Below are 43,303 nucleotides of genomic sequence, written 5' to 3'. Positions count from 1 at the left end.
ACCGCAACTTCTGTCCCCTCCCCCCTCCCCCCTTTTCTTCCCCCCCCCCCCCCCCCCCCCCCCGCCCCGACGCCGGCACCGGCCGCCAGCTGCTCCAGCGGGCGTTCCGTTCCGCCGCCCCCGAGCCAGCAGCCACGCTGGAACGCCTCGGCCATGGCGGCGAGGTTCAGCTCGCCCAGCGGCGTGGTTCTGCTGCCCCGGCGTAGGCCGGCCTCGGTCAACTCGACGGTGCGCGCCAGCGGATTCCACGACCGCTCGCCATAGAGCATCTGGCTCACAACAGCCCCCCGTATGTATGCGGTTCAGCGGAGCTCACCGAACTCCAGGCGTGCCGGGGGTGCGAGCGGACGGCACGCTCCCCAAATCTGAACCTACTCCCTGAGGGCAGTGGCGGGCGCTGTCACGTTGGCTGAGCGGGTGGGATGATCTCCGGGTTGATCATGGTGGAGGGGGATCGTCCGTGGGGAGCGCGTCGCCGCAGTACATAGGGCACCGGTACCCGGTCGAGGTGATCTCCCACTGCGTGTGGCTGTACTTCCGGTTCCCCCTCAGCTTCCGTGAGGTCGAGGAGTTGATGCTCCAGCGCGGCGTGATCGTCTCCTACGAGACCATCCGCCGCTGGTGCATGAAGTTCGGGCAGCAGTACGCCAATTCGCTGTGCCGCCGCCAGCCCCGGCCTGGTGACAAGTGGCACCTGGACGAGGTCTTCATCAAGACCAACGGCGAGCAGAAGTACCTCTGGCGGGCTGTCGACCAGGACGGCATGGTGCTGGACATCCTGGTGCAGAACCAGCGGGACAAGACCGCGGCCAGACGCTTCTTCCGCAGGCTCCTGAAGAAGACCCGCACGGTGCCCAGGGTGATCATCACCGACAAGCTCCGCTCCTACAGGGCGGCCCACCGCGAAGTCATGCCCTCCGTCGAGCGCCGTTCCCACAAGGGCCTGAACAACCGGGCGGAGAACAGCCACCAGCCAACCAGGCAACGCGAACGGGCAATGAAAGGCTTCCGCGGCACCGGCGCAGCCCAGCGGTTCCTCTCCGCGTTCAGCGGCATCTCACCCCACTTCCGACCCCGACGGCACCTGATGAACGCCACCGAACACCGCACCGAGATGATCAACCGCTTCGCGATCTGGGATCAGATCACAGGCCGCCGCCGGCCAGCCCACCACAGCTTGAGCCAAGGCTGACGCCTGGGCCAGCCACACCCTGGCACCCCATCAGACACCCACGTCCCCAACAACGTGACAGCGCCCTCCAACATCCTGCTGCTGGAAAGCCGATGGACCCTCGCGGACTGGGGGTATTGTCCGGCGGCCGAGAGGTCAGACCACGAAGGCCGGGCGTACCCGCTTCGAGATCGGCACGGAGGGCTTCGCGGCGCCTGAACTCTTCGTTGCGGCGCACGAAGCCACGCCAGCCGCCGACATCTACGGCATCGGGCGCGTCATCGCGTGGGCGCTGACAGGCAAGTATCCGCAGATGAACGTCCAGCTCCTGCCTGATCCAGGCCCTTGGAGGAACGTCACCCGGATTGCCACACACCCCGACCCCGAGCAGAGGTCACAGAGCATCCAAGACCTCCGCGACCTGATCAACCGCGAGCTCACTGAACCAGCGGAACCTCCGGCCGAACAAGCGAAGCGGCTGTGGGAACGGACATGTACCGGTGATCCGGCAGCGGTGACTTCCCTGCTCGAACTGATCGCGGACCATCCTGAAGACTATGAGCTGTACGTCCGGACACTGACCGGGCTCCCGGCCGAACAGGCAGGCCCTGGCTGTCCCGCAACCGCCAAGGGAGCGACCGCCTCTTCAAGGCAATGGCCAACCATGCTGATGGCCGAGGAACACGGCGTGTCCAGTTCGCTGAAGCTGCCCGAGCCGCTGTCTGGCTACACACCATCGCGAATTTCGCTGAGGCCAAGGACGACTGGGACCTTCTCGACGAATCGGCCCGCACGATGTGCACCTGGGACGCTGCGTGGGACCAATGGAGGGCCCAAGACCGAATCGCACCCTGGCTGCGCTCTCTGTCGGGCCAGGCAGCGCAGCTCGTAGCAGCAGTTCTGCGTGATTGCCCGCGCTCTGCGCGGCACTTCTCCGGCTTGGCACAAGACGGAACCGTGGACCTTCGGATCCGCGAGGCGATTCGTATGGCTGTGGAGACGCTCCGCGATCAGCTCCGCCTCGGCTTGGCCGGCGGGCGGATCGGCCACGGTGCGCCAGGCGACCAGGAGCGTGTCGGAGTCGGCGAGCTGCCAGATGTACTCCCCGCCACTGTGCCCGGCATTGCGCCCCTGGCCCTGGCGGCGGTAGGCGTTGAGCCGTTTGCTCAGTCCTTGGCGGCCAGCGGCCTTGCCGACGTACACCACTGTGGCGCCGGGCACCCAGGCGCTGTTGAGGGTGGCGGTCGTCGTGGTGGGGTCGTGGCCCTTGCGGTGGCCGGCGGGGCTGCGTGTGAGGAAGACCGGGGGTGAGGCGGAGGGACGCAGCACGACGTAGATGCCCTTCCCGGCGGGGACGGTGCTGTGGGGGAGGTCGGCGAACGGTATGAAGCCGTCGAAGCCTCGCTCGGCCAGCGTCGCGCTCTTCAAGGGGCGGGCGGGTCGGCCCGCTGAGGCTGGGGCGGTGCCGTTCTCGGCAGGTTCGGGCTCGGGCGTCATCGTGCGTCTACCTCCGGGGTGGAGCGGCAGGCCCGCGGGTCGCGGAGGTCGGGGATGTGGTTGTAGAGCGTGCCAGGGCTGACCCGAGGAGTGACCGCGAACCCAACGTCACCGTCGCACCCGGCCAGCGCTGAACGCCAGCCTGTCTGTGCATGGCGCGCCGCCCTGCGGCTCGCAGGTCGGCGAGCGCACCGTCTACCGCCGTAAGGGCCATGGTGCGGCTGATGAGAAAGCGGCCCATCAGTGTCCTACCCGCCGAACCGCAGCGCCCGGGCGAGGCCGGGAGCCGGCGAGCGCTCCGACGAGTGCCTCGAATCTTCACGCGGACCTGTGATACCTGCCAGCCCCTCACCAGGGGCTCGCCGGGGCGGTGACGCCCCGTCATGGAACCGCGGGGCACGCCTGCCCTGCGGCCGCGAAAGGCAGTTGAACAAACCCAAGGTGTGGCTCCCCTGGTCAAGTTCCGGGGGCAAGAGCAGGAGGGCAAGAACATGACGGTTCCTTCGACGCCGGGTATGTCCTGGGACTCGGTAGCAAATCGCGCAGAACATCGGCGGCGAGCCCGTCGTCGAGGCCGACGGCCACGGACGCCTGAACGTGTTCTTCCACGGCACGGACCACGCCGTTTGGCACACCGCCCAGACCTTCTTCCGACCAGGAGCGGGCTACGCGACGTCACCCTGACACCCGCTGAGTCGCCGCGCCAGGGCGCACGCCGCCCGCACTGGCACTGCACCAGTGCGGGGGGGGCGTCGCGCTCGGTCTCAGCGGGCGAGGGTGATGGGCTTGTCGGGGCATTCGGCGAGGCGTTCTGCGAGGGCAGTGTGTTCGGCCTCTGGACCGCGTCCGTCCGAGGTAACCGGCCTCGAACAGGGCACGCCGTGCTGATCGCAGGCCCGTCGCCGGGCCATCGTGGTGCAGCAAGCTGGAGCTATGGATGGGATACGCGGATGCCGGAATCAACCGAGGCCATGAGTCGGCGCAGTCTGCTGATCACCGGTGGTGCGGTGGCGACCGCCGTCGCCGCGACGGGCGGGGCCAGTGCTCTGGCCAGGGAGGAAGCGGTGTCGCAGGGCTCGCAGAGCGGTGACAACGCCGGCCGGGCAAGGATTGACGTCCACCACCATTTCACCGCTCCGGCATGGGTCGATTGGGCCGAGCGTGAGGGCCTGGTGCGGCGGCAGGAACTGCCGTGGTGGGCGCGCTGGGATCTGGACTCCACTCTGGCGCTGATGGACCGGGTGGGCATCGCAACGGCGGTCCTCAACCCGACCATGCAGGACCGGTACCGCTCCACCGCGCAGGCCAGGGAAGGCCTCACTGTCGTCTTCGAGGCACTGGCCGAGCTGGTGGCCGCACACCCGGGCCGTTTCGCGATCCTCGGCCCTGCTGTCCTGGACCATCCCGACGTGACCACGTGGGCTCTCCAACACGCTTTCGACAAGCTCGGTGCCGTTGGAGTCAGCGTGAAAGCCAACTACAACGGTATCTACCTCGGTGATCCCTCCTACGACCGCTTCCTCGCGGAACTCGACGAACGCGCCACGGTCCTTTTCACCCACCCCCTCGACCTCCCGGGCGGACCACCCGGCGTGCCCACCGTCCCCGGAATCCCGAACTTCATGTGCGATTTCCTGCTGGATTCCACGCGTGCCGCCGTGAACCTGATCCGTACCAGGACACTCGACCGCTACCCGCACCTGTCAGTCGTCCTGCCACACGCTGGCGGGTTCCTCCCTCAGATCGCCACCCGCATGAAGGCCTTCGGAAGCTTCTGCACCCCACCCCTCGATGCTGCCCGTGTACAGGACTATCTCCACCGCTTCTACTACGACACAGCGGGCCCGCTGGCCCCCTCGGCCACGCTGGTGGCCACCGCCGGTGCCGACCGGATCCTCTTCGGCACCGACTGGCCGGCGGCCTCCGCCGACATCATCACCAGCTTCACGGTGCCAGCCGTCGAGACCGACCCCGTCCTCACCAACCGTCAACGCCGCGGCATCAACCGTGACAACGCCCTCCGCCTCATGCCCACGCTCAAGCGCACCTAGGTCGTGTCTCTTAACTCCGTCGTAGCCAGGTCACGATCGCGGCCAGGACCGCTGCCCCTCGGTAGACGACGGCGAGCTTGTCGTAACGGGTCGCCAGCCCTCGCCACTGCTTGAGGAGGTTGAAGGAGCGTTCGACCACGTTGCGTCGTTTGTACGTCTCGGTGTCCAGGTGCCGGGGACGCCCACCCTTGCTGCCCTTACGGGTCCGGTTGGCCTGCTGGTCAGCGCGCTCCGGGATCACGGCCCGGATGCCCCGGGCTGCGAGGTCCGCACGGATCTGGTGGGAGGAGTAGGCCTTGTCCGCCAGGACCGCATCTGGCGTGGTCCTAGGCCTGCCTGCGGCAGACCGGGGGACCCGGATGTCTGCGAGCACGACGGGCAGGGTGCTGCCGTCGTGGGCTTGTCCGGCGGTGACGACCACGGCCAGCGGGCGCCCGGCCCCGTCGACTGCGTGATGGATCTTGGTGGTCAGTCCGCCGCGGCTCCTGCCTACGCCGTGCCCGGCGGGTTCCTGGTCCTGCTTTGCGCTGGTCGCGGTGGTGTCCTTTTCGGGTCTGGTGGTGTTCGTGGCGTGCTGGTGGGCACGGTTAATCGTGGAGTCGACCGAGACGGTCCAGTCGATGCGCCCGGCCTGGTCCGCTTCGGCCAGCAGCAGGGCGAGCACCCTGTCCCAGGTGCCGTCTGCCGCCCAGCGGCGGTGGCGCGCCCAGGCTGTCTGCCAGGGCCCGAAGGCCTCTCGGGGCAGGTCTCTCCAGGGGGTGCCGGTGCGGTAGCGGAAGATGATCGCCTCCAGCACGCGCCGGTGGTCTGCGAATGGGCGGCCGGGCCGACCGGCCGTTGTTGGAAGGTGCTGGCGGATCTGCTCCCACTGCTGGTCGGTCAGGTACTGGTGGCGCGAGGACAAGGTGTGAAGGGCACGACCGTGTCCTCACCCCGCGCGGCGGGGTGAGGACAGCACACCGGGACCGGCGTGACGCCGCAGGTGTTCGCCCGACTCGGTGGTGCGGGCCGGGTCAGAAGGAGACCGTCAGGTCCCGGGTGACGGTGGGCACCGAGACCACCGCGTCGAACGCAGCCGTCAGGTCCGTGAGCATCGCCGATGACTGAGTACGGATGCTGCCCAGCAGGCTCCCACCCTGAGCATCGCGCGGGGTTTGACGCAAATCGGTAAGCGTGGCCTGGTCGGCGAGTTCGGCCTGTTCCAGGGCGTGCTCGATGCTGCCCGGCACAGGCTCTGCCGCAGGGGTGTCCTGCAGTCGGAAGCCCACCGGGGCCGAGGGGTCGGGGACCATCTCGGGCACGGACTGGTCGGTGTGGGTGACGGCCACCGAGACGTAGTCGGTCCCGAGCATGCCCGCCAGGTGCTGGCCCATCGGCAGCGCGGTGACCTGTCCGTCGAAGACGTTGGCAGTCTTCTGGATGTGGTTGTTGTGCGCCGCGATCACGGCCTTCGCCTCGGGACCGGCCTCGCGCAGATGCCAGGCCAGAGTCTCGGCCATGTAGCGGTCGCGCACCGACAAGTCCGCGGTCTTGCCCTTGCCCGCGTACAGGTCGTTCATCGCGCCGAACATGTGGTCCGTGGCTCGCGCTCCTGCCAGCAGCCGCTCGGCGCGGCGGACCAGACCGGCCTGGGCACGACCGGTCATCAGCGGGCCCACCGCGCCCAGACGCAGCTCCAGGCGTGCCAGGAGTGCGGTCAGCTCGTTCTGGGACGCGGTCGGCAGCTCCGCCCAGGCCGGGGCCGCCGCGGCTCCCGAGCCGAGTCCGGCCAGGAACTCGTCGCTGATCGCAAGGGCTCGGAGAGCCAGTACCTCGGACTCCGGGTCGGTCGCGGCCAAGATGTCTGCAAGCGGCTCCAGAACCGGCCGCAGCGCGCCGCCGGCCTCGGGCACGTCCACGCCCACGAACCGCAACGGAGCGAGGCTGGTGGTGTTGTGCTCGCGCAACCCGGCCATCAGGTCGGCCGCTCCCCACTCGGCTGCGGCCGGGGCCACCTGCTCCAGCGGGCGGTTGTCGTGGCCGCGGAGCCAGGCGTCAAGATCGGCGGCGGCGGCGAAGGAGTACTCGAAAGCGAAGATGGTGAAGCCGCACCGCTCCGCCAGGAAGCGCAACACCCGCTGGCGTACCTGGGAGAACTCCTGCACGAAGTGCGCGCCCTCGCCGATCGCCACAACGCGGGCATTGCCCACGATCTGGCGCAGAGGTTCGAGTTCATCCAGGACGGCGTAGGCGTCCAGGCTGGTCAGGGCATGGGTGTGCCGACGGGTCCAGATAGTCGGCACGGTGGTAGGGGTGGTGCTCATGGCAGTTCTCTTCTCTGCAGGCTGGTATCAGATGCCGCTGCCCGTGGGCAGCACAAACAACAGGCCGGACTTCCAGCAACCTCAAAGGGCGCCGGGTGGCCTGTTCGAACCAGCCAGGTTCAGAGCGAGAGGAACGCGGTGTACATATCTCGAAGTTACCGCACCGGAGCCAGGGCAGCCGCAGAACGGCACGTGAACGTGCGAGTCAGCGAGTTACGAGACACGGCCTAGGGCCAATGCCGTTGCGTTAGCTCGCGGGCGTACGCTGCTGTGCAGTGCTCCCGGGGGCGGTTCGGGTGTCTGCAGATGGCGGTGAGTTATCGGGGTTAGGGCTGCTCACCTGGGTGTATCCGCCGAGCCTTCGGCCGCCCCGGCAACAGCCGCGGCCGCGACAAGTCCTCCTTTCCCCAGGTGCGGATGGTCTGCCTGATCGAGGTGGGTACGCACCTTGTGCTGGACGCTGAGCGGGCCAGCAGCAGGGCACGGACGGCGGACGCCGAAGCGCGGGATCGGTCCCCGACAGCGACGTAGTCAGTCACATCAGCGCCCGTTTTTCTGTCCTACGCTGGCGTGGTGGGTGTGGGGATAGAGGTGTTGATCGTGGACTGGCCGCGGGTGGAGGCTGCAGCGCCCGGCGATCGGGAAGAGTTGCTGATCAATGCCGCCTTCGGAGAGGCGCACAGCGACGACCTCTTCGAGCATGGCTGGTCGTGGTCCGCTCAGCCGGGTGAGGGCTGGTACGGCAGATACGCCTTTCGGAACACGCTCGGTTCGTACAAGCCGCACTTCTGGGCCGGTCACCGCTGGGACCACATGCGCGACTTCGTCGAGCCCAAGGTCCGCGTTAATTTGGACCGGTTCAACGACGCTCTGTTCTGGCACCGTCTGGAGGACACCACGGGGGTCGGTTCGGAGCTTTTGGAGCAGCCGTGCACCTGGGAGGCGGACCTGCTTCTGTGGTGTCCTCCCGATCACGTGCCGTTGATCGCCGGATGGTGGCAGCAGGTGGCTCCCCACCTGGAGGTTCTGCGCGGGCCGTTCTCCCAGCATGCTGCGGAGCCCGGCGGATGGATCACGACGTTTGAATCGTTTGCCGACTTTCTCACTGACTGGGGAAAGGTGGTCACGGAGGCGGAGCGCCGCAGTTGGGGCATCGTCGGCCTGCGCTGCTGATGGCGGCGCGCTACGGGCGCCAGTCGACTGGAGCACTCGGGCACGCGATCGACCGAGACGTGGCGGCGGTCTCGAAGCGAGTCGATGGGCGGCACTTCGCAGAATGCGGTGTTGCGTGATCCGGTGCGCTTTACAGTGCTGACCACGGCATCGGGGCGGGCACTGTCAACTTTGACCGGACGTCAGATGATCAAGAAGGAAAAACTCCAATCGGATCCTCCCTCCGGCAGGTCGATTCGGCGCCTCATTCGCGGAATCAGAGCGGAGCGGCCCCCCCTCGTGCAGGGGCGGGGCCAGGGGCGTGGGGGCGGGCCGTCGGCTGCACGGGGCGCGGCGGGTGTCAGCGCGGGCGGGGTTCGGCAGGCATCCGGCGTCGGTGCAGCGGCCGTTGACCTCGTTCTCGGCTGCAGCCAGGCTGTCGGCGCGGCCGGCGGCCCTGGGTGCGAGGACAAGAGCGTGGGACGTAGCAGCTTTTCAAGCTGAGGGAAGTGCTACGCGGCCTGCAGGGTTGCGGCGGTGGTGTCGATGCGGGGCGCGCCATCGGCGAGTTGGCCGCGGGCGGCGAGGGCCGCCTCGCGGCTTCGCCGTCCCCAGAAAAGCCAGGCCGCGTCATCGCCGGACAGACCAAGCTCGGCCTGGGCGACCTCGGAGACCAGCCGGGGCGCCTCGCCCTCCCGGTAGGCGATGACGGGCTCGTTCACGACCTCGTCGAGGACCTCGATCGTATGGCCGGTCAGGTGGGCGGCGTATCCGGCGACGCACAGCCTCGCCGCCCTGCACACCCTCCTGCCCGCCGACGACCGCTGGCAGCACCGCCACGGCAGCCCCGGCCACGGCCGCGACCACGTCCTCCCGGCCCTCGTCCCACCCCAACGCGACCCTGCCGGTCATCGACGGACGCCTGGAGTTGGGCACGTGGCAGTCGGTGTGCCTGGTGGACACGAACCGGGACAATCCCAACCGTCAGGTCCGGTTGCGCTTCCTCGCGTAGCGAGCCGCCCCAGTGGGACCGCAGGGGCGAAGCCCGGCCGCGCCAACTGGCTCTGGGCCTGCCACACCCGGCACCGACATGGAGACGCGGTTCGACCGTGGACGTGGCCTTCGGCGCTGAGACAGGCGTTCGCGTCGAACCGGTTGACTCCCTTGTCGGGGACCTTCGAGGTTCGGGTCACGTCGGCGTCGGCACCGGCCTCACATCACGATCACGTAGATCTTGCGCACGGTCTCGATGGTCTTCCAGACACCGACAAAACCCGGCTTCATGACGAAGCTGTCGCCCGCCCTGTAGACCACCGGCTCGCCACGTTCGGGCGTGAGTTCGACGATGCCGGAGAGGATGTGGCAGAACTCGAAGGTTTCGCCCTTGACCGAGCGCGTTTCACCGGGTGTTGCCTCCCATACTCCCGTACGGATCGTCTCCCCGCGGGCGACGTCCTGGGCCCAGGTCTTGAAAACGGGGTTTCCGGAGATCAGGCGTTCCGGGAGCGGGCCGGTCTCCCGCGGCGCGGAGGAGGGATCGGTGTCGATGGTCTTGAGGAGCGACATGTCTTTCTTTCCTGGGCTTGAGAAGTCAGTGGACCGCGGCCCCGGTCTGGCGGGACCCTGATGCCACCGTGCCGAAAGGTTCCTGTCGCTTCCGCAGGAGCAAGATCTCTACCCACGCGAGCTGTTGGGCAGCTCGTCGGCCGTGGAGTACACGGCCTAGAGGCGCTCTTCGAGGCGGAGGCAGCACGTCTCGACCTCCGTGAGGTGGCGTACGGGGCGGCCGGTCTGGGACGCACTCACCCTCTCGATTGCCGAGTCCGTCGTCAACACGCGCAGTGTCCAATCTGACGTGCAGCAATGGACGAACCGCCAACCCACAGCGCTGGTACCGCGACAGCTTTCCTGTGGCCTGTGGCCTGTGGCCGAAGCTCTGCCGACCAGGCCCTGTCGTGGATCAGGCTGGCTGTGAGGTGCGGCCCTTCAGCGGCCCTGTGAGGCCGGGATGATCCAAACGACAGGGTCTGGAGGTGGAGGCCGGATCCTGCCGTGGCAATGGCCGCCGTTCCTCCTCTCAGCCCATTGACCGGTCGCAGGTGACGTCCGTGACGGGCAGGCGGCCGGTGGCGAGGTAGGTGTTGACCGTCGAGTCGACACAGGAGTTACCGAACACGCCGTACACGGCGTGCTGGTCCGCGCCGCGGAGGGTGACCAGGCGGGAGGAGGGCCACATGCGGCGCACCGTCTGCGCGTTCCGGTAGAGGGTGCGCGGGTCACCGGTCGCGTTGACGAGCAGGGCCGGCAGGTCGCCGCGGATCGTGGTCGGGTGCTCGCGCGGCGGGTCCCAGAACGCGCACGGCCCGATGTTGTTGGTGACGGGACCGAACAACGGGTCCTGCTTGCGGGCGTGTTGGATGTCGCGCCAGTACGCCTCGGGGGAACGTGGCGCGGACGCGTCCCCGCACAGGATCGCTGTCTGGGCACTGCCGTATGCGGAGTCGGATCCGGTCAGCAGGAAGTCGAGCGTTTCGGCCAGCCACGGCGAGGGCGTGACCGTGCGGCCGCCGACGGCGCGTCGCATGTCCCGTACGGCCTGCGCGAGATCGGCGTAGGCGGCGTCGTTGTCCTGCGAGAGGCCGTTGAGGACGACGACGGGCACCAGATGCTCGTCCACCCGGTGGTCGCCGATCACCAGGGGCGTGCGTCCGGCCGCGGTCTGGACGCTGTCCACGGCCGCCAGCACATCGCTCCCGGTGCGGCCCAGACCGTAGGCGGTGTCGCGGGCGGCCGCCCAGGTGGCCCAGCCTTCGAGGGCATGCCTGTTGGCCGATTCCGTGCCGCGCAACAGCCGTGGGTTGTAGCGGTCGGGGGCGACCAGGCCGTCCAGTACGACGCGGTCGGTGCGGCCGGGGAACATCGTGGCGTACACCTGGCCGAGATACGTGCCGTACGAGTAGCCGAGGTAGGAGACACTGCGCTCGCCGAGCGCGGCGCGAATGACGTCCATGTCGCGCGCGGTGTTCCGGGTGGTGGCGTACGGCAGGACGTCGCCCTGGGACGTCCGGCAACGATCGGCGAGTTCCCTCCCCAACGCCACCGCGCGGTCGAACCCCGAACGGTCCGTCCCCGCACCGCGTATGAAGGAGCCAGTGGGCCAATGGCAGTCCAGCGGCGTGCTGCGGCCGACGAAACGGGGGTCGACGCCCACCACGTCGTAGCGCTCACCGACCTGTTTCATCGCCGCGCGCACCCACGGCGGGTCGCCGATGGTCCGCCCGCCGGGGCCGCCGCCGTTGAGCAGCAGCGCGCCCGCGCGATGGGCCGTGTCGGTGGCCCGGATCCGCGAGATCGCGACGGTGATCGTACGGCCGTCCGGATCCTCGTAGTTCAACGGGACGGTGACCTCGGCGCACCGGGCGCCCGCCTGCTGGAGTTCCTTGCCGGTCTCGCCGTCGGGTTCGAGCAGGCAGCTCTTCCAATCGAGGTGCTGTCGGTAGTAGCGGGCGAGCGGGTCAGCGGTCGCACGGGCGGGTTCTGCCGCGGCGGACGCGGGGACAGCGAGCGCCCAGACCAGGCACAGGGCGGCCCCTGCCGCGGTGCGCGACACGAGCCGGCGTAGGCCGCCGGTCGCGGAACCGCGCGGACCGGCCGTGCTCGCCGTCGCGGGGCAGGTGAGGGCAGAGGGCGGGGCAGCGGGGGAAGGAGTCGCGCGGGCCGAGGAGGTGGGGGACGAAGCCGCACGGGACGGTGTGCCGGGGAAGGGGGAGCCAGTCATGCGGGAGTCCTCTCGGAAGGCCTGCCCTCGCAGAGCAACGTGTCGACGAGGTCCAGGAAGGCGGACTCGGCCTGGAGCGAGGCGGGCACCTCGTTCAGGGCGACGGCGGCGCTCCGGCCGCCAGGACCGACGGCGACCAGCGCCCGGTGACCGCCGGGCACCGTCCCCGCGTGTCCCCACCACGTCCCGCCGCAGGACAGTGGTGTCGAGATCAGGCCCAGCCCGTAGCGGGCGCCTGGCCAGAGCCGGTCGACGTCGACCTCCACCGTCCGTCGCATCTCCGCGAGCTGGGCCGCGGGCAGCAGGCTGCCGTCGAACAGGGCGGCGGCGAACCGCGTCAGGTCGGCCGGTGATGAGACGAGGGCGCCGCCGACCCCGCCGAAGGTCATGTTCCAGGGGGTGCCGTCGACGCGCCGGCCGTCGCCGTCGGTGAAGTAGCTGCGGGAGTGCGCTCCTCGAACGCGGGTGTCGTCGCCGGGCCAGTAGGTGTCGCGCAGCCCGAGGGGCTTGATGATGCGGCGGGTGATCTCCGCCTCGGGGGTACGGCCGGTGACCTCGCGGACGATCATGCCGAGGACGAGGTAGTTGGTGGTGGCGTAGTGCCAGGTGCCCTGCGGGCGCGGCAGTTCGAGAGCACGCGTGACGAGGTCGCGCGGCTCGAAGTGGCGGTACCGCAGCCGGTCGGGACGCTCCCATTCGGGAGCATCGAGATAGTCGGGCAATCCGCTGGTGTGCTGCAGGAGTTGTCGTACGGTGATCAGACGGCCGTCGTGGCGGTCCCCTTGGAGCAGGCCGGGCAGATAGCGTTCGACGGGGGCTTCCAGCGAGAGGCGGTGCTCGGCGACGAGCTGCAGGACGAGTGCCGCGGTGAACGTCTTGGTCACGCTGCCGACGCGGAGCCGGTCGGTGGTGTTCGTCGGGCGTCCGGTGCGCAGATCCGCCGTTCCGGCGGTCTCGGTCCAACGCCCGCAGGGCTCGTCCGCGGTGGGATCGGTCACCAGGACCGCGGCGCCGGTGATGCCGTGGTGGTCGGTGAGGCTGCGCAGCACCTGGCGGGTCCGGTCGTGAGTGCCGCAGTCCACAGCAGAGTGCGAGTCCGGCGCCTGCGCGGTCGCCGTCGGGCCGGTGGCCAGCACGATGGCCGCCACCAGTGCCGCGAGACCGACACGCTTGCCGGTCTCCGAAGTCGGTAAGAAGGTTGGCATGCCACATCACGGTAGGCACGGGCCGACCCATGATCACTCCGGCAGGCATGTGCTTCCGCGTTGACGCCAGCCCGAGCAGGGAGCCGGGAGCAGACCCCCTGGACGGGTTGGGCCTACTGCTGGTATCGGCGAGCCCTGTTTCGGCAGGCTCGGCCGGCCCGCGAAGCCGGCCTTTACACGCGACCGGACGCTGGTCAATGAGGGACACAACCCGATCTAACGAAGGGCTCAACCAGATCTACGGCACACAGATCGCTGGTATGAAAAAGGGGCACCCGTTCCGTGGCCCTGCGAAGAGCCCGAGGGCATGGACGAGCTCGGCAGTCGGCATCGAGCGGTTCGACGGCGGCGGGCGGCGAAGGGTGGGAACATGAGGCGGCCCCGGGCCGGGACGGGTGTCCGGGCACGGGACCGGTCGGCGCGGCGGGCTGGCAGGTGCGGTGGGGTGGGCTACGGAGTGGTCGTGACGTGGATGTTGTAGCCGGTGTTGTTGGAGGGGCGGACGGTCTCGGCGGTGAACTGTGCTTCCTGCGGGGTCATGCAGGTCACCGTCCGGCGGCCGGGCCCGGAGCCGTTGTAGAGGGTGACGCTGTAGCGGGCGCCTGCGAGGACGCCGCCGGGGACGGCCTGGAGGATGGGGGCGGCCCCGCGTGCGGCGCGTTCGGCGTTCGCGGCGGGGATGCAGTTGAGGCAGAGGAAGGGACCCTGGCCGGTGCCGTCGTGGGTCCATACGGCGCCGTAGGCCAGACAGGTGGTGCGGGTGCAGCGGATGCCTGCGGTGCAGCGGGCCCGTATCTCGGTACGGCGGGTGACTTCCTGGACGATGCACGAAGAAGATTGACAAATCGTCACATGGCGCCCTCCGGCGCGCGACCGGTGACCACCCGAGGACCGGCGGCCGACTGCTCCTACGCCCCCAACCACCAGCCCGAACAGGCCCGCGCCATGCTCGCGGCCACGACACCCTCATGAACCGGCTCCCCGAGGGCCAGCGGTCGGACATCTGGCTAACGTACAGCGAGCAGAAACACCACGTACACCTCAGCCACGCCTTCACCACCCTCGGAGACACCCGCCTCGCCCACGTCAGCCAAGAGCACGCCCTGGAGCTGTCCGCGCCCACCAGCACCATGACGCGCGCCCTGCTGCACATCGACGCCGCCACCTGCTCCCACCACAACGGCGACATCGAGCAGGCGTGCCGCCGTACCGTCGACGACCTGACAGCACTGCCCGCGGACTACCGCACCGGCCCGGTCCGCCGCCGCGCCCTGGACCTGTACGAGGCGATCCCCGCCCAGCACCACCGCGAGCGCGCTGTACGGGAACTACGCGACGTCGTGGCCAGCTGACAACGCCTGCTCCCACAGCGGGCGGGCACGCCCGGTCCCCTCGCAGTGGAAGCACCGGCCGCCGCCTGGTGTGCTGCGGGCGCCGATGGTGCCAGCGGCATTCTGGACGCGAGCCCGTCACGCCGTCGCCGACCACCGCTCCTTCGCGGAGACCCTTGTCCGCATCAGTGGCGAGCCTCCCCGGCGGTACGGTGACGTCGATCATTCGAGCGTCGGAACTCGTGAACAGAACCAGCCGGGTGACGGGCAGGGCGGTCATCCAGGCGGCAGCAGCCCGCCAGGCGGGCTGACGGCCGGTGGGAAAGCGGCCCGGGAGCAGGGGCGGCTTGCCCAGAGCGGCGAGAAGGTCGTGGGCGAAGCCGGTCTCGCTGGGGTGCCCGGGCCAGGGTGCAGGGTGATCCGGCCGGACGGCGGATGGTGGGCGGCCAGGGCGGTGTGCGTGTGCAGCGCGTCGTCGTGGCGGTCGAGAACCACGGTGACGGGCGGCGGTGGCGCGGCGAGGAACATGGCGGTGTGGTGGTCAGGCGACGCGGCTGAAGGCCCAGCGCAGCAGCTCCTGGTCGACGCGGGCGCGGCCGGTGCGGGCCTGGAAGGTACGGGGGCGTTCGGCCAGGGCCGTCTTCAGCAGGCGGTCGAACTCGCTGGGATGGCGCGGTGGCTCGCCGGCCAAGTCGAGCGCCGTGAACAGTTCGTAGCGCACCGGGCGGGCCGTGGGACGGGCACGGAAGGTGATCTTGCGGACGTCCTCGCCAGGTTCGAGTTCGCGCAGGCAGGTGTTGACGGCGAGGGTCTTACCGAAGCCGGCACCGCCGTGGATGCACATCATGGCCTGGCCTCCCATACGTAATTGCGCCAGGAGGCCGCCCGTTTGACGAAGACGTCGTGCGCGCGTGCCGCGTCCGGTCCGCTGACCCAGATCCACCCCTCGAACGGACGGCGCTGGCCCGGGCGGCTTCGATCGGGCTGGGCTGGTCGGCGGGCTCCGGGTCGGGGAACGCGCGGCGGTCGGCTGAGCTCTCGCCGTTCGCGAGTCTGCGACTCGATCGCCTGCGCGATGGCCGGGTCGACGTGCCGGACGGGCCGGGACGTCTGGTGGGCGGCGAGCGTCTGGTGGTAGCCGTCGGAGGCCTCATCACGGGTCTTCACCAGCGTCTTTGCGGCCGGTGTGTCCTCATGGTCCGCTCTGGTGTCGGCCGGGGCAGCCGCGCCGCGGCCGGGTGGCCAGGCCCAGCAGACCGCAGCCGATGCGGCCTTTTGCGTCCGTGCTGACGGACCGCTTCTCCCCTGCCCGGGGACCAGCCACGGGCGCCTCGGGCTCCGCTAACTTGACGCGCGTCTTGACCATGAGGGTCTTGCCGTTTGCGTCCTTGACGACCTTGCCGTCCGCCCCGATCAGCGGCAGCTCTTCGGGCATCTTGGACTCGTCCACCGTGCCGTCAGGTTTGACCCACTCCGGGGTGGGCGGAGCCGGCGGCGGGAAGGCGTCCACTGCGGGCAACAGACCCTTCGCCGGCTTCAGGCCCGCTGTGACCGGTGCGCCGGGCAGGCCCAGCAGCGCGTCCGCCGCAGACCGCACACACGCCGCGGCCACCTCCGTCGGCCGTACGAACCCCGCCCCGGTGAGCACTCGGTGCGCATCGGCGCAGCAGCCCCAACGCCCGTGCGCCCGCCTCACCCTGAGCGGTCAGGGCATCGGCCAGGACCTCGTCGACCACGGGCAGTCCGGCCGGCGGCATCTCGTTGCTCACCGGTGCACCGTAGAGCCCGGCGCGCGGTGCCCCGGAACCTGGCCCCGGGCGCTCCCGAGTTGTCGCCCGACGGCGGAGCCGCGGAGCAACGGGAATGAAAGCCTCCGACGCTCGACCGTCAGAGTCGACCTGTTGCAGTGAAGGGCCCTGGCTGGCACCCGCTCATGAGATACCTAAATGCGCAGCCGAGCGGGGCTGGCGACCGCCGCAGCCGGCAAACCCACCGCTCTCCTCCACGTCGGCCGCGCCTGCCACCTCGCCCACACCCGCAAGAACCCCGTTCCGCCCGGGACGGCCCACGCCGCGGTGCCCGTCGCGTACGTCCTCGTCCCGCCCGGCGCCACCGCGAAAACCCTCATCACCGAATCCCCCGCTGCCTCGGCATCCCCACAAGACCCAGATCAGCAATCCGGAATTGCGTTGCCGTTGCCGGTCAGGGAGCCCAGCTGAGCACCGGGGCGAGCGACCGCGTGAACGAAGAGCGCGGCAAGCGCCTCAGCGCTGCGTCGCGCAGGGCCACGGCGATCGGCGAGGCCCATTGGGCGGCCATGCCGATGCGCCGTGCCCGCGCGGCGACCATCTGGGTGCGCGGTCGGCGCCGCCGGTCGTACGCCGGCAGTCCGCCTCCCCCGTTCACGGCCTGGGCGAGGACCACCGCGTCCTCCAACGCCTGGCAAGCCCCCTGACCGAGGTTGGGGGTCATCGCGTGTGCCGCATCCCCGACGAGTGCGACCTTCTCCGCCACGTAGGTGTGCAGCGGCGGCAGTTCGTAGAGGTCGTGGTGGAGCACTGAGTCGTCGGACGCCGCGTGCAGCAGTGCCGGAATCGGGTCATGCCACCCGGCGAAGGTACGCCGCAGCGCAGCCAGCCCTCCGTCGGCCTCACCCTCCGGGGCGTTGGCCACGGCAAAGCAGTAGACCCTGCCGTCGCGCAGTCCCGCATACCCGAATCGCACGCCACGCCCCCACGACTCGCAGCTTTCCTCGATCGGCACGCGCGGGGTGACCATCCGCCAGGAGGTGTAGCCGGCGTAGCGTGGCTGGACGCCCTCACCCCACATCGATCGTCGTACGGTGCTGTGGATGCCGTCCGCCCCCACGATCAGATCACCGCGGGACTCGCCGGCGGAGTGGATCACGGTGCCGTCGGAGCGTACGTGGTCCACGGTGATCCCGCCGCGCAGGGTTGGCTCCGGGAGGACGGAGCGCAGCACGTCGACGAGGTCGGCGCGGTGGATCACGGCCGTCTGCCCGTAGCGGCGCTCCATCCCGGTGGTGTCCGTGCGGGTCAGCCAGCGGCCGGTGGTGTCCCGAATACCGGCCCCGCTCCCCAGCAGCGCTCGCTCCCGTACGGCGTCGGCCAGCCCGAGAAACTCCAGGGCGCGCATGGCGTTGGGCCACACCGACAGGGCGGCGCCGACCTCGCCGAAGTGCGCCGCGCGCTCCAGGACCTCGACATCCCATCCGCGCCGGATGAGCGCAACCGCGGTGGTCAGACCGCCGATTCCGCCTCCGACGACGATCGCCTTCTGCATGGGCTTCCTCTCCGAGAGCCATGGGACAGCCGGTCGTCCAGGCCTTCTGCCCCACTCACATCGCAGGTATCATCGACATTCGTTATCTAGCAATATAAGCAGGTGCGGAAACATGAAACTTTCGCAGGGTGTGGAGTGGGCGCTGCACTGCGCGCTGACGCTGGTGCAGTCGGAAGCCGAGACGCCTGTGTCCCGGCGGACACTGGCCGGATACTTCGACCTGCCGGAGGCGTATCTCGCCAAGCACCTGAAGTCCTTGGTGACGGCAGGGGTGTTGACCGCGGTCTCCGGACCGCGGGGCGGCTTCCGGCTCGCCCGCCCCGCCGAACAGATCACGGCGCTCGACATCGTCGAGGCCATCGAAGGCAGCCTGCCGCCGTTCGTCTGCACCGAGATCCGCCAGCGCGGCGCCTGCGCGGTGCCGCCCGAGAAGTGCACCGGCCCCTGCCCGGTTGCCAAGGTCATGTACGACGCCGACCATGCCTGGCGCGACTCGCTGCGCAGAACCAGCCTCGCCGACCTCGCCGAACAGCTGCCGCCGTGGTCCCACGCCCGCGCCCAGGCCCGTCTCAGCGCCCGCCCGTAACCCCTGCTGTTCGCCTTCGGGGGGCGATGCACCGCTCCGTGACGGGATCTCGAACACCCCCTCCGCGATCCTGCGCGTCACCGCATCGGGCCCCGGCCGCGATCGCATTCCCCCGGAACGTCGCTGCCCAGGCGGCCATGGCGCTGGCGCAGCGGTACGGCAGCTCCCCGGACGTCCACATCCGTCGTGAGGCCGTGACGCCAGTGTGGATGACGGCCGTGTGAACCTGTGACGGCCGTCAGCCGAATGTGACCCGCCCTTTCGGCGTGTCCACGGTGCATGCCAGTCTGCGCGGCCCCGGCCGAACGTCCCAGGACGTGCCGAGCGCGGCCAGCCGACGGGTGATCTCCCCCGGTTCAGGTGCGCGCATCATGAGATCCACCAGGGTCAGCCGCGGCAGATCGGCCGCCGTGGGATGCTCGGAGGTGCCCCAGTCTATGAGGAACGGCACGAGACCCGATGGATGTACGGCATCGACGTCGGTCAGCCGCCAACGCAGACGGGTGCCGTCGGACGTGGTCCGGCTCATCGAATGGATCGGCCCGGGGTCGTGGCCGCGCTGTCGTGCCGTTGCCACCGCGGCGTCCAGGTCCGAGGGGCGCAGCACCCAGGTCGCTACGGTGGGCTCCGTCAACCGGTCGATGCCGAAGGGGCGTGGCTGCTGTGGCTCGGGGCTGTCCGCATCCGGCCCGATGATCTCGAGATATGCCGCTCCGTCCAGCCCCACAAGGTAATTGCGGGTGCCACGACCGGGATGCGCACCGCCGGCGGCCGGGCGCACGCCGGTCCGTTGGGTGAATTCGGCGATCGTCTCCTGGAGGCTGGGCGTCGCACAGACGATGTGGTCGAGGTGGCGAGGGAACGCGTTCATATGCTCCGCCGGTTCACCATCCGCCGAACGGGACGATGCGGCGGATTTCGGGAAGAGCAGCGTCCAGCACCGTCCGGAACCATGCCGAGAAGGGCTTTTCCGCGTACACCGTCTCCAGCTCGTACCGGTTCACGAACAGTGTGTCGGCCACCTCGTTCGGGTCCGGGTTCACGGGCTGGTCGACCGGCCCGACGAAGAGATGGTTGTATTCCTGCTCCACCAGTCCCGAGATGTCGTCGGGGTGGTGGTAACTCACGGTCCCGGCCGGCACGAGCAGGGTCGGGGTCAAGCCCAGTTCCTCACGGCTCCGCCGGGCAGCGGCGTCCTCGGGCGCCTCTCCGGGTAGGGGTGCCCGCAGCAGGTGTTGGACCACACTCCCGGCGAGTGGTACTTGGTCAGGGCACGGCGTTGCAGCAGCACCCGGCCGGTTCGGTCGAAGAGGAAGACGCAGAAGGCGCGGTGTAGCTTGCCCGGAGCCTGGTGGGCGGAGACCTTCTCCGCGGTGCCGATGGTGACCCCGTCCGGACTGACCAGTTCCAGCAGCGTAACGGCCTCGTGTGCGGCCTGGCGGGTCATGCCTCTCCTCTGGTCGGGCGCAGGTGGGTCGGAACGCGTTCACAGGGCGGACGGTCCGGGAGGATCACGGCGTCGCCGGAAGGCGCCCAACGGATGGCGCAGCAACGGGAAATTGATCGGCAGCGGCGCCGGACACCGATGCGTCCGCAATGCCACTCATTCCAACATCCTCTTCCCATCGGCATGTTCGGACGCCGTGCACGGAACAATTCAGCACGCATGAAGGGTCAGGAAAACAGCCGCTGAACTCGGCGTCAATGTGAGCAAGCTCGGCAGGTACACAGTCGAACACCCATTGCGTCTGCCGATATACATTCCGGGAAAGCGTGCGCGGGAGTACCGCTCAACGCTTGAACGCACCCAGGATTTCCCCGACTTCGAGGAGAGCGTGTGACCGGCACTGGAAACCCCTGGACGGCGCTCGGCGCGCTCTGCCTCGGCTTCTTCATGATCATGGTGGATACGACGATCGTGAACATCGCCGTACCGGTCATTCTCGAGGACCTGCACGTCGGCCTCGACGAGGTTCTGTGGGTGGCCAACGCCTACGTACTGGTGTATGCGGCACTCCTGGTGGCCGGTGGCCGGCTGGGGGATCTGTTCGGCCAGAAGCGCGTGTACCTCGCGGGGCTCATGGTCTTCACCGCCGCCTCCGCCTGGTGCGGGCTGGGCGAGGACGTCGGCTCGCTGATCGCGGCCCGGGCGGTGCAGGGGCTCGGAGCCGCGCTGCTCACCCCGCAGACGACGGCCTTCATCGCGCTGCTCTTTCCCGTGGAACGGCGCGGCGCCGCGTACGGGATGTGGAGCGGCGTGGCGGGCCTGGCCACGATCGTCGGACCGCTGCTGGGCGGTCTGGTCGTCACGCAGTACGGCTGGGAGTGGCTGTTCTTCATCAACGTGCCGGTGGGCGTGATCTGCCTGGTCCTGGTCGGCGTCCTGGTGCCCGGTCAGCGCAACCCGCGGCGCGCGGGGCTGGACCTGCCCGGCGTAGTGCTGGTCTCTGCGGGCCTGTTCGCGCTGTCCTTCGGCCTCCTGGAGGGCGAGCGGTACGACTGGGGAACTGTCGTGGGGCCGTTGACGATCCCGGAGGTGCTGACGGCAGGGGTGGTGCTGCTCGGCCTGTTCGCGCTCCAGCAGCGGCGCAGCCACCACCCGCTGATACCGGCGGGCCTGTTGGCGTACCGCAACTTCACCCTGGCCAACGCCGTGGTGTGCCTGGTCACCTTCGCCATGGCCGGCAACCTGCTGTTGCTGACCCTCTACCTGCAGACGGCGCTGGGTCTGTCTCCGTTGCACGCCGGGCTGACGACCGCGCCCCTGTCGGCGGCCTTCGGCCTGATCGGCATCGTCGTCGGTCGGCGGTCCGACGCCGATAACAGCAAGTCCCTGCTGATCCGGGGACTGGGGGTGTACGTCGTCGGACTGGCCGCGACAGCGTACACGGCCCGGCCCGAGCTCTCCCCGTGGGTGCTGCTGATTCCCATGCTGGTGTGCGGTGTCGGCCTGGGGTGTGTGTTCGCCCCCATGTCCAACCTCGCCCTGGGGCAGCTGGACCGCTCGCTCGCCGGTGCTGCTTCGGGCGTCTACAACACGACCCGGCAGGTGGGGAACGTGCTGGGCAGCGCGGTGTTCGGCGCGCTGCTCCAGGCCCTGTCCGCCGGCAGGGGGCTGGGAGAGGCGCTACGACTGTCCATGGTGGGCCCGATCGCCGTGGTGGTGTGCGCAATCCTGTGCTGCGCGGGACTGCGCCGGGGCGGTTCCGGGCCGGAGCTCAACGGAGGAACTTCCGCGGTTGCACGCCCTCGTGAGTCCGCCGACGGCACCGGCCGCTCGCGCTGAGCTTGTCGTTCAACCTCTGTCCGCTTGGGTCTGCGGGTGCCTCTCCGTAGGCGCGGTTTCGATCACGCGGTAGGTGAGAGCGGCGTCCACGATCCACTCGCCGACCGCGAGCAGTGAGGTTGCCCCGGCCAACACTGCGCACGCGGCGAGCGCGAGCACGACGGCGAGGGCGTGCCGAACCCCGCGGGGGTCGCGAGGATCTGGCACCTCGGCCAGCCGTTCCAGCAGACCCGGCACCTCACCTGGCACAATCCGGGGCCGCTCGCGGAGCTGGTCAAGGGCAGGTGTGATCAGCGATGACGCGTCGGCAGGCACGGTCTTCCAGGCAGGTCACGGGGCGTGGAGAACTCCATGATCTTGGAAGCCGTGCCTGTCCTTCTCGCCAGGAGCCGTCAACCGGCAAAGCGAAGATTCCCTGGTCGACGTCGGTTCTGCAGAGGGCTAACCGAGCGGCAGCTCGACACGTCGTCCGAGGCCGATCTCCTCCGCCTCATCGTTCGTGACCATCGCGAACACCCCGCTCGGGACGCCCGGAAGCCCAGCCGTGCCAGACGCCACGGCCAGGAGAACCTCCTCAGTGGCCCCGGTGATGAAGAAGACGTACACCCCGTCGTACTCCTCGCCTTCGTCATACACCTCCGCCGTCTCCTGCTCGGCGAGGAAGTCCTCGACCTGGTCGATCCACGGGGAGGGATCGGAACCTTCCAAAGCGCCGGGGCTTCCCTGAGGGGCACATGGATCTCAACGACAATGTCCACGCGGATCATTGTCGCTGGTCAAGGCCTGGACACCCCTCTCGGAGCACCGCGAGGGGTGGCGAATCCGCTTGAACCGGACAGCATCCGACTACGCCGAAGCCTTGACTTCCTACCAGCCCAGTCGGCGCGCTCACGACTCCTTCTCAGCGCATCGCCACAGGGAAAGTCGCCTCGCGCAGAGCGTCATGGGACGAAGCAGTACGCCGGGCGACACGTGGAAAAACACCTAGGTCCTGTCCGGGCGATCACGTGCGGAGCCAGATCACGAGGGCTGCGACGGTGGTGGTGCCGAGGAAGACATAGCCGCGTTTGTCGTAGCGAGTGGCCACGGCTACGGCCTGCTTGAGTCTGTTGATCGCCCTCTCGACGGTGTTGCGCTTCTTGTACCGCTCGTCGTCGAAGCCGGGGGGCCGTCCGCCGCGTGAGCCCTTGCGTCGGCGGGCGGCCTGGCTGTCGGTCTTTTCCGGAATGGTGTGCCGGATGCCCCTGCGGCGCAGATACTGGCGGCACGGGCCGTTGCTGTATGCCTTGTCCGCGGCAAGGCTGCCGGGCTTGGTGCGGGGCCTGCCCGGCCCGCCACGGGGAACACGGATCTTCTCCAGGACGGCCTCGAACGGGGTGCAGTCCGCCCGCTGCCCGCCGGTGACGACCAGGGACAGCGGTCGGCATCACCCGTCAGCGCTCGGTGAAGCTTGCTGGTGAACCGCCGCGCGAGCGGCCCAGGCCTCACCTCCTGCACCACCCCCCCCAGCCGGGCGAGCAGGCTCTGCCACGGCGTCTCGGCCTGGTGTTCTGCTGCTTCGTCCCCCTTTGACGCGGGGGCCGGCGGCGGGTCGGTGCGAGCACCGGCCGCGTACTGGTGCGCACGCACGATGGTGGAGTCCACCGCGATGTCCCAGTCGACCTCGCCAGCCGCGTCGGCCGCGGCCTGGACCTGTTGCAGCAGACGTTCCCAGGTGCCGTCGGCCGACCACAGCCGGTGGCGATCATAGAGCGTCTTCCACGGTCCGAACCTCTCGGGCAGGTCCCGCCACTGCACCCCGGTCCGCACCCTGTGCAGAATCCCGTCGCTCACCTGCCGGTGATCCCGCCACCGGCCACAACGCCCGTTGCTGACCGGCAGGAACCGGCGCAGCCGTTCCCACTCGGCATCCGTCAAGTCACCCCGCCCCATGCCTGACACAACGAGTCAACAGTCAGACAGTCACCTGATCGGGCGGACAAGTCCTAACTGACGCATGCAGAACGACACCGTGAACGCGAGGACCCCGGCGGCCTGTGTCCGCGGTGGAGGTCAGTAACTGTGGAACCCCGCGCCGCACTTGCGGCCGATGCGGCCTGCGGCGACCAGGTCGGTCAGGGACTTCGCCGGTGACGTGTGCAGGACGGGGTCGGCCGAGTGCAGGACATGCTGGATCTTCAGGGAGACGTCCAGGCCCACCACGTCGAGCAGGCTGAACGGCCCCATCGGGAAGCCGCAGCCCTCCCGGAGTACGGCGTCGATGTCATCCACACCGGCGAGGCCGGTGTCGAGCAACGACGCGGCCGCGTTGAGGTACGGAAAGAGGAGCGCGTTGACGATGAAGCCGGGGCGGTCGCCGCAGTCCACGGCGTGCTTGCCGAGGGTCCGGGTCAGCACGCGGGCGGTGGCGGCGGTCCGCGCGCCGGTCCGGGCGGTCCGCACCAGCTCCACGAGGCGCATCACCGGCACAGGGTTGAAGAAGTGCAGGCCCACGACATCCTCGGGACGTCCCGACGCGACGGCGCACTCGGCGACCGGGAGGCTGGAGGTGGTGGTGGCCAGAAGGGCGCCCGGGGCGCAGATCCGGCCCAGCTCGGCGAAGACGCGCTGCTTGACGGGCAGGTCCTCGATCACGGCCTCGATCACGGCGTCGGCCCGCGCCGCCGGTTCCAGCCCCGTGTCCACGACGAGCCGTGCCAGGGCGTCGTCCCGCTCCTCGGCCGTGGCCTTTCCACGGGCGACGGCCCGGTCCAAGGAGGCGGCGACGCGGTTGCGTGCCCGCGCGGCACTCTCCGGGCGGCGTGCAAGCAGGACGGTGGTGAGACCCGCCCGCAGACACACCTCGGCGATCCCGGTTGCCATGGTTCCCGAGCCGATGACGGCGGCGCGGCGCACGGGGAGGGTGCTGCCGGCGCCGCCCCCCGCCAGGGCGGCCGGCCGGTCCCCGGCCGCGCCGTCCCCGCTCCGGCGGTCAGCCGGGGAGTGGAAGCGGCCGCCCCCGCTCGCCAGCCTCGTAAGGATCGAAGCCGGGCGCAGGTCCGCGTCTCCTGTGTGGGCGGACAGGTGGGTCAGGGTGTCGTGGACCGTGCCCGCGCCCAGGGCGTCGATCTGGGCGAGCGGTCCGCTCGACAGGCCGCAGCCGAGTCGCATCGCGGTGTCGATCTCGTCCGGTCCGGCGTAGCCGTCCTCGCACATGCGTGCCGCCCGGTTCAGGTATCCGAAGAACAGGATGCCGGAGATCAGGCCCGGGCGGCCGGGCACCCGGACCGGGGTCAGGCCGAGGCGAGCGGTGAGCCGTTCCGCCGCTTCCATGACATCGGTGCCGGTGTTGGGAGTGGCCGACAGTTCCGCCACGCCGCCGGGTCCGGCCCGCGGGATCAGGTGCAGTCCCGCGAACCGTTCGGGGCGCGTGGAAGCCCGCCCCAGGCCGGCGAGGTCGAGCGCGGTCGTGCTGGTGAGCAGAACGGTGTCGGGCGGGCAGATCCGGCCCAGCGCCCGCAGTACCTCCGTCTTCACCGGCATCAGCTCCGGCACCGCCTCCACGACGATGCCCGCCGTGCCCAGCGCCGCCAGGTCCGCGGTGACGTGGATCCGGCCCGCCTCCGGGTAGCCGGCCGCCAGGTCGCGGACGATCCGGGCGGCCTCGGCCGGGTCCCGGGCCACCAGGGTCACGGCGAGGCCGGCGCGGGCGGCGAGCACCGCCAGCGTCCGGCCGACCGTGCCCGGTCCGACGATGCCCAGCGTGTTCGTACGATCGTCCGGGCTGTTCATGAATCGGCCTCCGCTCCGCGTGCTTCCGTATCGTTCTCCGTCGAGTGCGGCACGCACCACAGGTCGATCCGCCCCGCGAGCAGGTGCGCCTCGATCTGGCCCGGGGCGGCGCGGAAACCGCTGACCATCACTGGGATTCCGGTGGCCGCCCGGACAGCTCCCGCGATCTCCAGCACCGCGGTCAGTGCGCCGGGCGTCGGGTCGTGGCCGGGTGCGGGCGCGAGGTCCACCAGGTCGCAGCGGCCGACCTCGGACAGGGCGCGTACCTGTGCCTGGAGCGCGGCCGTGGTCTGCCGGGGCCGCGCTTGAGCGCCGGGTCCCACCCGGACTCGGACCGCCGTCGCCGACGCCAGCTCCTGGGGTTGCTGAGGGTGCTCAAGCAGCCGGCGGGTGCCCTCGGCCACCTGCTCGGCCGTCTCGGGGCAGGGCCCGGCATCGTACAGGATCAGCCGGTCCCGCTCCGTGCCGCCTGGGACGCGTCCGAGGAGGCAGGGCAGCAAGGGGGCGTCCGGCTGACCGGCCGGGGTCAGTACGAGCGCCGGGCGCGGTCCCTCCGCCTGCAGCTCCCCACCACAGGCAGCGGAGCCCCCCGTCTCCGTGACCCACCTTCCCCCGAGCCGCAGCGCCCCCACGTCGACCGGCACCTCGAAGGCGTCCTCGCGTACCGGGCTGCCCACCCCGTGTGCCAGCTCCGTGGCCGCGTCGGAGGTGAGGGTCGGGGCGCCCGCCTTGAGGTCCTCCGCGACGACGTGTGCCGCGCGGGTGAGCAGGTGTGTCGAGAACTGGGCGGCCGGACGCCTCAGGTACAGCGGCGCCCGTTCGAACCAGCGCATGCTCCGGGCGCCGGCCACCTGCAGTGCACGGGCGCTGGGCAGCGAGCGCCGCTGGTACTCCCCCAGGGCGCGGGGCAGGTCCGGGTAGCGGTTCAGCATGCGGGCGAGGTAGAAGCCGTCCTCGAGGGCCAGCCGGGTGCCCGAGCCGACCGAGTAGTGGGCGGTGTGCGCGGCGTCGCCGATCACGACCACGTTGTCGTGGACGCAGCGCTCCAGACGTACCTGCGGGAACCGCGACCACGCGGTGTCGCGGGCCTGCAGTCGGTGGCCCTCCAGGTGTTCGGCGAGGAGCCGCTCCCACAAGGGCAGGTCGACCCCGTCGGACACGGCGGTGCCTTCCGGCACCTCGACGACGAACGTGCTGATGCCGTCGCCGTGCGGGTAGCCGTGGGCGACCACGACCCCGGCGCTGGTCTGCTCGAAGATGAAGGTCATCGCGTCGAACCGAGCGCCCGTGCCCAGCCAGGCAAAGCGCGAGCGGCCCTCGGTGACGCTCGCTCCCAGTTCGGAGGCGAGCGCCCGCCGGATGCGGCTGCGGGCACCGTCGGCCGCGATCACCAGGTCGTATGCGGTGCCCAGTTCGTCCAGGGCCACCGGGGTCTCGTAGTTGAGGACGACGCCGACGGCCTCCGCCCGCTGCGCCAGTTCGTCCAGCAGGCGGTGCCGGGACAGGGCCACGTAGCCGTGGCCGGGGATGCGATAGCGGCCGCCGTGCGAGCGGACCTCGACGTCCTCCCAGCGGGTCTCCTTGGCGAGGAGTTCGCCGAGCGTCGGTGCGAGGTACTCGATGGTGCGCACGGCGATGTCGGAGAAGACCACGCCGTAGCCGAAGGTGACCCCGCGCGGCTGGCGTTCGAAGACCTCCACGTGCCAGCCGGGCTGGGCAGTCTTGATCTGGGTGGCGGCGAGCAGGCCTGCCGGGCCCGCGCCGACGCAGGCGACCGCCCGCACCGGTATCGCCGCGCCACCGCTCCGATGACGGCGTGTCATGAACCGAGCTCCAAGATCGGCAGTGTCCCCTCGGCCAGCTTGCGGCGCAGCAGCGGACGGCGGATCTTCCAGGTCGAGGTGACCGGCAGGTCCTCCCAGCGGACCTGGAGCGGTTCGGCGAGGTCGCCGAGGCCCTGGACGGCCTCCTTCCAGCTGCTCCGGTCCAACGGCTGGTCCTTCTGTGTGCACACGACGGGGGTGGCACGGCCGTCCTCGGTCGGGATGATCACGACCTCCACCAGCTCGGGCATCCGAGTCATCAGCGTGTCCTCCAGGGACAGGGTGCTGTCGACCCCGTCGATCCGGTCGACGACCCGGTCCAGCAGGTAGAGGGCGCCGAAGCGGCCCTGGTGGCCGACGTCACCCATGTCCCACCAGCCGTCGCGGAAACGCTCCTCGTACTGCTGCTGTTCACCGATGATCCCGATGGCCCGGCCGCGGGAGCGGACCCAGATCTTGCCCGGGGTGCTCGGGTCGGCCCCGGCGGGCCGTTCGACCTTCAACTTGGTGACACCGACCAGCGGGCGGCCCACGCAGCGGGTGCCCAGGCGGCGGATCATGCCCTTGGTGCCCAGGAAGCTGATCGCGCCGCCGACCTCCGACTGGCCGTAGCCCTGGCCGTAGATCGGCACGCGGCGCCGGGATGCCTCCATCATCCGCAGGATGGTGCGCGGGTGCATCGCGTCGAACGTGCTGCGGAACAGCCGTACGTTGGCAAGGGGTTCACGGGGATCGTCGACCATGCCCTCCCAGCGCAGCATCACGTTGGGGAAAGCCTCGACGATCTCGGGGCGGATCTGCAGGAACAGGTCCGCGGCGCGCGCCGGGTCGGGGTTGGTGATGAAGGCCAGGTCCTGGCCGATCCGCGCCGCGATCATCAGCATCGGCCAGATGCGCACGTGGGCGAAGGAGGTGCAGGTGGCCAGGGTGCCGGTCAGCCGCAGATAGCGGGCGCGGCGGTACTGCGGGTGGAAGTGCCAGTAGAGGCTGCGGCCGGACTGGACGATCAGCTTGGGCACGCCGGTGGTGCCCGAACTGTGAGTGACCAGCGCTGGGGCGTTCGGCGACTGCGGCTTGGCAAAGGGACCGGTGACCGGCGTGGTATCGGCGAGCGCGGTGGCGCCCGGGTGGTCGCCGGCCAGCGAGAACACGCCCTTGACTCGGCTCTCCAGCGGGACCTCGGCGAGGTCGTACGTGAGCTTCTCGGCGTCGGTGACGAGGTAGGTGGTGCGGTCCAGTCTGGACAACAACGCATCGACGGTGGCCCCGTCGGAGTCGGATGCCAGCATCACCGGCACACCACCGAGGCGGTCGGCCGCGCAGGCGGCGAGGATGATGTCGAAGCGGTGGGTGGCGCAGATGGCGACGTAGGACCCCGCGGTGACCCCGGCTGCCTTGAGCCGGCCGGCCAGATCCTCGACCAGCCGGGCCGCCTTGGCCATGGTCAGGATGCGGCCTGCCTCGGGGTACAGGGCCAGGTCGTGGTCGAGGATGATCCGGGAGGCCGGGTTCTGGTCGGCGCCGACCGTGAACACCGCGCCCAGGTCGAGGCTGCCGACACGTGTGGCGGAGTAGGGTTTCATCGCGAAACGGCCTCTCTGTTGTTGTGGTGGGTGTCCAGTACGGTCTCGGCCAGCACGCGGCGCAGAACCTTCCCCGCGCCGTTGCGGGGGATCTCGTCGATGAAGACCAGTTCCCGGGGCTGTTTGTAGGTGGCCAGCCGTCCGCGCAGGAAGACCAGGAGGTCGGGAGCGGACAGCCGTACCCCCTCCTCGGGTACGACGAACGCGGCGGGCGCCTCGGTCCAGTCGGGGTCGGGCACACCGAGCACCGCCACGTCGTGGACGCCCGGGTACTCCCGCACGGCGGCCTCGATCTCGGCGGGGAACACGTTCTGCCCACCGCGCTTGATGACGTCCTTCTTGCGGTCCTTGAGGTGGACGAAGCCGCGCTCGTCCATCAGGCCGAGGTCGCCGGTGCGCACCCAGCCGCCCACCACCGTCTCGGCGGTTGCGGCCGCGTCGTCCAGGTACGACGCCATGCGTCCAGCGGATCGGACGCAGACCTCGCCGACGGTGCCTGTCGGCACGGGGATGCCCGTCTCGTCCTGGATCTCGACGTGCAGCCCGGGCACGCTGCGTCCGCTCGACTCGAGCGGGACCGTCGGCTCGGTCTCCGCGGCCGGGATGAGCCAGGTGGCGAAGGTGCCGCCGGCCTCGGTCATCCCGTACACGTTGCGGATGTCGCAGCGGAAGGTGCGCCTGGTCCGGTCCAGCAGTTCCGGGGTGATCGGCGAAGCGCCGAACATGATCTCCCGCAGGTCGCTGTCCACGGTGGTGCCCGGTCCGACGGCGGTGACCAGGAAGCGCAGCATCTGCGGCACCAGCCAGACATGGGTGATGCCCTTCTGCTGGATGGTGCGCAGCACCGCCCTCGGCTGGAACTCCCGCTGGAGGTGAATGGTGGCGCCGGCGGCCAGGTAGTGGCTGGTGAAGGTGATGCTGCCGTGGGCCAGCGAGTTGAGGTTGAGCAGCCGTACCCGGTCGTCGGCGCCGGTTGCGGCCAGCCAGGACAGGGACATCAGGCGCAGCGCCTCCGCGGTGTGCACGACGCCCTTCGGCTTGCCGGTGGTCCCGGAGGTGAGGAGCACCGCGAACGGGTCCTCCATGCGTGCGGCGAGGGGAGGCGGCGGGGTGCCGGCGGTGAGCACCTCCTGGAACTCGGGACTGTCGAACACGGTCTGCCGGTCGTCCGGCAGGTCGAGCCGGGAGAGCAGCCGCTGCTCCCCCAGGACATGCTCGACCGCGAAGCGTTCGGCGACGTCCCGGTACTCGGCGGGCTGCATCGCATGGTTGACCGGGACGAAGGGGGCGCCCAGGTGTGCCAGCGCGAAGTAGCTGACGATCATTTCGAGGCGGTTGCGGGAGTAGACGGCGACGCGCTCGCCGCGCCCGATGCCGCGGGTGCTGAGATGCGCCGACAAGGAGTGTGCGGCAGAGCGCAGCTGACGCCAGGTCAGCTCCCTGCTGCCCTCGACCACGGCTGGCGCGTCACCGCGCTGCTGGCAGTGACGGTCGAGGATGTGACTGAACCACATGACGTCTCCGGTTCGTTGAGCGGGGAGAGCAGAGCTGATGGAGATCAGGTCAGCGCGCGCAGCTCCTGGACGGTGGCGAGGACGTCCGCGTACGAGACGTAGAGCGCGTTGAGGCCGAAGCGCAGCAGGTTCGGCGGGCGTACGTCGCCGATGAAGCCGCGTCGGGCCAGGTTCGTCATCAGCTCCTCGGCACGTTCATGACGAATCGTCACCTGGGAACCGCGCCGCCCCGGTTCGCGGGGGGTGACCACCTCGAAACCTCTTCCGGCCAGGTGCTCGTCGACGCAGTCGATGAAGAACGCACTGAGCGAGAGGCTCTTGACACGGATCTCCTCCACGTCGACACCGGTGAAGGCGTCGAGTGCGGCGTCCAGGGCGGCCAGGGACAGGATGTGGGGGGTGCCGACCCGGTAGCGGGCGATGCCCTCGGCCGGACGGTAGGACGGTTCCATGGCGAACGGCTCGGCATGACCGTGCCACCCGGTGAGGGGGTGATCGAGGCGGGCGTGGTGACGGCGGGCGACGTAGCCGTAGGCGGGGGCGCCGGGGCCGCCGGAGAGAAACTTGTAGGAGCAGCCGACCGCGAAGTCGACCCCGTCCCGGTCCAGGGCCAGCGGGACGGCGCCGGTGGCGTGGCTGAGGTCCCAGACCACCGCACCGCCCGCCCGGTGCGTCGCGCGGGTGAGGCCGGCCAGGTCCCACAGCTCGCCGGTGCGGAAGTCGACGGCGCTCGCGGTGGCGACGGCCAGCTGCGCGCCGGCGGCACGGATCGCGTCAGGGAACTCGTCCATGGGAGCTTCGCACAACTCCAGACCGAGCAGGCGGGCCACCGACGCGGCGAGGTAGCGGTCGGTGGGGAACCCGCCGGCGTCCATCAGCAGGATCCGGCGCTCGGGCCGCAGCCGGGCGGCGGCGATCAGCGCGTTGAACAGCTGCACCGACGTGGTGTCGCCGACGACCGTCTGGCCGGGCTCGGCGCCCAGCAGGCGACCGATGCGGTCGCCCACCGTCAGCGGGAGCTTGAGCCAACCCCCGTCGAACCAGCTGGTGATGAGGTCCTCGCCCCACTGCTTGGTGACGGTGTGCTCGACCGCCTGCGGCACGCCGGCCGGCAATGCTCCGAGCGAGTTGCCGTCCAGGTAGACGGTGCCGTCCGGCAGCAGGAAGCGGTCCCTGGCCGGGGCGAGCGGGTCGTCCCGGTCGAGCTTCGCGGCTATGTCGGGCGTGGTCATGCCGCCGCTCCCGTAGAGATCATCATGAATGGCTCACCCATCAAGAAGTGGTTGACGTGTCCTGGGGCAGGGTGTGGAAGCGGCGCCGTCCGTAGAGCAGCGGGGACTTGCCGTCCTCCTGGGTGACGTCGAACACCTCACCGAAAACGATCAGGTGGGTTCCACCGTCCACCGTCCGGCTGACCCGGCAGTCGGCGATGGCGTGGCTGTCGGCGGCCAGATGCGGTCCGGCTGGTCCCGGGGTCCAGCGCACTCGGTCGAAGCGCTCGTCCTGGTTGCTGCCGGAGCCGAAGAGCTGGGCGACCCGCTCGCCGTCGCCGTGCAGTAGGTTGGCCACGAACCGGCCGCTGCGCAGGACCGCCGCCAGCGTCGGGCTGTCCGCCCGCAGACACACCATGAGAGTGGGCGGGTCGATGCTCAGGCTGCACAGGGCGGAGCAGGTCAAACCCCAAGGACGGCCGCCCTCGTCGGTCGTGGTCACCACGGAGACGCCGCTCGGGAACTCGGACATCAGCGCCTTGAAGGTGTCCGGGGAGACGGGGTCCAGGGTCAGACCGGTCGGGCGGTTCACAACGAGTCACCTTTCACGGAGGCCTGGGCGGGGATCAGCAGGGGTCCGCGGCGCAGCTCGACCCGGTCGAGCAGCTGCAGGGCGGGTCCGGCCAGCGCCGTGGAGACCAGCGCCAGCACCAGGTAGGCGAGGTAGACAGGCGGGGTCAGGATCCCGGCGCTGAGACCGACCTGAAGGACGATCAGTTCGGTCAGACCGCGGGTGTTCATCAGGGAGCCGACCCGCAGCGAGTCGAGCCGGTCGTGGCCGGCGAGGCGGGCGCCGAGGTAGCCGCCGCAGATCTTGCCCGCGGTGCCGAGCAGGATGGTGAGGACCACCAGGGTCACGGGCGTACCGCCCAGGCCCTTGGTCAGCACGGTGACGCCACTGACCACGAAGAAGGCGGGGAGGAGGGCCCGTCCCCAGCGGGCGGCGGAGGCGACCGCCGCGGCCCAGGGGCCGTCCTTGCGGTCGGGGATGGCGAGGCCGGCCAGAGCCGCACCAATGATCGCGGTCATGCCGGCCTCCTCCATGGCGCGGGCTGCCGCCACGGCGAGCACGCCGACCAGCAGCGCGGCAGGCAGGGGCGCCCGAGCAGCGCATCGTTCGGCGCCGCGGGTGGCGAGCAACCGGCGGCACAGGAAGAGGGCGACGACTCCGGCGGCGAGGGCGCCGAGCGCGTGGAGCAGGCCGTCGAGCTTGCCGGAGCTGAGACTCACCGCCACCACCAGAGCGGTCCAGGACACCGCGTCCAGGATGACGGAGGCGGAGAACGCGACACGACCGACGGGTGTCTCGTCCATAGCGCGGTCGGTGAGGATCCGGGCGAGGACGGGCACCGCGGTGACGGACAGGGACACGGCGACGAGCAGGACGAATGCGGGGGCGGGCGCGCTGCCGCGCAGGGCGGGATCGCCGGTGCCGATCAGCCAGCCGGCCAACAGGAGACCGACGGCCAGCGGCAGAAGAAACGATCCGGCAGCCACCCAGCCGGTGGATCGGCCGGCGGATCGGGCCGCGCCGTACCGCAGCTTGTGCGCCAGGCCCACCATGAACAGGGCCAGGCCCGCCTGGGAGACCGCCTTGAGCTGGGCGAGCACATGCGTCGGCAGCACCCGGTGGAAGCCGTCGGGGCCGAGCAGTCGGAGTACGACGGGCCCCACGAGCAGTCCGGCGGCGATCTCGCCGATCACCTCCGGCTGGCGTGCCCGGCGTGCCGCGTACCGGCCGCAGGCGACCACGGCCACGGTCGCGGCCAGGACCAGGGCGAGGTGGACCAGGCCGAGGGGCAGGAGTGAAGTGATCATGGAATTCCCGTCCTGGGCTGAGGGGTCGCCGTCCGGGCCCGGAGGGGGTTCGGGCCCGGACGGCGGGCACCTGGCTGTTACGCCTTGTTGTGCAGCTTGCGCAGGTAGTCGTAAGTGGACGGAAGGGTGGCCAGCAGCTCCTCGCGGCGCTTCTTGATCTCCTCGAAGGCCGCCTCGGCGGAGGCCAGCGACTCCGGCCGGTGGGCGAGCAGCGGCATCGGGTTGTCCGGCAGCTCACCGAGCCCGGCGAGGATGCAGTAGTAGTTGGCGTTGCTCCAGAAGTTGCGGAACTCGGCCTCGAAGTTGCCGTAGTACCCGGCCTCGTCGGTGACCGGCAGGTTCACGCCCAGGCCGGACTTGTACTCCTTGACCTTCTCGACGAACTGCGGAGCGAGCTCCAGGTCCTTGCAGGCGCGCCAGTACGGGGTGTCGTTGCGCGGCGCGAAGCTGAAATGTCCCTGGATGAAGTCGCGGGTGTCATCGAACATCTCCTCGACCTCGTGGTTGAACCGGTTGACCAGCACCGGGTCGAAGGACTTGTCCGGGAAGTGCTTCACCAGTTGGTACAGCGCCGCGTAGACGAAGTAGATGCCGGTGGACTCCAACGGTTCCACGAACTGGTTGGCGAGGCCGAGACCGACGCAGTTCTTCACCCAGGCGCGGCGGTTGCGGCCGACGCGGAACTTCACGTGGTTGAGTTCGTGCGTCTCGGGGTCGATGCCCCACATCTTGCAGAACTCCTCGGTCGCCTCGTCCTGGGAGGTGAAGCGGCTGGAGTAGACGTAGCCGGTGCCGAAGCGGCCCAGCATGGGGATCTTCCAGGTCCAGCCGGCGGACATGGCGATGGCCGACGTGAACGGCTCCACGCCATTGTTCTCGTCGTCGTGCGGGATCTGTGCGGCGACCGCGCGGTCGTTGAGCAGGTGGTCACTCATGTCCAGGAACGGCTCCTTCATCACGCCGTTCATGAGCAGGCTGCGGAAGCCGGAGCAGTCGATGAAGAGGTCGGCCTGCAGGCGGCGGCCCGCCTCGGTGTTCACCGCGACGATGTGACCGCGCTGGTCGAGCTCGGCGCCGACGAACTTGTCCTGGATGTGGATGGCGCCCAGCTTCTCGACGGAGAAGCGGCACAGGAAGTCTGCCACCTTCTGGGCGTCGAAGTGCCAGGCGTAGCTGGCCCAGCGGGTGCCGTCCAGGTAGCGCGGGGACAGGTTCCTGTCGAAGATCTGCGGCTGCGTGTAGCAGGCCTGGTCGAACGGCTCGTCGGTCTGGCCGGTGAGCTTCTTGTAGGTCCAGTAGTGCGACAACGGCAGGTTGTCGTGGCTGGGCAGTACACCGAAGACATGGTCGAAGTGGTCCTTGCCGCCCTCGTACGGCCGGCCCAGGGCCTCGCCGGTGCCCGGGGTGCGCCAGTTGATGTAGCGGATGCCCAGCTTGAAGCTGGCCTGGCACTCCGGCATCCACTCCTCCTCGGACAGGCCGAGGAAGTCGAAGAAGACCTTCTGCAGGTTGGGGATGGTGGCCTCGCCGACGCCGATCCTCGGGACCGACGGCGCCTCCAGCACCGTGACCTGGGCGGTGGAACCGAGCGCCTTGGCGAGGTAGGCGGCGCTCATCCAGCCGGTGGTGCCACCACCGAGTACGAGAATCTTCCTGATCTGGTTGTCACTCATGGGAGTTGTCTCCTCAAAGGCAGTAGGTGCGGACCGTGGCTGCGGGGCCGCGTGGTCATCGGGGATCGGGCAGACCGAGTTGCGCGAACACCGCCGCGCCCAGCCCGGTCGCCGGTTGGTCGAGGTCGAAGGTGATGTCGAAGTGGTTGCGGTGCTCGGTGACGACCTCGCGCACCGAGGCGGCACGGGGGCTGACCGCCCGCAGCAGCTCGTCGTGTTGGCGGATGAACTCGTCCGTCTCCGCCCCGCCCCTGGCCACCACCAGGGCGGGCAGGTCGGCAGGCAGGTGACGGATCGGGCTGAGCCGGATGGCCGCCTCCGCGTCCAGCCCCAGGGGATCGTTCACGTAGGTCAGCCGCAGCGGCTCCAGGTCGTACACACCGCTGAGCAGGGTTGCGCCGGCGAACGCCTCGACCGGACGGCGGCCGCCGGGCCGCCAGTCGTCCAGCAGGGCCATGGCCACCAGGTGGGCCCCGGCCGAGCTGCCGCTCAGGTGGATTCTGCCGGGGTCCACGCCCAGTTCTGCCGCGTGCCGGACCAGCCAGTCGAGGCCGCGGCGGACGTGGGCGACGATCTCGTCGAGGCTGTACTCCGGTGCCAGGCCGTAGTCCAGGGCGGCATAGGCGGCACCCGCCGCGACCAGGCCGCGGGCCGGGAAGGAGGACTCGTCCTTGCTGAGCTCCTGCCAGTAGCCGCCGTGCACGAACACCATCAGCGGGGCGTCGGGCACGGCCGGCGGGAAGAAGTCGAGCGTCTCCGGCGGCTGCGCACCGTAGCGGATTGCGCGCCGTACCGGAAGCTCCCGGCGGGTCTTCCCGCTCTCCACGGCGTACCGCTCCAGGAACTCGTTGATGTCCTCGACGCAGGAACTCGGGGAGTACTGCCGGTCCAGCGCCCGCTGGTCGTAACCGCCGTAAAGAGGCGTGCCCATCCGTCTCTCCTTCCTCTGCTCGGATGCCGGCCGCCGCTCAGATGCCGGAGCGGACGGCCCACAGCTCGGGGAAGAACCGATGCTGGGCGGCGCGGCGCAGCCAGTTGACGCCGGAGGTGCCGCCGGTGCCCGGCTTGTGACCGAGGACGCGTTCCACCACGAGCAGATGCGTTTGACGCCAGCGCGAGTAGTGGTAATTGAGGTCGCACAGGGCCTCGGCGAGGGCGTAGAGCCCCGGGTCGCGCTCGTCAGCGGTGTAGAGAGCGGACCAGGCCGCCTCGACCGCCGGGTGCTCCTCGTAGGGCTGCGCGTAGTCGCGCTCCACGACCTCCCGCGGGATGTCGTAGCCGCGTCGGCGCAGCAGGTGGAGTGCCGCGTCGTAGAGGCTGGGTGCCCTCAGGGCCGCGACGACCAGCTCGTGCACCCAGGCCACGGGCCGATACGCCTCGGCCATCCGGGACGACTTGTTGCCGAGCGCGAACTCCAGCTGCCGGTACATGTACGACTGGAATCCGGAGGCCGTGCCCAACTCGTCTCGGTAGCGCGCGAACTCGGTGGGCGTGATGGTGCTCACCGGCTCCCATGAGACGGTCAGCACCCGCAGAACCTTCTCGATCCTCCGCAGGTACCACAGGGCGTCGTCCAGCCGGTCCTCCAGCAGGAGGTCGCGTACCCGGTTGACCTCTGTGAATATGAGCTTGAACAGCAGTTCCTGGACCTGTCCGGTGATGTAGAAGGTCAACTCGGCCGGTTCGTCACTGCGCGGGTGCTGCAGGGAGAGCAGCACGTCGACGTGGTGGTAGTCGATGTAGGGGGTGCTGTCGGTGCCGACCTGGCCGGCCGTGAAGTCCAGCATGGGTTCACCGCTGGTCAGTTCGGCCTGCCTGCGCCGGTCCTCCTCGCTCAGGGGCTGGTAGGCCCGTACTTTGTGGGGCATCTGTTCGGTGGTCATCACAACTCCGTCGCGGGGTCGCGGAAGCGGTCGATGGCGTCCGCGTGCCGCGCCCGCAGTTCTGCGTCCCGTACGCCCAGGCCCTCCCGTGGGGCGAGGCAGAGCACGCCGACCTTGCCGTGGTGGCGTCCGGCGTGGACGACGCCGACCGCGTCGCCCACCCGGGCGAGCGGATAGCTGCGGGACAGGGTCGGGTGGATACGGCCCTTGGTGATCAGCCGGTTGGCCTCCCATGCCTCGCGGTAGTTGGCGAAGTGGGAGCCGATGATGCGCTTGAGCTGCATCCACAGGTACCTGTTGTCGTACTCGTGGCGGTATCCCGACGTGGAGGCGCAGGTCACGACGGTTCCGCCGCGGCGGGCCACGTAGAGGGAGGCTCCGAAGGTCTCCCGTCCGGGGTGCTCGACCACGATGTCGGGGTCCTCGCCGCCGGTGAGGTCCCGGATATGCTGCCCGAAGCGCCGCCACTCGGCCGGGTCGGGGGTGTTCTCGTCCTTCCAGAACCGGTAGCCCTCGGCACGGCGGTCGATGATGTGCTCGGCGCCCATGGCCCGGCACAGCTCCGCCTTCTCGGGGGAGGAGACCACGCAGATCGGGTTGGCGCCGCCCACGAGGGCCAGCTGGGTCGCGTACGAGCCGACGCCGCCGGCCGCGCCCCAGATCAGGACGTTGTCGCCCTGCTTCATGGCCGCGCCGTTGGCCGAGACGAGCTGCCGGTAGGCGGTGGAGTTGACGAGCCCGGGGCTCGCTGCCTCCTCCCAGGTGAGGTGGGCCGGTTTCGGCATCAGCTGGTTGGCCTTGACGAGGGAGAGTTCGGCGAGGCCGCCGTAGTTGGTCTCGTAGCCCCAGATGCGCTGCTCGGGGTCGAGCATGGTGTCGCTGTGCCCGTCGGCGCTCTCCAGTTCCACGGACAGGCAGTGGGCGACCACGTGGTCGCCTGCCTGCCAGCCCCGCACTCCCTCACCGGTGCGCAGAACCACGCCTGCGAGGTCGGACCCGATGACGTGGTAAGGCAGTTCGTGCCGCGCGGCGAGGCCGCCGCGCCGCGCGTAGCGCTCCAGGAAGGAGAAGGTGGAGACGGGCGCAGAGAGCGCGCTCCATACGGTGTTGTAGTTGATCGAGCTGGCCAGCACCGCCACCAGCACCTCGCCGGGGCCGGGTTCGGGTGTGGGCACCTCGGTCACGTGAACCGCCTTGCCCGGATCGCGGTCGGCCAGCGGCACTTCGTCGAACATGCCCTGCTCGTCCCTGAAGAGCACCGCCGCGCGGTAGGTCTCGGGCACCGGGATGGCTGCGATCTCCTCGGCGGTGGCCGTACCGCCGCTCAGCAGCTCGGCGAGCCGGCTCATCCCTGGCCCTGGCCCTGGGCCGCGAGCGCGCCGGAGAGTATCGCCTCGATCTCGGCGAGAGTGGACAGCGTGTCCATTTCGTCGTCCTCCAGCGGACGGTCGATCTCCTCCTCGATGCGCAGCGCGATCAGCACGAACTCGCCCGAATTCAGTCCGGCGTCGCGCAGGTCCGCGCTCTCGTCGAGCCCGTCCAGCAGCTCCGGGTTGGCGATGCAGAGCCCGACCAGCTCTCGTGCCTTGGTCATCACTGCCCCTTCCCCACGGCCGCTCCGGCCGTACGTGTCACGATCGTCGTCGGCACCTCGTCGAAGAGCCGGTCTCCGTGCCAGTGCCGCACAACTTCCTCGTCCGCCTTGCTGTCGCAGGGGACGAACCGGTTCAGATACGAGCCCGCGCAGAACTCGGTGAAAGCCGTGCAACGTTCGACGCCGAGGTCCCACTCCGCAAGCAGCGCCAGGGCCGGGTCGAGTGCCTTCCACTCGCCGTCCTCGAAGACCTCCATCCACCCGTGGTCCTCGGCGCCCACGGCGACGAAGTAGCCCTTGCGGGTACGCACCTGGAATCCGGCGTGGGTGAGGACCTGCGCCAGGTGTATGGAGGTCGAGACGCAGTTGCCGACGCCGAGGGCGCGTGCCCTGGGCGCGTCGACGCGCAGCGCGGCGGGCAGCGACTGGAAGCGGATCTTGCCGGAGCGGAGTTCCTCCAGCGCCTCGCGGTACGCCTCCTTGAGCACCGGCGAGCGCAGCTCCATCCGCTTGCCGGCCGTGCGGACCACGGCGTCCAGCATCATGAAGGCCGGGCGGCCGGCCACCGCACCGCTGGGCACCGGGCCGTCGCGCAGCAAGTCGTGTGTGACCTCGAGGAGTTCGCCGCCGAAGCCCTCGGGGCGGACCTGCGCCAGCTCCCAGCGCTCGTCGCAGCGGCCGTGCTCCGGGCAGGTGGCGAAGTGCCGGATGCGCCAGACCTCGGGGCGGGTCCAGTTGTCCAGCGAGCCGCGGGCCAGGCGGACGTTGTAGCGGACGGCGACCTCGGGGACGGAGCGGCCGGAGCCCGAGTACATGGCCAGGTTGTACAGGTCGTGTTCGTCGAAGAGCGGCCCGTCGGCCCCGTTCTGATGGCGCAGTCCGTGGCGTACGAGGGTGTCGAGCGTACGGTCGTCGGTGCGCAGCAGCGCCAGGGCGGTGGGCCGGTCGACGGTGTAGTGGGTGAGCTGGTCGGGGGTCGGGACGAGGTCCTCCAGCGAGCGGAGCCAGCCGCGGAGTTGGCTGTCCCTGGGGGCGGCGGCCGTGGTGGCGGCGCCCTCGTCGGCGGCCGTTGTGGTGGGCGTGCTCGTGGGCTGCGGGGCTGACCGCGTCTTCAGCACGCGTTCCAGGTCTGCCAGGGTGGCCAGGCTGTACAGGTACTCGTCGTCGATCACCAGATCGTGCCGGCGTTCCAGTCGGCCGACCACCTCCAGTACCCGGCCGGTGCCCATGCCGGGCAGACGCTTGAGCACGGTGTCGTCGAGGATCTCCTCGGGCGCGACTCCGGCTTCCTCGGCCAGCAGGAGCCGGGCCTGCTCTTTGATCTCTACGGCGTTCATGCGGGGGTCATCTCCATCCTCTCCGCGAAGTTCTTGGGGGTGACCGGTGGACGCGGCGGTCGCTGGGGGCACGATCAGTACCAGCGCAGGAGTGCGGCACCGCCGGCGAGGCCGCCGCCCACGGCGGCCAGCAGGATCCGCTCTCCGCGTTGGATCGGGCGCTCCCGGTGGGAGGCGTGCAGAGTGAGCGGTACCGAGGCCGCGGCCGTGTTACCGAGGTGAGGGGCGGTGAAGGCGAAGCGGTCCTGCTCGACACCGAGGTCGCGGGCGACCTCCTCCACCATCCGGGTGTTGGCCTGGTGGATCACGAAGCGGTCCACGTCGTCGACGGTCAGACCGGTGTCCTGGAGCACGTCCTCGACCAGTTTGCGCAAGGTGGAGACCGCGTAGGTCCGCACCGCGCGGCCGTCCATCCGGAAGTAGTGGCGTCCCTCGGCGCGGGCCTGCTCGTCCAGCGGCATCCGGGTGCCGCCGGCCTCCACTCCGACGAACTCGTGGAGATCGCCGTCGGTCAGCCAGCGGTGTGCCACCAGACCGTACCCGTCGGGCACCTGCCCGACCAGGGCGGCACCGGCCCCGTCGCCGAACAGGCTCACCGTGCGGCGGTCGGTGCGGTCCATGATGCGCGAGAACATGTCCGCGCCGACGACGAGGACGTGGCTGTCCTTGCAGCGGGAGGTGAGCAGTCCCTCGGCGAGGGTCAGCCCGTACAGAAACCCGCTGCACACCGCGTTGACGTCGAACGAGGGCACGCTGCCCAGGTGGAGCTTGTGCTGCAGGATCGCGGCGGTCGCGGGCTGCGGGGCGTCGGGGGTGCAGGTCGCCACGATGATGGCGCCGAGCTTCGGTCTGGCCTCGGGGCAGGAGTCCAGCGCTTCCACCGCGGCGGGCAGGGCGAGGTCGGAGGTCGCTGTGCCCTCGGCGGCGTAGCGCCGCTCGAATATGCCGGTTCGATCGCCCACCCAGTCTTCCTCGGCACCCGTCCAGGCGCTGATGTCGGCATTGGTGATGACGGTTTCGGGGACATGGGATCCCATGCCGATGATTCCGATGGCCACAAGGCCCTCCCTGGTCACGGCATTCTTCTGTGAATGGTGATTTCAGATCGCGTGAATCGCGAGGCGAATACAGGGAATGGCGCCCGCACCCGACCTGATAACCCGTGAATTTCGCCCTGGAATTTAGCACGGTTCAAGATTCCGGGAAATTTCCTCACTCGTTCGCTCGCGATCAGCTGCACAGGGCGAGTACGGGCAGTCCAAGACGGCTCCGCAGGTCCATCCAGTCGCACCCCTTGCGGAGCAGTCCGCGGCGGCGCAGCTCGGGCAGGAGGGTGCCGGTGGGGGCGAGGCCGACCGGGGAGGGCCCGGCGCACTCGGGGAGGCGCAGCAGGGAACCGTCCGCGGCCCTCTGACGGAACCACAGCTCCATCCGGTCGGCAAGGGCTGCGCCGGGCAGACGTCGACGGTCACCAGCACACGGACATGCTCAGGGTCCCGGCGGTAGGCGCCGGCACCCTCCTTGACGGCCCGGTAGCGCGCCCGCGCGGTCCCCGGGTGCGGCACGGGCTCCGCCTTCGAGTGATCGCTGCACAGCCGGAGCCGGCGACGCAGCCGGCCTTTCTGTGCGACCGAGGAATCTCTTCGGTCGCACAGAAAGGCCGTCGCCGGTATTCGGTACCACCGACATGAGCAAGGTGCGCAATCATGACGGGCCGGGCTCGCGGGCCCTGGCACCGCTCCCCCACGCTCGGCTTCGCTCGCGCGTGAGGGGCCTTCACCGCCCGAACGGCGTGGGGAGGTGCCCCCCGCCTCCAGACCCCGCCCCTGAGCCGGCCTGATCCGAACGAACGGCCCCAGTGGGCCGTCACCGCCTGCCTCAGCCGACGACGGTCCAGGTGTCGCGGCCGGCGAGCAGTGCGGCGAGGTCGCCCTTGCCCTTCTGCTCAATCGCCGAGTCCAGTTGGTCGGCCATCCGGGTGTCGTAGACGGGTCGGTCGACGGAGCGGAAGACGCCGATGGGGGTGTGGTGCAGGGTGTCGGGGTCGGCGAGTCGGGAGAGGGCGAAGGCGGTGGTGGCGGACGCGGCGTGCGCGTCGTGGACCAGGAGGTCCGCTTCGTTCTCCGCTGTCACCGTCACCACCTCCAGGTCACCGGTGGCCCGGTTGCGTACGACTCCTCTGGCGCCGTCGGCGCCGAAGCGGATCGGCTGTCCGTGCTCGAGGCGGATCAGCGCCTCCTGGGCCTGCTGGTTGTCCTTGAGGGCGTCGAAGGCGCCGTCGTTGAAGATGTTGCAGTTCTGGTAGATCTCGATCAGGGCGGTGCCGGCGTGGTCGGCGGCCTGGCGCAGCACCTGGGTGAGGTGTTTGCGGTCGGAGTCGATGGTGCGGGCGACGAAGGACGCCTCCGCGCCGATGGCGAGCGAGACCGGGTTGAAGGGGGCGTCCAGGGAGCCCATCGGCGTCGACTTGGTGATCTTGCCGACTTCGGAGGTCGGGGAGTACTGGCCCTTGGTCAGGCCGTAGATCCGGTTGTTGAACAGCAGGATCTTGAGGTTGACGTTGCGGCGCAGGGCGTGGATCAGGTGGTTGCCGCCGATGGACAGGGCGTCTCCGTCACCGGTGACCACCCACACGGACAGGTCACGCCTGCTTGTGGCCAGGCCGGTGGCGATGGCGGGGGCGCGGCCGTGGATGGAGTGCATTCCGTAGGTGTTCATGTAGTACGGGAAGCGGGACGAGCAGCCGATGCCCGAGACGAAGACGATGTTCTCCTTGGCCAGGCCCAGCTCCGGCATGAAGCCCTGGACCGCCGCCAGGATCGCGTAGTCTCCGCAGCCTGGACACCAGCGCACCTCCTGGTCCGACTTGAATTCCTTCATCGACTGCCTGGCCTCGGCCTTGGGAACCAGCTGCAGCAGCCCGTTGCCGGTGTCAGTCATCGATGGCCTCCTTCAGTGCCGTGGCGAGCTGTTCGGCCTTGAACGGCATGCCGTTGACCTGGTTGTAGGAGTGAGGGTCGACCAGGTACCTCGCCCGGATCAGGGTGGCGAGCTGGCCGAGGTTCATCTCGGGGACCACCACCTTGTCGTAATCCTTCAGCACCTCACCCAGGTTCCGGGGGAAGGGATTGAGGTGGCGCAGATGGGCCCGTGCGATCGACTCACCGGCCGCCCGCAGCCTGCGTACCGCCGCCGTGATCGGCCCGTACGTGGAACCCCAGCCCAGCACTAGCGTCCTCGCGCTGCCGTCCGGGTCGTCGATCTCCAGGGCGTCGACCTCGATGCCGTCGATCTTGGCCTGGCGGGTGCGGACCATGAAGTCGTGGTTGGCCGGATCGTAGGAGATGTTGCCCGTGCCGTCCTGCTTCTCGAT

38 protein-coding genes and 4 pseudogenes are annotated in these 43,303 nt (G+C 69.8%); 8 read left to right on the top strand and 34 right to left on the bottom strand.

The window, feature by feature from the left end; translation table 11 throughout:
* Nucleotides 1–460: 460 nt before the first annotated feature.
* Nucleotides 461–1,192: an IS6 family transposase gene (locus AC067M_RS40045; RefSeq protein WP_478701937.1), complete on the top strand. Its 732-nt coding sequence runs from the start codon at nt 461–463 to the stop codon at nt 1,190–1,192.
* A 705-nt stretch (nt 1,193–1,897) separates the two neighbouring features.
* On the opposite strand, the gene AC067M_RS40040 is transcribed toward AC067M_RS40045, so the two are convergent.
* Nucleotides 1,898–2,668 carry a GIY-YIG nuclease family protein gene (locus AC067M_RS40040; RefSeq protein WP_478701936.1) on the bottom strand — a complete coding sequence of 257 codons (771 nt, stop codon included), beginning with the start codon at nt 2,666–2,668 and terminating at the stop codon, nt 1,898–1,900.
* Between the two features lie 950 nt (nt 2,669–3,618).
* Between AC067M_RS40040 and AC067M_RS40035 the strand changes: the two genes are divergently transcribed.
* Nucleotides 3,619–4,719 carry an amidohydrolase family protein gene (locus tag AC067M_RS40035; protein ID WP_478701935.1) on the top strand — a complete coding sequence of 367 codons (1,101 nt, stop codon included), beginning with the start codon at nt 3,619–3,621 and terminating at the stop codon, nt 4,717–4,719.
* Between the two features lie 10 nt (nt 4,720–4,729).
* Here the strand turns inward: AC067M_RS40035 and AC067M_RS40030 are convergent, their stop codons facing one another.
* A complete protein-coding gene (locus tag AC067M_RS40030) occupies nt 4,730–5,623 on the bottom strand; it encodes an IS5 family transposase (RefSeq protein WP_478701934.1) in 894 nt (297 codons plus the stop codon).
* Between the two features lie 109 nt (nt 5,624–5,732).
* Entirely contained in the window at nt 5,733–7,022 is a 1,290-nt protein-coding gene (locus AC067M_RS40025) for an erythromycin esterase family protein (protein WP_478701933.1), read from the bottom strand.
* A 600-nt stretch (nt 7,023–7,622) separates the two neighbouring features.
* Here AC067M_RS40025 and AC067M_RS40020 point away from each other — a divergent pair.
* A complete protein-coding gene (locus tag AC067M_RS40020; RefSeq protein WP_478701932.1) occupies nt 7,623–8,195 on the top strand; it encodes a hypothetical protein in 573 nt (190 codons plus the stop codon).
* A 491-nt stretch (nt 8,196–8,686) separates the two neighbouring features.
* Here the strand turns inward: AC067M_RS40020 and AC067M_RS40015 are convergent, their stop codons facing one another.
* Nucleotides 8,687–8,977 (bottom strand): hypothetical protein, encoded by a 291-nt coding sequence (locus AC067M_RS40015; protein ID WP_478701991.1) that lies wholly within the window; start codon nt 8,975–8,977, stop codon nt 8,687–8,689.
* On the opposite strand from AC067M_RS40015, the pseudogene AC067M_RS40010 reads away from it, so the two are divergent.
* Nucleotides 8,961–9,186 (top strand): annotated as a pseudogene (locus AC067M_RS40010) (YjbQ family protein); the annotation flags it as partial. The gene AC067M_RS40015 and the pseudogene AC067M_RS40010 sit on opposite strands and share 17 nt — an antisense overlap.
* Nucleotides 9,187–9,386: 200 nt before the next feature.
* On the opposite strand, the gene AC067M_RS40005 reads toward AC067M_RS40010, so the two are convergent.
* The 4 genes from AC067M_RS40005 to AC067M_RS39990 form a co-directional block, all read right to left on the bottom strand.
* Nucleotides 9,387–9,740, bottom strand: coding sequence for a cupin domain-containing protein (locus tag AC067M_RS40005; RefSeq protein ID WP_478701931.1), 354 nt, complete (start codon nt 9,738–9,740; stop codon nt 9,387–9,389).
* Between the two features lie 511 nt (nt 9,741–10,251).
* Complete coding sequence (locus tag AC067M_RS40000; RefSeq protein ID WP_478701930.1) at nt 10,252–11,952, bottom strand: alpha/beta hydrolase; 1,701 nt, start codon at nt 11,950–11,952, stop codon at nt 10,252–10,254.
* Nucleotides 11,949–13,157: a serine hydrolase domain-containing protein gene (locus AC067M_RS39995; RefSeq protein WP_478701929.1), complete on the bottom strand. Its 1,209-nt coding sequence runs from the start codon at nt 13,155–13,157 to the stop codon at nt 11,949–11,951. The genes AC067M_RS40000 and AC067M_RS39995 overlap by 4 nt, the downstream gene beginning before the upstream one ends.
* Before the next feature lie 450 nt (nt 13,158–13,607).
* Entirely contained in the window at nt 13,608–14,009 is a 402-nt protein-coding gene (locus AC067M_RS39990; protein WP_478701928.1) for a hypothetical protein, read from the bottom strand.
* Between the two features lie 116 nt (nt 14,010–14,125).
* Here AC067M_RS39990 and AC067M_RS39985 point away from each other — a divergent pair, with 116 nt between their 5' ends.
* The gene (locus AC067M_RS39985; RefSeq protein ID WP_478701927.1) at nt 14,126–14,509 is read left to right on the top strand and encodes a hypothetical protein; all 384 of its coding nucleotides are present in this window, start codon (nt 14,126–14,128) and stop codon (nt 14,507–14,509) included.
* A 520-nt stretch (nt 14,510–15,029) separates the two neighbouring features.
* On the opposite strand, the gene AC067M_RS39980 is transcribed toward AC067M_RS39985, so the two are convergent.
* From AC067M_RS39980 to AC067M_RS39970, 3 genes are read right to left on the bottom strand one after another with little or no spacing between them, the layout of a single operon-like run.
* The gene (locus AC067M_RS39980; RefSeq protein WP_478701926.1) at nt 15,030–15,335 is read right to left on the bottom strand and encodes a P-loop NTPase family protein; all 306 of its coding nucleotides are present in this window, start codon (nt 15,333–15,335) and stop codon (nt 15,030–15,032) included.
* Complete coding sequence (locus tag AC067M_RS39975) at nt 15,332–15,655, bottom strand: hypothetical protein (protein WP_478701925.1); 324 nt, start codon at nt 15,653–15,655, stop codon at nt 15,332–15,334. Before AC067M_RS39975 ends, AC067M_RS39980 begins: the two co-directional genes overlap by 4 nt.
* Nucleotides 15,656–15,680: 25 nt before the next feature.
* A complete protein-coding gene (locus tag AC067M_RS39970) occupies nt 15,681–16,085 on the bottom strand; it encodes a hypothetical protein (RefSeq protein ID WP_478701924.1) in 405 nt (134 codons plus the stop codon).
* A 376-nt stretch (nt 16,086–16,461) separates the two neighbouring features.
* On the opposite strand from AC067M_RS39970, the pseudogene AC067M_RS39965 reads away from it, so the two are divergent.
* Nucleotides 16,462–16,658: pseudogene (locus AC067M_RS39965) on the top strand (TniB family NTP-binding protein); the annotation flags it as partial.
* A 32-nt stretch (nt 16,659–16,690) separates the two neighbouring features.
* Here AC067M_RS39965 and AC067M_RS39960 read toward each other — a convergent pair.
* Nucleotides 16,691–17,791 (bottom strand): FAD-dependent oxidoreductase, encoded by a 1,101-nt coding sequence (locus AC067M_RS39960; RefSeq protein WP_478701923.1) that lies wholly within the window; start codon nt 17,789–17,791, stop codon nt 16,691–16,693.
* A 112-nt stretch (nt 17,792–17,903) separates the two neighbouring features.
* Here AC067M_RS39960 and AC067M_RS39955 point away from each other — a divergent pair, with 112 nt between their 5' ends.
* Nucleotides 17,904–18,377, top strand: coding sequence for an RrF2 family transcriptional regulator (locus tag AC067M_RS39955; RefSeq protein ID WP_478701922.1), 474 nt, complete (start codon nt 17,904–17,906; stop codon nt 18,375–18,377).
* Nucleotides 18,378–18,615: 238 nt separating this feature from the next.
* On the opposite strand, the gene AC067M_RS39950 is transcribed toward AC067M_RS39955, so the two are convergent.
* Both AC067M_RS39950 and idi read right to left on the bottom strand, forming a co-directional pair.
* Nucleotides 18,616–19,248, bottom strand: a complete 633-nt coding sequence (locus tag AC067M_RS39950; RefSeq protein WP_478701921.1) for a VOC family protein — start codon at nt 19,246–19,248, stop codon at nt 18,616–18,618.
* Nucleotides 19,249–19,261: 13 nt separating this feature from the next.
* Nucleotides 19,262–19,824 (bottom strand): annotated as a pseudogene (idi, locus tag AC067M_RS39945) (isopentenyl-diphosphate Delta-isomerase).
* Nucleotides 19,825–20,214: 390 nt separating this feature from the next.
* On the opposite strand from idi, the gene AC067M_RS39940 reads away from it, so the two are divergent.
* On the top strand, nt 20,215–21,663 hold the full coding sequence (locus AC067M_RS39940) for a DHA2 family efflux MFS transporter permease subunit (protein WP_478701920.1): 1,449 nt from the start codon (nt 20,215–20,217) through the stop codon (nt 21,661–21,663).
* Between the two features lie 9 nt (nt 21,664–21,672).
* On the opposite strand, the gene AC067M_RS39935 is transcribed toward AC067M_RS39940, so the two are convergent.
* From AC067M_RS39935 to AC067M_RS39840, 20 genes and pseudogenes are all read right to left on the bottom strand, one after another.
* The gene (locus tag AC067M_RS39935; protein WP_478701987.1) at nt 21,673–21,870 is read right to left on the bottom strand and encodes a transposase family protein; all 198 of its coding nucleotides are present in this window, start codon (nt 21,868–21,870) and stop codon (nt 21,673–21,675) included.
* A 234-nt stretch (nt 21,871–22,104) separates the two neighbouring features.
* Entirely contained in the window at nt 22,105–22,371 is a 267-nt protein-coding gene (locus AC067M_RS39930; protein WP_478701919.1) for a hypothetical protein, read from the bottom strand.
* Between the two features lie 295 nt (nt 22,372–22,666).
* Nucleotides 22,667–23,595 (bottom strand): IS5 family transposase gene (locus tag AC067M_RS39925; RefSeq protein WP_478701918.1). Its coding sequence is split into 2 segments (ribosomal slippage): nt 22,667–23,091 and nt 23,091–23,595, totalling 930 coding nucleotides; the frame shifts between segments, so codons are not numbered across the junction.
* A 120-nt stretch (nt 23,596–23,715) separates the two neighbouring features.
* Nucleotides 23,716–25,434 carry a 3-hydroxyacyl-CoA dehydrogenase family protein gene (locus AC067M_RS39920; protein ID WP_478701917.1) on the bottom strand — a complete coding sequence of 573 codons (1,719 nt, stop codon included), beginning with the start codon at nt 25,432–25,434 and terminating at the stop codon, nt 23,716–23,718.
* Nucleotides 25,431–27,257 carry an FAD-dependent monooxygenase gene (locus AC067M_RS39915; RefSeq protein ID WP_478701916.1) on the bottom strand — a complete coding sequence of 609 codons (1,827 nt, stop codon included), beginning with the start codon at nt 27,255–27,257 and terminating at the stop codon, nt 25,431–25,433. Before AC067M_RS39915 ends, AC067M_RS39920 begins: the two co-directional genes overlap by 4 nt.
* Complete coding sequence (locus AC067M_RS39910; RefSeq protein WP_478701915.1) at nt 27,254–28,840, bottom strand: class I adenylate-forming enzyme family protein; 1,587 nt, start codon at nt 28,838–28,840, stop codon at nt 27,254–27,256. Before AC067M_RS39910 ends, AC067M_RS39915 begins: the two co-directional genes overlap by 4 nt.
* Nucleotides 28,837–30,354, bottom strand: a complete 1,518-nt coding sequence (locus tag AC067M_RS39905) for a class I adenylate-forming enzyme family protein (RefSeq protein ID WP_478701914.1) — start codon at nt 30,352–30,354, stop codon at nt 28,837–28,839. Before AC067M_RS39905 ends, AC067M_RS39910 begins: the two co-directional genes overlap by 4 nt.
* 44 nt (nt 30,355–30,398) lie before the next feature.
* Nucleotides 30,399–31,586 (bottom strand): kynureninase, encoded by a 1,188-nt coding sequence (gene kynU, locus AC067M_RS39900; protein ID WP_478701913.1) that lies wholly within the window; start codon nt 31,584–31,586, stop codon nt 30,399–30,401.
* 40 nt (nt 31,587–31,626) lie between these two features.
* Nucleotides 31,627–32,157 carry a flavin reductase family protein gene (locus AC067M_RS39895; RefSeq protein ID WP_478701912.1) on the bottom strand — a complete coding sequence of 177 codons (531 nt, stop codon included), beginning with the start codon at nt 32,155–32,157 and terminating at the stop codon, nt 31,627–31,629.
* Nucleotides 32,154–33,443 carry a cation:proton antiporter gene (locus AC067M_RS39890; RefSeq protein WP_478701911.1) on the bottom strand — a complete coding sequence of 430 codons (1,290 nt, stop codon included), beginning with the start codon at nt 33,441–33,443 and terminating at the stop codon, nt 32,154–32,156. Before AC067M_RS39890 ends, AC067M_RS39895 begins: the two co-directional genes overlap by 4 nt.
* Before the next feature lie 77 nt (nt 33,444–33,520).
* Nucleotides 33,521–35,116, bottom strand: coding sequence for a tryptophan halogenase family protein (locus AC067M_RS39885; protein WP_478701910.1), 1,596 nt, complete (start codon nt 35,114–35,116; stop codon nt 33,521–33,523).
* 55 nt (nt 35,117–35,171) lie between these two features.
* A complete protein-coding gene (locus AC067M_RS39880; RefSeq protein ID WP_478701909.1) occupies nt 35,172–36,047 on the bottom strand; it encodes an alpha/beta hydrolase in 876 nt (291 codons plus the stop codon).
* Between the two features lie 37 nt (nt 36,048–36,084).
* On the bottom strand, nt 36,085–36,999 hold the full coding sequence (locus tag AC067M_RS39875; RefSeq protein ID WP_478701908.1) for a tryptophan 2,3-dioxygenase: 915 nt from the start codon (nt 36,997–36,999) through the stop codon (nt 36,085–36,087).
* Complete coding sequence (gene ccrA, locus AC067M_RS39870; protein ID WP_478701907.1) at nt 36,999–38,348, bottom strand: crotonyl-CoA carboxylase/reductase; 1,350 nt, start codon at nt 38,346–38,348, stop codon at nt 36,999–37,001. Before ccrA ends, AC067M_RS39875 begins: the two co-directional genes overlap by 1 nt.
* Complete coding sequence (locus AC067M_RS39865; protein ID WP_478701906.1) at nt 38,345–38,593, bottom strand: acyl carrier protein; 249 nt, start codon at nt 38,591–38,593, stop codon at nt 38,345–38,347. Before AC067M_RS39865 ends, ccrA begins: the two co-directional genes overlap by 4 nt.
* Nucleotides 38,593–39,930, bottom strand: coding sequence for an acyl carrier protein (locus tag AC067M_RS39860; RefSeq protein WP_478701905.1), 1,338 nt, complete (start codon nt 39,928–39,930; stop codon nt 38,593–38,595). Before AC067M_RS39860 ends, AC067M_RS39865 begins: the two co-directional genes overlap by 1 nt.
* Nucleotides 39,931–40,004: 74 nt before the next feature.
* Nucleotides 40,005–40,988 carry a 3-oxoacyl-ACP synthase III family protein gene (locus tag AC067M_RS39855; protein ID WP_478701904.1) on the bottom strand — a complete coding sequence of 328 codons (984 nt, stop codon included), beginning with the start codon at nt 40,986–40,988 and terminating at the stop codon, nt 40,005–40,007.
* Between the two features lie 172 nt (nt 40,989–41,160).
* The gene (locus tag AC067M_RS39850) at nt 41,161–41,361 is read right to left on the bottom strand and encodes a hypothetical protein (protein WP_478701903.1); all 201 of its coding nucleotides are present in this window, start codon (nt 41,359–41,361) and stop codon (nt 41,161–41,163) included.
* 447 nt (nt 41,362–41,808) lie between these two features.
* Nucleotides 41,809–42,870 (bottom strand): 2-oxoacid:ferredoxin oxidoreductase subunit beta, encoded by a 1,062-nt coding sequence (locus tag AC067M_RS39845; protein WP_478701902.1) that lies wholly within the window; start codon nt 42,868–42,870, stop codon nt 41,809–41,811.
* A pseudogene (locus AC067M_RS39840) lies at nt 42,863–43,303 on the bottom strand (2-oxoacid:acceptor oxidoreductase subunit alpha); the annotation flags it as partial. The pseudogene AC067M_RS39840 and the gene AC067M_RS39845, both read right to left, overlap by 8 nt.

The sequence above is a fragment of the Streptomyces sp. NPDC043427 genome (genome assembly GCF_056436655.1).
The sequence above is the reverse complement of the archived record's forward strand: the minus strand, read 5'-3'. Positions and strand labels throughout refer to the sequence as shown.

Excerpts from the sequence above, each read along its gene's own strand:
- AC067M_RS39885 (WP_478701910.1), bottom strand. The coding sequence starts at position 35,116 with ATGAGTGACAACCAGATCAGGAAGATTCTCGTACTCGGTGGTGGCACC.
- AC067M_RS39865 (WP_478701906.1), bottom strand. The coding sequence starts at position 38,593 with ATGACCAAGGCACGAGAGCTGGTCGGGCTCTGCATCGCCAACCCGGAG.
- AC067M_RS39920 (WP_478701917.1), bottom strand. The coding sequence starts at position 25,434 with ATGAACAGCCCGGACGATCGTACGAACACGCTGGGCATCGTCGGACCG.
- AC067M_RS39905 (WP_478701914.1), bottom strand. The coding sequence starts at position 30,354 with ATGTGGTTCAGTCACATCCTCGACCGTCACTGCCAGCAGCGCGGTGAC.
- AC067M_RS39880 (WP_478701909.1), bottom strand. The coding sequence starts at position 36,047 with ATGGGCACGCCTCTTTACGGCGGTTACGACCAGCGGGCGCTGGACCGG.
- AC067M_RS39910 (WP_478701915.1), bottom strand. The coding sequence starts at position 28,840 with ATGAAACCCTACTCCGCCACACGTGTCGGCAGCCTCGACCTGGGCGCG.
- AC067M_RS39950 (WP_478701921.1), bottom strand. The coding sequence starts at position 19,248 with ATGAACGCGTTCCCTCGCCACCTCGACCACATCGTCTGTGCGACGCCC.
- kynU (WP_478701913.1), bottom strand. The coding sequence starts at position 31,586 with ATGACCACGCCCGACATAGCCGCGAAGCTCGACCGGGACGACCCGCTC.
- AC067M_RS39860 (WP_478701905.1), bottom strand. The coding sequence starts at position 39,930 with ATGAACGCCGTAGAGATCAAAGAGCAGGCCCGGCTCCTGCTGGCCGAG.
- AC067M_RS39915 (WP_478701916.1), bottom strand. The coding sequence starts at position 27,257 with ATGACACGCCGTCATCGGAGCGGTGGCGCGGCGATACCGGTGCGGGCG.
- AC067M_RS39955 (WP_478701922.1), top strand. The coding sequence starts at position 17,904 with ATGAAACTTTCGCAGGGTGTGGAGTGGGCGCTGCACTGCGCGCTGACG.
- AC067M_RS39845 (WP_478701902.1), bottom strand. The coding sequence starts at position 42,870 with ATGACTGACACCGGCAACGGGCTGCTGCAGCTGGTTCCCAAGGCCGAG.
- AC067M_RS40035 (WP_478701935.1), top strand. The coding sequence starts at position 3,619 with ATGCCGGAATCAACCGAGGCCATGAGTCGGCGCAGTCTGCTGATCACC.
- AC067M_RS39960 (WP_478701923.1), bottom strand. The coding sequence starts at position 17,791 with ATGCAGAAGGCGATCGTCGTCGGAGGCGGAATCGGCGGTCTGACCACC.
- AC067M_RS39850 (WP_478701903.1), bottom strand. The coding sequence starts at position 41,361 with ATGGAGCTGTGGTTCCGTCAGAGGGCCGCGGACGGTTCCCTGCTGCGC.
- AC067M_RS39985 (WP_478701927.1), top strand. The coding sequence starts at position 14,126 with ATGAACCGGCTCCCCGAGGGCCAGCGGTCGGACATCTGGCTAACGTAC.
- AC067M_RS39995 (WP_478701929.1), bottom strand. The coding sequence starts at position 13,157 with ATGCCAACCTTCTTACCGACTTCGGAGACCGGCAAGCGTGTCGGTCTC.
- AC067M_RS39980 (WP_478701926.1), bottom strand. The coding sequence starts at position 15,335 with ATGATGTGCATCCACGGCGGTGCCGGCTTCGGTAAGACCCTCGCCGTC.
- AC067M_RS40000 (WP_478701930.1), bottom strand. The coding sequence starts at position 11,952 with ATGACTGGCTCCCCCTTCCCCGGCACACCGTCCCGTGCGGCTTCGTCC.
- AC067M_RS40005 (WP_478701931.1), bottom strand. The coding sequence starts at position 9,740 with ATGTCGCTCCTCAAGACCATCGACACCGATCCCTCCTCCGCGCCGCGG.
- AC067M_RS40040 (WP_478701936.1), bottom strand. The coding sequence starts at position 2,668 with ATGACGCCCGAGCCCGAACCTGCCGAGAACGGCACCGCCCCAGCCTCA.
- AC067M_RS40025 (WP_478701933.1), bottom strand. The coding sequence starts at position 7,022 with ATGAGCACCACCCCTACCACCGTGCCGACTATCTGGACCCGTCGGCAC.
- ccrA (WP_478701907.1), bottom strand. The coding sequence starts at position 38,348 with ATGAGCCGGCTCGCCGAGCTGCTGAGCGGCGGTACGGCCACCGCCGAG.
- AC067M_RS39890 (WP_478701911.1), bottom strand. The coding sequence starts at position 33,443 with ATGATCACTTCACTCCTGCCCCTCGGCCTGGTCCACCTCGCCCTGGTC.
- AC067M_RS39875 (WP_478701908.1), bottom strand. The coding sequence starts at position 36,999 with ATGACCACCGAACAGATGCCCCACAAAGTACGGGCCTACCAGCCCCTG.